At 62.2% G+C, this 57,671-nt stretch carries 57 protein-coding genes, 3 tRNA genes and 1 riboswitch (1 of these 61 running past the window's edge); of the genes, 7 read left to right on the forward strand and 53 right to left on the reverse strand.

The window, feature by feature from the left end:
- On the reverse strand, positions 1-200 hold a 200-nt coding region (locus tag VES88_18575), incomplete at its 3' end, for a prepilin-type N-terminal cleavage/methylation domain-containing protein (GenBank protein HYN83491.1).
- Positions 201-539: 339 nt separating this feature from the next.
- On the opposite strand from VES88_18575, the gene VES88_18580 reads away from it, so the two are divergent.
- The 3 genes from VES88_18580 to VES88_18590 are packed head-to-tail and all read left to right on the forward strand — an operon-like array spanning position 540 to position 3,455.
- Positions 540-1,757 carry a Re/Si-specific NAD(P)(+) transhydrogenase subunit alpha gene (locus VES88_18580; protein HYN83492.1) on the forward strand — a complete coding sequence of 406 codons (1,218 nt, stop codon included), beginning with the start codon at positions 540-542 and terminating at the stop codon, positions 1,755-1,757.
- The gene (locus VES88_18585; GenBank protein HYN83493.1) at positions 1,754-2,056 is read left to right on the forward strand and encodes an NAD(P) transhydrogenase subunit alpha; all 303 of its coding nucleotides are present in this window, start codon (positions 1,754-1,756) and stop codon (positions 2,054-2,056) included. The genes VES88_18580 and VES88_18585 overlap by 4 nt, the downstream gene beginning before the upstream one ends.
- Positions 2,049-3,455, forward strand: coding sequence for an NAD(P)(+) transhydrogenase (Re/Si-specific) subunit beta (locus VES88_18590; protein ID HYN83494.1), 1,407 nt, complete (start codon positions 2,049-2,051; stop codon positions 3,453-3,455). The genes VES88_18585 and VES88_18590 overlap by 8 nt, the downstream gene beginning before the upstream one ends.
- Positions 3,456-3,622: 167 nt before the next feature.
- Here VES88_18590 and VES88_18595 read toward each other — a convergent pair whose 3' ends face one another.
- Both VES88_18595 and VES88_18600 read right to left on the reverse strand, forming a co-directional pair.
- On the reverse strand, positions 3,623-4,021 hold the full coding sequence (locus tag VES88_18595) for a hypothetical protein (protein ID HYN83495.1): 399 nt from the start codon (positions 4,019-4,021) through the stop codon (positions 3,623-3,625).
- A gap of 38 nt (positions 4,022-4,059) precedes the next feature.
- A tRNA-OTHER gene (locus VES88_18600) sits at positions 4,060-4,152 on the reverse strand.
- 463 nt (positions 4,153-4,615) lie between these two features.
- On the opposite strand from VES88_18600, the gene VES88_18605 reads away from it, so the two are divergent.
- On the forward strand, positions 4,616-5,350 hold the full coding sequence (locus tag VES88_18605; GenBank protein HYN83496.1) for a hypothetical protein: 735 nt from the start codon (positions 4,616-4,618) through the stop codon (positions 5,348-5,350).
- Between the two features lie 348 nt (positions 5,351-5,698).
- Positions 5,699-6,079: a tyrosine-type recombinase/integrase gene (locus VES88_18610; protein HYN83497.1), complete on the forward strand. Its 381-nt coding sequence runs from the start codon at positions 5,699-5,701 to the stop codon at positions 6,077-6,079.
- 104 nt (positions 6,080-6,183) lie between these two features.
- Here VES88_18610 and VES88_18615 read toward each other — a convergent pair.
- Positions 6,184-6,271, reverse strand: a tRNA-Ser gene (locus VES88_18615).
- Positions 6,272-6,612: 341 nt separating this feature from the next.
- On the opposite strand from VES88_18615, the gene VES88_18620 reads away from it, so the two are divergent.
- Complete coding sequence (locus VES88_18620; GenBank protein HYN83498.1) at positions 6,613-7,026, forward strand: hypothetical protein; 414 nt, start codon at positions 6,613-6,615, stop codon at positions 7,024-7,026.
- Positions 7,027-7,110: 84 nt separating this feature from the next.
- Here the strand turns inward: VES88_18620 and VES88_18625 are convergent.
- The 49 genes from VES88_18625 to alr all read right to left on the reverse strand — a co-directional run bounded on the left by VES88_18625 (position 7,111) and on the right by alr (position 57,004).
- Positions 7,111-7,200, reverse strand: a tRNA-Ser gene (locus VES88_18625).
- 71 nt (positions 7,201-7,271) lie between these two features.
- Positions 7,272-7,799 (reverse strand): tRNA adenosine(34) deaminase TadA, encoded by a 528-nt coding sequence (tadA, locus tag VES88_18630; protein ID HYN83499.1) that lies wholly within the window; start codon positions 7,797-7,799, stop codon positions 7,272-7,274.
- Positions 7,753-10,461 carry an ATP-dependent chaperone ClpB gene (gene clpB / locus VES88_18635; GenBank protein ID HYN83500.1) on the reverse strand — a complete coding sequence of 903 codons (2,709 nt, stop codon included), beginning with the start codon at positions 10,459-10,461 and terminating at the stop codon, positions 7,753-7,755. Before clpB ends, tadA begins: the two co-directional genes overlap by 47 nt.
- A gap of 100 nt (positions 10,462-10,561) precedes the next feature.
- The gene (locus tag VES88_18640) at positions 10,562-11,020 is read right to left on the reverse strand and encodes a hypothetical protein (GenBank protein HYN83501.1); all 459 of its coding nucleotides are present in this window, start codon (positions 11,018-11,020) and stop codon (positions 10,562-10,564) included.
- Between the two features lie 126 nt (positions 11,021-11,146).
- Positions 11,147-13,030 carry a selenocysteine-specific translation elongation factor gene (gene selB / locus VES88_18645; GenBank protein ID HYN83502.1) on the reverse strand — a complete coding sequence of 628 codons (1,884 nt, stop codon included), beginning with the start codon at positions 13,028-13,030 and terminating at the stop codon, positions 11,147-11,149.
- The gene (recO, locus tag VES88_18650; protein ID HYN83503.1) at positions 13,027-13,788 is read right to left on the reverse strand and encodes a DNA repair protein RecO; all 762 of its coding nucleotides are present in this window, start codon (positions 13,786-13,788) and stop codon (positions 13,027-13,029) included. Before recO ends, selB begins: the two co-directional genes overlap by 4 nt.
- A 9-nt stretch (positions 13,789-13,797) precedes the next feature.
- Complete coding sequence (locus VES88_18655; protein HYN83504.1) at positions 13,798-15,762, reverse strand: TonB-dependent receptor; 1,965 nt, start codon at positions 15,760-15,762, stop codon at positions 13,798-13,800.
- A 47-nt stretch (positions 15,763-15,809) separates the two neighbouring features.
- Complete coding sequence (locus VES88_18660) at positions 15,810-16,625, reverse strand: ABC transporter ATP-binding protein (GenBank protein HYN83505.1); 816 nt, start codon at positions 16,623-16,625, stop codon at positions 15,810-15,812.
- Complete coding sequence (locus VES88_18665) at positions 16,622-17,611, reverse strand: iron ABC transporter permease (protein ID HYN83506.1); 990 nt, start codon at positions 17,609-17,611, stop codon at positions 16,622-16,624. Before VES88_18665 ends, VES88_18660 begins: the two co-directional genes overlap by 4 nt.
- Entirely contained in the window at positions 17,608-18,498 is an 891-nt protein-coding gene (locus VES88_18670) for a helical backbone metal receptor (protein HYN83507.1), read from the reverse strand. The genes VES88_18665 and VES88_18670 overlap by 4 nt, the downstream gene beginning before the upstream one ends.
- A gap of 92 nt (positions 18,499-18,590) precedes the next feature.
- Positions 18,591-18,793, reverse strand: a riboswitch (cobalamin riboswitch).
- The gene (locus tag VES88_18675) at positions 18,771-19,793 is read right to left on the reverse strand and encodes a hypothetical protein (protein ID HYN83508.1); all 1,023 of its coding nucleotides are present in this window, start codon (positions 19,791-19,793) and stop codon (positions 18,771-18,773) included. (Overlaps the previous riboswitch by 23 nt.)
- Entirely contained in the window at positions 19,774-20,304 is a 531-nt protein-coding gene (locus VES88_18680; protein ID HYN83509.1) for a bifunctional nuclease family protein, read from the reverse strand. The genes VES88_18675 and VES88_18680 overlap by 20 nt, the downstream gene beginning before the upstream one ends.
- A gap of 78 nt (positions 20,305-20,382) precedes the next feature.
- Positions 20,383-21,558 (reverse strand): methionine adenosyltransferase, encoded by a 1,176-nt coding sequence (gene metK, locus VES88_18685; GenBank protein ID HYN83510.1) that lies wholly within the window; start codon positions 21,556-21,558, stop codon positions 20,383-20,385.
- Positions 21,559-21,629: 71 nt separating this feature from the next.
- Positions 21,630-23,456 carry a phosphoenolpyruvate--protein phosphotransferase gene (ptsP, locus tag VES88_18690; GenBank protein HYN83511.1) on the reverse strand — a complete coding sequence of 609 codons (1,827 nt, stop codon included), beginning with the start codon at positions 23,454-23,456 and terminating at the stop codon, positions 21,630-21,632.
- Complete coding sequence (locus tag VES88_18695; GenBank protein ID HYN83512.1) at positions 23,453-23,722, reverse strand: HPr family phosphocarrier protein; 270 nt, start codon at positions 23,720-23,722, stop codon at positions 23,453-23,455. The genes ptsP and VES88_18695 overlap by 4 nt, the downstream gene beginning before the upstream one ends.
- Positions 23,719-24,489, reverse strand: a complete 771-nt coding sequence (locus VES88_18700; protein ID HYN83513.1) for a PTS system mannose/fructose/sorbose family transporter subunit IID — start codon at positions 24,487-24,489, stop codon at positions 23,719-23,721. Before VES88_18700 ends, VES88_18695 begins: the two co-directional genes overlap by 4 nt.
- Positions 24,486-25,169, reverse strand: coding sequence for a PTS sugar transporter subunit IIC (locus VES88_18705; protein ID HYN83514.1), 684 nt, complete (start codon positions 25,167-25,169; stop codon positions 24,486-24,488). Before VES88_18705 ends, VES88_18700 begins: the two co-directional genes overlap by 4 nt.
- Positions 25,166-25,669, reverse strand: coding sequence for a PTS sugar transporter subunit IIB (locus VES88_18710; protein HYN83515.1), 504 nt, complete (start codon positions 25,667-25,669; stop codon positions 25,166-25,168). Before VES88_18710 ends, VES88_18705 begins: the two co-directional genes overlap by 4 nt.
- The gene (locus VES88_18715) at positions 25,669-26,094 is read right to left on the reverse strand and encodes a hypothetical protein (protein ID HYN83516.1); all 426 of its coding nucleotides are present in this window, start codon (positions 26,092-26,094) and stop codon (positions 25,669-25,671) included. Before VES88_18715 ends, VES88_18710 begins: the two co-directional genes overlap by 1 nt.
- Entirely contained in the window at positions 26,084-27,061 is a 978-nt protein-coding gene (gene hprK / locus VES88_18720) for an HPr(Ser) kinase/phosphatase (protein HYN83517.1), read from the reverse strand. Before hprK ends, VES88_18715 begins: the two co-directional genes overlap by 11 nt.
- Positions 27,058-27,375, reverse strand: coding sequence for a hypothetical protein (locus VES88_18725; GenBank protein ID HYN83518.1), 318 nt, complete (start codon positions 27,373-27,375; stop codon positions 27,058-27,060). The genes hprK and VES88_18725 overlap by 4 nt, the downstream gene beginning before the upstream one ends.
- Before the next feature lie 35 nt (positions 27,376-27,410).
- A complete protein-coding gene (locus VES88_18730; GenBank protein ID HYN83519.1) occupies positions 27,411-28,529 on the reverse strand; it encodes a glycosyltransferase family 4 protein in 1,119 nt (372 codons plus the stop codon).
- Positions 28,529-28,939, reverse strand: a complete 411-nt coding sequence (nusB, locus tag VES88_18735; protein HYN83520.1) for a transcription antitermination factor NusB — start codon at positions 28,937-28,939, stop codon at positions 28,529-28,531. Before nusB ends, VES88_18730 begins: the two co-directional genes overlap by 1 nt.
- Positions 28,929-29,408 carry a 6,7-dimethyl-8-ribityllumazine synthase gene (gene ribH / locus VES88_18740; GenBank protein HYN83521.1) on the reverse strand — a complete coding sequence of 160 codons (480 nt, stop codon included), beginning with the start codon at positions 29,406-29,408 and terminating at the stop codon, positions 28,929-28,931. The genes nusB and ribH overlap by 11 nt, the downstream gene beginning before the upstream one ends.
- Positions 29,409-30,617 carry a bifunctional 3,4-dihydroxy-2-butanone-4-phosphate synthase/GTP cyclohydrolase II gene (locus tag VES88_18745; protein HYN83522.1) on the reverse strand — a complete coding sequence of 403 codons (1,209 nt, stop codon included), beginning with the start codon at positions 30,615-30,617 and terminating at the stop codon, positions 29,409-29,411. It lies immediately after the preceding gene.
- An 11-nt stretch (positions 30,618-30,628) separates the two neighbouring features.
- Positions 30,629-31,243, reverse strand: a complete 615-nt coding sequence (locus VES88_18750; protein HYN83523.1) for a riboflavin synthase — start codon at positions 31,241-31,243, stop codon at positions 30,629-30,631.
- The gene (gene ribD / locus VES88_18755; protein HYN83524.1) at positions 31,243-32,391 is read right to left on the reverse strand and encodes a bifunctional diaminohydroxyphosphoribosylaminopyrimidine deaminase/5-amino-6-(5-phosphoribosylamino)uracil reductase RibD; all 1,149 of its coding nucleotides are present in this window, start codon (positions 32,389-32,391) and stop codon (positions 31,243-31,245) included. The genes VES88_18750 and ribD overlap by 1 nt, the downstream gene beginning before the upstream one ends.
- Positions 32,318-33,346 carry a phosphoribosylformylglycinamidine cyclo-ligase gene (purM, locus tag VES88_18760; GenBank protein HYN83525.1) on the reverse strand — a complete coding sequence of 343 codons (1,029 nt, stop codon included), beginning with the start codon at positions 33,344-33,346 and terminating at the stop codon, positions 32,318-32,320. Before purM ends, ribD begins: the two co-directional genes overlap by 74 nt.
- Positions 33,343-34,260, reverse strand: coding sequence for a PfkB family carbohydrate kinase (locus VES88_18765; protein HYN83526.1), 918 nt, complete (start codon positions 34,258-34,260; stop codon positions 33,343-33,345). The genes purM and VES88_18765 overlap by 4 nt, the downstream gene beginning before the upstream one ends.
- Before the next feature lie 35 nt (positions 34,261-34,295).
- Positions 34,296-35,945 (reverse strand): arginine--tRNA ligase, encoded by a 1,650-nt coding sequence (gene argS / locus VES88_18770; GenBank protein ID HYN83527.1) that lies wholly within the window; start codon positions 35,943-35,945, stop codon positions 34,296-34,298.
- Positions 35,942-36,352, reverse strand: a complete 411-nt coding sequence (locus tag VES88_18775; GenBank protein ID HYN83528.1) for an FmdB family zinc ribbon protein — start codon at positions 36,350-36,352, stop codon at positions 35,942-35,944. Before VES88_18775 ends, argS begins: the two co-directional genes overlap by 4 nt.
- Before the next feature lie 111 nt (positions 36,353-36,463).
- On the reverse strand, positions 36,464-37,240 hold the full coding sequence (locus VES88_18780; GenBank protein HYN83529.1) for a hypothetical protein: 777 nt from the start codon (positions 37,238-37,240) through the stop codon (positions 36,464-36,466).
- Positions 37,233-38,669, reverse strand: coding sequence for a hypothetical protein (locus VES88_18785; GenBank protein ID HYN83530.1), 1,437 nt, complete (start codon positions 38,667-38,669; stop codon positions 37,233-37,235). Before VES88_18785 ends, VES88_18780 begins: the two co-directional genes overlap by 8 nt.
- Positions 38,662-40,002, reverse strand: coding sequence for a hypothetical protein (locus VES88_18790; GenBank protein ID HYN83531.1), 1,341 nt, complete (start codon positions 40,000-40,002; stop codon positions 38,662-38,664). The genes VES88_18785 and VES88_18790 overlap by 8 nt, the downstream gene beginning before the upstream one ends.
- Positions 39,999-41,351, reverse strand: coding sequence for a cytochrome P450 (locus tag VES88_18795; protein ID HYN83532.1), 1,353 nt, complete (start codon positions 41,349-41,351; stop codon positions 39,999-40,001). Before VES88_18795 ends, VES88_18790 begins: the two co-directional genes overlap by 4 nt.
- Positions 41,348-42,073 carry a hypothetical protein gene (locus VES88_18800; GenBank protein HYN83533.1) on the reverse strand — a complete coding sequence of 242 codons (726 nt, stop codon included), beginning with the start codon at positions 42,071-42,073 and terminating at the stop codon, positions 41,348-41,350. Before VES88_18800 ends, VES88_18795 begins: the two co-directional genes overlap by 4 nt.
- A complete protein-coding gene (locus VES88_18805) occupies positions 42,070-42,876 on the reverse strand; it encodes a class I SAM-dependent methyltransferase (protein ID HYN83534.1) in 807 nt (268 codons plus the stop codon). Before VES88_18805 ends, VES88_18800 begins: the two co-directional genes overlap by 4 nt.
- Positions 42,877-42,940: 64 nt before the next feature.
- The gene (locus tag VES88_18810) at positions 42,941-44,551 is read right to left on the reverse strand and encodes a methylmalonyl-CoA mutase family protein (protein ID HYN83535.1); all 1,611 of its coding nucleotides are present in this window, start codon (positions 44,549-44,551) and stop codon (positions 42,941-42,943) included.
- Positions 44,548-45,585: a class 1 fructose-bisphosphatase gene (fbp, locus tag VES88_18815; protein ID HYN83536.1), complete on the reverse strand. Its 1,038-nt coding sequence runs from the start codon at positions 45,583-45,585 to the stop codon at positions 44,548-44,550. Before fbp ends, VES88_18810 begins: the two co-directional genes overlap by 4 nt.
- Positions 45,586-45,987 carry a DUF4157 domain-containing protein gene (locus VES88_18820; GenBank protein HYN83537.1) on the reverse strand — a complete coding sequence of 134 codons (402 nt, stop codon included), beginning with the start codon at positions 45,985-45,987 and terminating at the stop codon, positions 45,586-45,588. It lies immediately after the preceding gene.
- Positions 45,954-47,951: a DNA internalization-related competence protein ComEC/Rec2 gene (locus tag VES88_18825; protein HYN83538.1), complete on the reverse strand. Its 1,998-nt coding sequence runs from the start codon at positions 47,949-47,951 to the stop codon at positions 45,954-45,956. Before VES88_18825 ends, VES88_18820 begins: the two co-directional genes overlap by 34 nt.
- Before the next feature lie 114 nt (positions 47,952-48,065).
- Positions 48,066-49,406, reverse strand: a complete 1,341-nt coding sequence (gene miaB / locus VES88_18830) for a tRNA (N6-isopentenyl adenosine(37)-C2)-methylthiotransferase MiaB (protein HYN83539.1) — start codon at positions 49,404-49,406, stop codon at positions 48,066-48,068.
- Positions 49,403-50,653, reverse strand: a complete 1,251-nt coding sequence (locus VES88_18835; GenBank protein HYN83540.1) for a MiaB/RimO family radical SAM methylthiotransferase — start codon at positions 50,651-50,653, stop codon at positions 49,403-49,405. Before VES88_18835 ends, miaB begins: the two co-directional genes overlap by 4 nt.
- On the reverse strand, positions 50,650-51,879 hold the full coding sequence (locus tag VES88_18840) for an ATP-binding protein (protein HYN83541.1): 1,230 nt from the start codon (positions 51,877-51,879) through the stop codon (positions 50,650-50,652). Before VES88_18840 ends, VES88_18835 begins: the two co-directional genes overlap by 4 nt.
- Positions 51,880-51,882: 3 nt before the next feature.
- Positions 51,883-53,049, reverse strand: a complete 1,167-nt coding sequence (locus VES88_18845) for a hypothetical protein (protein ID HYN83542.1) — start codon at positions 53,047-53,049, stop codon at positions 51,883-51,885.
- Positions 53,046-54,299, reverse strand: coding sequence for a hypothetical protein (locus VES88_18850; protein HYN83543.1), 1,254 nt, complete (start codon positions 54,297-54,299; stop codon positions 53,046-53,048). The genes VES88_18845 and VES88_18850 overlap by 4 nt, the downstream gene beginning before the upstream one ends.
- Entirely contained in the window at positions 54,299-54,715 is a 417-nt protein-coding gene (locus VES88_18855) for a cytidine deaminase (protein HYN83544.1), read from the reverse strand. Before VES88_18855 ends, VES88_18850 begins: the two co-directional genes overlap by 1 nt.
- Positions 54,712-55,929: a phosphopentomutase gene (locus VES88_18860; GenBank protein ID HYN83545.1), complete on the reverse strand. Its 1,218-nt coding sequence runs from the start codon at positions 55,927-55,929 to the stop codon at positions 54,712-54,714. The genes VES88_18855 and VES88_18860 overlap by 4 nt, the downstream gene beginning before the upstream one ends.
- Positions 55,922-57,004 (reverse strand): alanine racemase, encoded by a 1,083-nt coding sequence (alr, locus tag VES88_18865; GenBank protein HYN83546.1) that lies wholly within the window; start codon positions 57,002-57,004, stop codon positions 55,922-55,924. The genes VES88_18860 and alr overlap by 8 nt, the downstream gene beginning before the upstream one ends.
- 67 nt (positions 57,005-57,071) lie before the next feature.
- On the opposite strand from alr, the gene mazG reads away from it, so the two are divergent.
- Positions 57,072-57,671, forward strand: the 5' portion of a protein-coding gene (gene mazG / locus VES88_18870) for a nucleoside triphosphate pyrophosphohydrolase (GenBank protein HYN83547.1). Its footprint extends 183 nt past the window's final position; 600 of the gene's 783 nt are visible here — the first part of the coding sequence; it begins with the start codon at positions 57,072-57,074; its stop codon lies beyond the right edge, outside the window.

A 57,671-nucleotide genomic window follows, 5' to 3' on the forward strand; every position in this document is an offset into this window, starting at 1 on the left:
GAGAAGTACGTGCCGGCACTGTCGGCAGCATAGCTCTCTTCGTACGTGGCCAGGTTGCGAAGGTCTGCCTTCATCGATGCGAGGTAAGCCTTCTCCTTCGTGTTCGCGAACTTCGGGATCGCGATCGCGGCAAGAATGCCGATGATGACGACGACGATCAAAAGCTCGATAAGCGTGAAACCCTTCTTGTTGCGGACCATTGGTTCTCCTTGAACAAAGGAAGTAAGGGGGGGTTGGAGGCACCGGTGGGGGTTGCCGGCGCCACGTCACGCCAAGGCACCACGCAGGCTACCAAGCCTAAGGACGCTAAAGTCCCTGGCGAGTAACGACTTGAAAGATCCAATCGAACTTCGAATGGCCGAAAATTGTCTCGCAAAATGCCAGCATTATTGCAAACCGCATTCAGCCCGAACGACGCGCCGCACCTCCGGGACGACTAATTTTCCCGCGCAGGCGCTCGCGCGGACGCTCGTGGCTTTGCGCCGCGCAACGCTACCGACGACGATCACCACCCGAATCATATTCCCATGCAGATAGCAGTGCCCCGCGAAATTGCCGCAGGCGAGAGGCGAGTCGCGCTCACACCCGACGTGATTCCTCAGCTCACCGGCCTCGGCCATACGATCCTGTTCGAGCGCGGAGCCGGCGATTCTGCGGGGCTTCAGGACGAAGCGTACCGCGCGGCAGGCGCGCAGCTGATCGATGACGCCGCGACGCTTTATGCGACGGCGGAGATGATCCTCAAGATCCAGCGGCCCGCGTCCGGAGACTCCGGCATGCCGAACGAGCTCGCACTGATCAACGAGAGAGCCGTCCTCATCGGCCTGCTTCAGCCCGCTGGAGATCCCGAATTCTTTCAACAGGTTGCCGGGCGACGAATAACAGCTCTGTCGATGGAGCTCGTCCCGCGCACATCGCGAGCTCAGATGATGGACGCCCTTTCGTCACAGAGCACTGTCGCCGGATACAAAGCCGTGCTGCTCGCCGCCAACGCGCTTCAGAAATTCTTTCCTATGCTGATGACAGCCGCGGGCACCGTGCGACCGGCGAAGGTTCTCGTGATTGGCGCAGGCGTGGCCGGTCTGCAAGCGATCGCAACAGCGCGCCGGATAGGCGCCGTGGTCGAGGCATTCGACACGCGCCCTGTCGTCAAGGAACAGGTGCAGAGCCTCGGTGCAACTTTCGTCGAGCTCGGCGTAGGATCTGAAGTTGCTCAGGACGCGGGAGGATACGCGAAAGAGCTGTCGGAGGAGCACATAAAAAAGGAGAAGCAGCTCATTCACGATCGCGCCGCTCTGGCAGACGTGATAATTACGACCGCGCTCGTTCCCGGCAGGCGGGCGCCCATTCTCGTGACGGCCTCCGCCGTCGCGGCAATGCGGCCCGGCTCAGTGATCGTCGACCTCGCCGGCGAGCAGGGCGGAAACTGCGAGCTCAGCGTGCCCGGCGAAACGGTCGTGCGCAATCGCGTCACGATCATCGCGCCCCTTCACATCTCGAGCGACCTCGCCTTTCACGCCAGTCAGATGTACGCGAAGAATGTTTCGGCTCTCGTCACGCTGCTGGCTCCAAAAGGGACGCTCGATCTGAATCTCAAGGACGACATCATCGATGCGGTATGCGTGACGACTGACGGTGAAATCAGGCACGCACCGACGCGCGAGCGACTGGGGCTTCCCTCGTCGCCGGCGGGCATCAGCGAAGCCGCCAGTGAAACCGGCGGACAATCACCTCAGCCAGCGAGGGCATCAACGTGAGTCAGGAGCTCGTGCTCGGGATCTATGTCTTCATCATGGCGATGTTCGTTGGATTCGAAGTGATCTCTCGCGTTCCTTCGGTGCTGCACACTCCTCTCATGTCGGGCACCAATGCGATTCACGGGATCGTGGTGCTTGGCGCGATGCTCGTCGCCGGCGCCGCTGACACGACGCTGTTGAAGGTGCTGGGGTTCGTGGCTGTAGTTTTCGGTGCTGCGAACGTCTTCGGCGGCTTTGTCGTCACCGATAGAATGCTGGAGATGTTCCGCAAGCGTGCCGTGGAGAAAAAGGATGCTTGATGCCCGCGACTCGGGCATTGCCATCGCCTATATCGCCGCAGCCGTTCTCTTCATACTTGGCCTGAAGCGGCTGAGCTCTCCGGCAACCGCGCGGTCGGGAAACCGGCTCGCTGCCATCGGCATGGCGGTCGCGCTCGGGGCCACGCTGCTCGACCGCCAGATAATCTCATTCTGGATAATCGCCGCCGGTACACTCGTCGGTGCGGCAATAGGGATCTACTTCGCCCGCACAGTTCAGATGACCGCAATGCCGCAGATGGTCGCGCTCTTCAACGGCATGGGCGGCGGGACCGCGGCACTCGTTTCAGTGGCCGAGTATCTCCGTCTCACGCGCGGACTTGGGCCAAGCGGCGTCGGCGCGGGCGAAGCAACGTCAATTGTCCTCGGCACCGCTATTGGCGCGATCTCGTTCACCGGAAGTCTGATTGCATTTGGAAAGCTGCAGGAGATTCTGTCCGGGAAGCCCCTTCAGTTCCCGTTTCAGCGTTCGCTGAACGGGCTGATCCTCCTCGCGATTTTCGCGCTCGGCGTCGCGATCGCGCTTGGAACCGGCGGGGTGCCGGCGCTGTGGCTTGTCTTCGTGGCGGCTCTCCTGCTCGGAGCATTGTTCGTTCTTCCTATCGGCGGCGGCGACATGCCGGTAGTGATCTCGATACTCAACTCGCTCACCGGTCTCGCAGCGGCACTGACTGGCTTCGTGCTTCACAACCAGATGCTCGTAGTGGCGGGAGTTCTCGTTGGTGCGTCGGGTACGCTGCTGACTCTGCTCATGAGCACGGCGATGAATCGCTCGGTGGGCAACGTTCTGTTCGGTGCGTTCGGCGCGGGAGCGGTCGATCCGGCGACGCAGGAGTTTCTTGTTCCTCGCACCGTCAAGCAGACCACCGCCGAGGACACGGCCATTGCGCTTGCCTACGCACGGAGTGTCGTCATCGTGCCCGGTTACGGCCTGGCCGTCGCAGAGGCGCAACACACTGTGCGTGAGCTTGCGACCGATCTGGAAAAACGCGGCGTCGACGTCAAGTACGCGATTCATCCGGTTGCGGGTCGAATGCCGGGTCATATGAACGTTCTGCTCGCCGAGGCAAACGTACCGTACGATCAGCTGCTCGAGATGGATCAGGTGAACGGCCAGTTCGCACAGACGGATGTGGTGCTCGTTGTGGGAGCAAACGACGTCGTGAATCCCGCGGCGCGCGACGATCCGTCGAGTCCGATTTACGGCATGCCGATTCTCGACGTGGACCGTGCTCGCAACATCGTGGTGCTGAAGCGGAGCATGGGGCACGGCTTCGCGGGAATCGACAACGCCCTCTTCTATCACGACAACACGCGGATGCTGTTCGGCGACGCGAGGCAGTCGCTGATGAAGGTCGAGGAGGCCCTCAAGACAGCCTAGGGCCAAGTCGCTTCCTATCAGTGAAGACTACGCCGGCTTCCCGCCGGTCCGTAGTGGATCATGCGGAGCTCAGTGGCAACAACTCTGCCGGGTGTTGCTGTTGATCCTGACCACGCCAACTGCGCTGAGCGATTGCTCCGGCGGCGACGTTGGCCGAACGCCAGCCGCTATCTCCGGGTGATTATTGCTATTACGCCGCGGCTGTTGCCGAGCCCGAACTTCGTCTGCGCTTCCCACGACTGATACATACGGATCTCGGCAATCTGGGACGCGTCGATGTTCCGAAGCGTGCTGAGGTCGCCGAAAGCAACGCCGTCCAGATAGACGTTCGGATACGCGGCCGATTGGTCGCCGCTCAGACTCGTCTGTCCTCGCGAGACGAGGAAGCTTGGCCGGAGCCGGGAGATGACTTCGTATGCACTGCCGGACATTCCCGCAGCGCTGATCTCCTGCTGCGTAATGAGCTGGGACTTGCGGTCTGCGCCAGCTGCTCCCGAGGACGAGGGGGGAGCGCAGCCGAGCGAAATCGCGACGATCAAAAGAGGAAGCAGACGGACGCGGACCATTGTTATCTCTCCTCGAGGGACTACAAATAATACAACTACGGACGGGGTGGGATTCGAACCCACGGTGCGCTATTAACGCACACACACTTTCCAGGCGTGATAGCTGGACATTCAAAGGGGACATTTTGTCCGCCTAACACTATGGCGGAACGTGCAATGTCTCGTGCAACACCCTCGAATGTCTAGGCGTGTCCGGCACCGAATCGACACCTGAACCGACACCAACACTCGCAAAACCTCCTGCTCCCGAAGCAGGTCAATCCACTAACTAACGATTACATTCCGCCGGATTCTAGAGGAAAACTGGGCGTCGGTGCCGGACTCTCCTGCATCAATGCGCGATTCTGCCGGAAGAAACGGGTAAAGAAACGGGTAAATTCCGCTGTTTTATCCGTTGTTTTGCGGGCCGGACCCGTCGGCGCCATTTTCCAACCCGTGACACGTTATGCCGCTGTACTCCCAAAACCGTGGAGCTTTGTTATGAGATTCTTTAGCAGCCCATGTGCATGGCTCATTGTGATTTCTGCCGTCGGTTCCGCGTGTAACCGCGGTAACGATACGCCTCCTCCGGCTACCGATGCCGCCGCACCGCCGGTGGTCAACATTACCGCCACTGAGTACGCCTTCGAGGCGCCCGATACGATACTCGCCGGATGGAACACGTTTCACCTCGTGAATCGCGGTGACGAGCCGCACGCGGCGACGATTTTGCGGCTTGCGCCGGGGCGGACGCTCCCGCAATACATACAGGCGTACGGCGACGCGATTCGCACCCGTCGCCCGCGCCCAGACTGGGTGAGGGCCCTTGGTGGACCCACTGCTGTACCGCATGGTGAGGGGAACGCGACACTGAACCTGGAGCCCGGCACTTATGCGTGGATAGACCTTCCCTGGCATCTGCTCGACCACGATCAGGCACACGCATTTGTGGTCCGACCGCGCACCGGGAATACCCCGCCGCCGAGCGCGCCCGTGCCCACTGTTTCCTTACGGATGTTCGACTTCGGCTTTGAGCTTAGCGCACCGATCAAGGCCGGGAAGCACCTGATCCGAATCGCTAACCGAGGCGTCGAGCCGCACCACGCTCTGCTGTTCAAGCTGGGTCCCGGCAAAACCATCGAGCAGCACAAAGCATGGCTGTCAAGAAATATGCAGGGCGAAGCACCCTCCACGTTCGTCAGCGGAACGGGGGGACACGCCACCGGTGCCGAAACCTTTCTGGCAGTGGACCTGACGCCGGGCGACTATGTGCTAGTCTGCCTAGTCGCAGGTCGGGACGAGGTGCCGCATTTTACGAAGGGTATGATCCAGCAGATTCGAGTCGAATGACCGAGGCAAGCTCAACCACGGAATGGCGCCTCAGTTGGCGCGCTGATGTTCACAGGCCAGTACTACGCGAGTCGGTAGTGTCTTGATAACCCCGGAGGCATCCGAGGGATTAGCATGCAGGTGGACACGCGCTTCAGTCACGAGCGCCGTTGCCGTCGTGTCCTGCGCCGTTGCGGCTTTCCCCCAAATTACAAGCACCACCAAGATGTACTTCCCTTCTTTCCACGGTTCGTAGTAGCGGTGGTAAACCCACGTCAGCCCCTTTAGTGGAGTCATGGTGGAGATCGTAATGCCGGCGTGACGGACTAGGCGCGGCTGTATCTCGTCCCACACGCGGAGTCAGATAAGATCGGCTTCGCGCACCAGACGCCGTTGTCCGAGGACGCGGTAGCAGCGCTGACTACTGAACGCCGGCGAAGAACGATGCTCAACGATACCTGGGTGTTCCCCTCGGATCGTGACCCATCGAAACCGCTTCCGCGTCATACGGCGAACAAGTGGTGGAGGCGTGCGGAGAAGTTGGCGGAGATCGAGCACGTTGAAGGCACTGGCTATCACTCGGCCCGGCGCAAGTTCGCTTCGGAGATGAAGTCAACGAACCTGCGCGACCTCGCCTACATGGGAGGCTGGAAGAACCCGCAGACGGTTCTCACGGTCTACCAGCAACCGGAAATGGAAGTACAGCGGGAGGCCCTTGCTGGTCGCAAGAAGCTCCGGGTTGCAGGGTGATTCCGGTGCAATCCGACACCTCGAATCGACACCTTGCCTTTAGAGTCCCGTGAGAAAGCAAATCCCCTCACGTTCGGAAGCGGTGAAGGGATAAGCAGTTACTACGGACGGGGTGGGATTCGAACCCACGGTGCGCTATTAACGCACACACACTTTCCAGGCGTGCGCCTTAAACCACTCGGCCACCCGTCCCGATCGCAGGGAAGATTCAGAGGTCGTCGCTCTGCTTCCAAGCAGCCTTGGGCAAAAAAGAGCGCCGTCCCTAAAGCTGGCGCTCTTGGCACTCGCATTTTAAGCCCTCGGCCGAGTAAATCAAAGCGGCTCGCAGTGGAGCCCCGCGCGCACAAATTCCGCTCAGCGGTGTACTAATTCTCGCCGTCGTGCAACAAGGAAATCACGAGCTACGTGCCCAACTGTTCGGGCTACGCATCTTTGTGATATTGGGTGGAAGCATCCGTTTACAAAAACCCGTTAACAAGCTAAACTACATAGACGGAAGGCGATGCGTCCCCTTCCCTTTTCCGGAGCCTTTCATGGCACCAACCAAAAGCTTTGTCAACATACTTTCCCTGGTCGTGATGCTGGCTCTGACTCTGAGCACAGCTGCTTCTGCGCAGCATGGAAGTGGCGAGCCCGGGATCGCGAGTTTTCTCTCAGCTGTCAATTCAATTGGTGAGGAGATCAGCGCTCTCAACGCCGAGAAGAGCGTCACAGCCAACGACATTCACCTGATGAGCATTCAAAAGCTCTCGAACCCCGGCAATTCAGCGACGCTGAACAGGGCGATTGCGAAGAATGCGGCACAGATCGCCACGCTGCGCAATGCGCTGAGATCCAACACGGCGATCACGGCCAAGCTTGCAGCGAGCGGCGTTTCCGTCGATCAGGTGATCGCGATGAACGTCGAGGCCGGCAGCGAGATACACATCTTCTACCAGTCATCCTAACTGCAAAAAAAGAGGGCCTGAGAAATCAGGCCCTCTCTTTTTGCTGAGAACTGCGGACTACGACGGACTGCGGACCTTCCGATACGGACAGGGAGAGATTCGAACTCTCGATACCGGGTTCACCGGTATGCCGGTTTTCGAGACCGGTGCCTTCAACCACTCGGCCACCTGTCCTGCGCTCGAAAAGTATCGGATACAGGGAACACCGACAACCGCGGACGGCGCAACAAAAATGCGCGGCGGAGCTACGAAGTTTTTACCCTGCGCGATTCGAAAAATTCCGCGAGCATCTGCCCGCACTCATCCGCCAGCACTCCGCCCTGTACCTCGGGCGTGTGGTTGAGACGCGGGTGCCGGAGCAGGTCGCCGACTGATCCAGCCATCCCTGCCTTCGCATCCCACGCGCCGAAAACCACGCGACTGATGCGCGCCAGCACCATCGCTCCAGCGCACATCGCGCACGGCTCGAGCGTCACGTAAAGAGTGCAATCATCGAGGCGCCAGCGGTCCAGATCCGCTGACGCGTCACGAATCGCTATCAGCTCGGCGTGTGCCGTCGCGTCCTGATCGCGTACCGTGCGATTGTTCGCGGCGGCGACGATCGAATCGTTGCGCACCACAATCGCTCCAATGGGTACCTCGTTCTGTCGCGTTGCGTCATGGGCGAGCGCAATTGCGTTCTGCATGAAGCGCTCATCGATCTGCCCCCGCGACAGGCTCACGCGTTCAGCCGGCCGCCCCCGCTCCAGCTCGTCGCTGCCGCGGCGGGACACCGTCACTCCCGCCACCGCCGGGGCCATCATCATCCGAGGCAGGGTCCGTCGTGCCGGTCCTGCGCGCATCCTCACCGAGGTTGGTGAAAACGAGCTCACCGTTCTCGTCGATGTCCGCGGTGACCTTGTCTCCCTCGAGAAATCTTCCCTCGAGCACCGCAAGGGCCAGTGGATTCTGAATCAGACGCTGGATCGCTCGCTTGAGCGGGCGCGCACCGAGCGCAGGATCGTAGCCCTGCTTCGCGAGGAAATGCTTGGCCTTCGGAGTGAGCTCGATGCGAAGCTTCCTCTCGCTCAACAGCTTCTCCAGCCGTTTCAGCTGAAGCTCGATGATATGCTCGATCTCCTCTTCGCCGAGTGGCCGGAAGATGATGACGTCGTCTACACGATTCAGGAACTCAGGGCGGAAATGCTGACGGAGCGCGCTCGTGACCTGCTTCTCGATCGCATCCCAGTCCTCGGTTCCGTGCTCGAGGATGAACATGCTGCCGATATTCGAGGTCATGATGATGACGCTATTCCTGAAATCGACGGTGCGTCCCTGTGAATCAGTGAGTCGCCCGTCATCGAGAATCTGCAGGAGAATATTGAAGACATCGGGATGTGCCTTCTCGATCTCATCGAACAGCACGACTGAATACGGCCGGCGTCTGACTGCTTCCGTGAGCTGTCCCCCTTCGTCGTAACCGATGTAACCCGGAGGCGCGCCGATGAGTCGCGCGACTGCGTGCTTCTCCATGTATTCCGACATGTCGATGCGGACCATCGCCTGCTCGTCGTCGAAAAGGAACTCTGCGAGTGCGCGCGCAGTTTCGGTCTTCCCGACACCGGTGGGTCCGAGGAATATGAACGAGCCAATCGGACGATTTGGATCCTGGAGCCCGGCGCGGGAGCGACGTACCGCATTCGACACCGCACGCACCGCTTCGCCCTGCCCTACCACACGCGTCGCCAGAACCTGCTCGAGACGAGTGAGGCGCTCGCGCTCGCCTTCCAGCATCTTCGAAATTGGTATGCCGGTCCATCTCGCGACGATCTCAGCGACATCTTCCGCGGTCACTTCCTCCTTCAGGAATTGCTTGCCGCCTTCCTGCTTGCTCGCCAGTGTCTGCTCCACGTCGTGCAGCTGCTGCTCGAGCTGGGGGATCGTTCCGTACGTGATCTCCGCTGCCTTGCCGAGGTCCCCGGTGCGCGTTGCCTTCTCGGCTTCGATGCGCGCCTCCTCGATGTGCTTCTTGATCTTGCCTACCGAGCCGAGCGTCTCCTTCTCGTTCTGCCACTGCGTCCGCATTGCATTGGATTTCTCGCGCAGTCCCGCAAGCTCGCGCTCGATGATACTGCGTCGCTCCTTCGAGGCAGCGTCCTTCTCCTTCTGAAGCGCCTGCCGCTCGATCTCCAGCTGAGTGATGCGGCGCTCGACTTCATCTATCTCCTGGGGCATCGAGTCGATCTCGATTCTCAGTCGCGATGCGGCTTCGTCGATCAGGTCGATTGCCTTGTCGGGAAGAAAGCGGTCGCCGATGTAGCGATTGGATAGGGTGGCCGCGGCGACTATCGCGCCGTCGGTGATGCGCACGCCGTGATGTACCTCGTACCGCTCCTTCAGTCCGCGGAGAATCGCGATTGTGCTCTCGACGCTCGGCTCGCCGACATACACCGGCTGAAAGCGCCGCTCGAGTGCGGCGTCCTTCTCGACGTGCTTCCGATATTCGTCGAGCGTCGTCGCGCCGACGACGTGAAGCTCGCCGCGCGCAAGCTTTGGCTTGAGCATGTTGCCGGCGTCCATCGAGCCTTCGGCCTTCCCGGCGCCAACGAGGTTGTGGAGCTCGTCGATGAACACCACGAACTGCTCCTGCCCTTCCGTGAGCTCCTTGAGCACAGCCTTGAGCCGTTCCTCGAATTCTCCGCGGAATTTTGCGCCGGCGATCAGCGCTCCGAGATCGAGCGCGAGCAGCCGCTTGTTCTTCAGTCCCTCGGGCACGTCGCCATTCGCCATTCGCTGAGCGAGACCTTCAGCGATAGCCGTCTTACCGACGCCGGGCTCGCCAATCAGAACAGGGTTGTTTTTGGTGCGCCGTGAGAGAACCTGAATCACACGGCGTATCTCTTCGTCGCGACCAATGACGGGATCGAGCTTGCCTTTTCTTGCCGCGTCGGTGAGGTCCCGGGTGTACCGCTGCAGCGCCTGGTATTGATTCTCGGGAGTCTGATCGGAAACTCGATGTGTTCCGCGTACGGCCTGCAGCGCCTCGAGCAGCGAGTCGCGCGTGACGCCGACGGAGCTGAGCAGCTGCTTGCTTTCCGCTCCCTTGACCTCCGCGAGCGCGAGGAGCAGATGCTCAGTGGACACGTACTCATCGCCGAGATCCTTTGCCTCCTTCTCCGCTCGATCGAAGATCTGCGTGAGCTCGCGCGAGAGATTGGGTTGTGCGTCGCTCTGCTTCGGATACCGAGCGGCTTCCGCCTGGGCCCGTTCCCGGAGAGACGCAACGCTCACACCGAGCTTTTGCAGAAGAGGAACGACGATCCCCTCGTCCTGATTCAGCAGAGCGAGAAGTAGATGGAGATCGTATACGACGGGGTTGCCCGCTTGACGCGCTGCCGAGACGGCTTCGTTGAGCGCTTCCGCGGATTTGACCGTGAGGCGATCGGGGTTGATCATGGTGACTCAGGCTGCAATGTGAGTGCCCCGAATGTCTGCCACAGTGGCGGGCAGAAAAAGAGCGCGCCCCCCAAAAGGGAGCGCGCCCTGATCGTATCCGCTACTTCGACACAAGCATTTTCTTGACTACTGCCTTTCCATCAACCTCGAGACGATACAGATAAACGCCCGAAGCGACCTCCTGCTGCGTCCTGCTGTCTTTCCCATCCCAGTACGCCGTGTACTGATTGCAGGTCAGGAGGAGCCGATCGAGCGCTTCCCCTCCAGCGACATTCCCAGTCCCGCCTTGCAGCACCGGCACAGCAACCGGCTGCGCCAGAACATTGTAGATCCGCAAGCTCACGCGGTACAATCGACTTGGATCTGTGCACCCCGGCCCTTCGCCGATCGTGAATGGAATCCTCGTCTCCGGATTGAACGGATTTGGAAAGTTCTGCCCCAACTCCAATCCGGCGCCTCGCGCTTTGCCGGTTTGGGTTGACACTCCCTGTGCCGACAGATGGCTTGGCATGAACGCGCTGAGGGCCAGCACTAATAGTGCCCCCCACAGGTGTTTCATTTTTTTACATCTCCACTGCTGACAAAGAAGTGTTTAGAAGGATGCTCCTGATACAGGTTGTACGTTTGTTCTCCTTCGGCGAAGCTAGTCCTGGCGTTTGGGGGTGTCAAGCAAAAGCTTGAACCGTCACCTGTTCCCGCCAGTACGAGCACCCGCGTCCCTGCCGGCGAGAACCCTCCCCGCCGCGTTGCGACTCGTGACCCCCTTCACATCACAAAACTCGAGGAACGGGATCAGGTACTTCCTTGAAACCCCGAGAACCTCCCGAAGCTCCGCCGGGCTGTAAGTTCGGCCCGGCTCCAGCGTGGAACGAAGCTTACCGACCATTTTCGCTACCGCGTCCGGAGAGTAATACCGGTCCTCCGAGACCTTTACTACCTCGCCATTCCGCTCCAGATAACGAAGCACGTCCTCGACTTTTTCACCAAAGACCTCGACCAGCTCCGACACTGCGGGAGGTTCACTCGGCGTAATGCAAATCCTGTGCATGACGGCCTCGGCGACCCCGCGATCCCGACCGCTCAGCCTCGGCGACCATCCCGCCGGTCTCACTGAAGACTGGCGAATCTCGATCTTCCCCTTTTTCGCGAGCTGATCGAGAATGCGGTCGATCACGCGGTCGGGAGCGCCGGCGGTCGATCGAAGGCTCTGGAGTTGGACACCCGGCTCGAGCGGAAAGTTTTCGACGTGCGCGAGGACAATGCGTTGAACGGTCTGCTCGAGCTCTTCCAGCACTTTCGTGTGATAAAGCCGCGACTCTATCTCCACGAGACCGGTTTCCCGTGCCAGGACCACGGCATCGGCTGGCGGCAGGCCGAGCCTGATCGGCACCTGTTCTACCGGCAGACCCGAAAGGTCTGCCGCTCGGGTCATTTCGTTGAGAAGTTCACTGGCGTTTCTCGCCGCAACGGTCGAGGCCGCGCGACGCCTTCGCTTGCGCGGCGGAAGCGGGTCGCGAATCACACCACCGCCGATCGTCGTTGGGGGAGACGGCAATCTCAACACGAAACGGTCGCGTCCTCTCACCAGCAGCGGCTCATCGAGCACGATGGTCGCGATGAAGTGCTGCTCATCCGCGAATCCTTCGACGACGCGGCGACTGATTCTGGCTCCGACATCCGCCGTTCCGAGATGGAAGCGTAAGCGCGTCCGTGGTCCGATCGCGACGTCGGTGGCGGTGAGTCGAACGTCGGCTTCGATCCTCGTCGTCACGGGCCACGACGGCTCTGCAATCACGACACTGCCGCGTGCCACTTCGCTGACATCGAGATCCGAGAGAGCCAGTGCTACACGCTCCCCGGGACCCGCTGATTTGACGACTTCACCATGATGCTGAATTCCGCGGACGCGAGATCTTTTGCCCGGCGAAAAGATTCTCACCGTTGCATCGCGGGCAACCATTCCACTCCAGACGGTGCCGGTTACAACCGTTCCGGTCCCTTTCACCGTGAATGCACGGTCCACAGGCATACGGAAGAGATCGTCGGCAGGCCTTGATCGTTCCTTCGCGCCGAGTGCGGCGGCCGCGATCGCTCGGCGAAGCTCAGGTACGCCCGCACCCGAAACCGCGGACACCGGCACAAGCTCGCTCGCAGCGAATCGAGTATCCGAGAGCAGCGCCCTGACATCATCCATCACCAGTGACAGCCATTCCTCCGTCACGAGATCCCGCTTCGTGAGGGCCACTACCGCTCGCGGGATTCCGAGTAGAGAGAGGATCTCGAGGTGTTCTCTCGTCTGCGGCATCACACCTTCGTCCGCGGCCACGACGAGAAGCGCTATGTCGATACCGCTTGCACCTGCGAGCATCGTGCGGACAAATGCCTCGTGCCCGGGAACGTCAACGATTCCAACGGTTCCAATGCCGTCTACGACGAGTGGCGCGAAGCCGAGGTCGATTGTAATTCCGCGTCGCTTCTCCTCCGGAAGACGGTCCGTGTCGACTCCGGTGAGAGCTTTCACCAGGGCAGTCTTTCCGTGATCGATATGCCCGGCTGTGCCCAGTATCATGCAGCGCTCCAGGCGCCCTGTTCCCAGACGCGGAAGGCGCGGAGCTCGCGATCGCTGCCAAGGTGCTCCTGGAAGAACTCGCGCAGGAGACGCTGGTGCGCCCGACCTTCGGCGCTAGACAGCGGGGCGGCTTCAGCGCCCACGATCCACGTGCGGATCGCGTCTCGCGCCGTGGGAGGAAGAAGACGGCTGCCGGCAGCGGCAGCGCCACAGCGTTGGCATAATGCGCCGCCTGCCGAATGCGAAAACGAAACTGCCAGAGACGGGTCGAGTGGCGCATGACAGTTGGCACACACGTCGAGGGCGGGTGTGAATCCGAGATGAGCAATGATTCGCCACGCCCCTCCCAAGCCAGCGTCGAGGGTCTTCTGTGGCTCGGCGGCGCCTATTCTGTCGAAGCACTCCTCGGCAACGTCGAAGATGCCGGCCGCCGACTCCTCGTACGGAAACCGCAGGACGATTTCCGAGATCATGGAGGCCGCAGTGAATCTTCCGACGTCCTCGCCCAGCTCGGCACGAGCGCGTGTCACATCGAGTGCGCCGAGCGTCTGCAGCTCGCGGTTGGGTCGAAAGTGAATTTCAGCCAATCCCTGGGCAAAGAGGTCCATCGCGCTGCCGAAGCGTTTCCTCGACCGCCGTGCCCCGCGCGCCAGCACCGATTGCACTCCCGCGTCACGCGTAAGAAGGCGAAGAATTCGCGACGTTTCGAGGTAGTCGAACGCGTGGAGAACGATCGCTTCGGTGACGAGAGGTGCCATGTGCGCAATCTACAAACTCCCGCTGTAGCGTGCGCCGAGCAGCACGGTCCGTCCGGGAGCGGGATAGTGCAGCACAGTTTCGTATTTCCTGTCGAGCGCGTTCTCGACTCTGGCGGTGAGCGACAGCGCCGAGCCTGAACCGGTCCGCCAGAGGTCGACGACACCAGACGCGTCGATTCGCGCATATGCGGGAAGAGTCACGGTCGGCGACGGAAACTGGTTGAAATCGATGTCCGGACGCTTGCCTATATAGCTCGCGGTGAGCGCAAGTGAGCTCCGCCGAGGCGAGATTCGAAGGGACGCGGTTCCGGAATGAGTCGGTCGCCTTATGAGCGCCTCGCCCGGGGTCAGGCTGCCCATGTAGGCAGACGAGACTCGCGCCACGCGCGGCCGCGCGTGGGTGAAGCTGGCATTCGCCGACACAATACCTGGCGGCGTCACGTCGACTTCGACCTCATAGCCATTGGATTCGGCCTCGGCGAGATTCGCGTAGCTGCCCTTGAACGAGGGTGGCCCGCCTGCGACGAACTGAATGAGATCGTAAAAACGTTGATTGAAGTAGCTGGCCGAAACTCTTGCTATGCCTGAACGCACGGAATGCTCGAGCCCAGCCTCCCAGCTGCGTGCGCGCTCGGGCGTCAAACCGGGACTGCCAACCGTGTAAAGCGTTGGCCGAAGCTGATTGAACGCCGGGGCGTTGTACGCTGTGCTGAGCGATGCGCGAAAGCGCGTAGCGACAGCGAGCGGCACGCTCGTTCCAATGCGATAGGTCGAGCGGGCATCGTAGTCAGAGTTGTCGTCAATCCGTCCCGCGATTGTGTACGATAGACGCCTGAACGCCGTGCCCAGAAGCTCCGCGTACGCGGCGTGGTTGGTTCGATGCGCTGCGAACCGCGAGTCAGCGATGAGCGGCGCGCCGACAGGTGCGGACGATGAGCTGCTGCGCTCCCGCTCTCGCAGGTACTCGCCTCCGACGTTCAGAATCGTCTGCATTGGCAGCGTGAAACTGAGCCGCGCTTCTGCCATGCGCCGAAACGCGCGTGACAGATCGGCTAGATGAACCGGACTCGATGCGCCGAATGGAATCGCGATGTCTTCGGTCAGATCGGATACTTCGTTCGTTCCAGCGAGAATGCCGATGCGGACAGCCGATGTGATCTGCCGGCCGGCGTCGAGTCCCACGGTCAGCCGATGCTGGACCCGGTAGGAGTTGCTGTCGACTGGCGCCCCGGTGTAGTCGGTCGGGTAGTGGAATTCCGCGCTGGTGTAGCGCGCAGACACGCGCAGGTTGTTCGCGGATCCAGGTAACAGTGAGAGCGCACTGCTCAGAGTCCCGCTCGAGTACTGATTATTGAAGTCGAAAATCCCGTCGCTCCGATGCTGCGCTCCGGCCAGCGAATATCCCACTCGCTTCGCTGAGCCGTTGACGCCGAGCTCGCCGTCGATTGTGCCGTACGTGCCGCCCCGCACGCTGGCATTCAATGAGAGTGGTCCTCGACCAGAGCGGGTGAATATCTGAATGATGCCGGTCACCGCGTCGGCTCCGTAAAGAACACTGGCGGGACCGCGGACAATCTCGATCCTGTCGACGTTGTCGGTCGTCAGGTGGCTGAAGTCGAAGAAGCCTCCCGACTGGTTCACAGCGACACCGTCGATCAGAACCTTTGTGTAGCGACTTTCACCGCCCCTCAGAAACAGAGTGCTCACCGATCCGATGGATCCGTTCTGAGCCATGAGCGCGCCCGGCACGAGCTGGAGCGCATCGGACACGCGAGCAACGCCTCGCGCGCGAAGATCGTCGCCGCTGATAACGGTGACCGACTGCGTCAGCTCGCTTCGCCTGACCGGTGTCTTGCTGGCCGAGACGATCACGGTATCCAGTGTAACGGTGTCCCTGTCCTGCCCCGCGACCGTCGAGGCAACAAGCGCAGACGTGATGCAGATCAACGACGCGCGCGAAACGGAACGGGCCAATCTCTGAGTAAAGGGCATGGCGTTAACCAGAAGAAAAGTTTGGACGATCACGAGAGGGCAGTGGGGCGCCGGAGAGGCAGCAGAGCCGGTGTGCCTGAGGCAGGATCGCGGGTGACCACGAGCGGCCAGTCGTAGATTTCCTCGAGCACGGAGGCGCGCATTACGTCGCCCGGCGCGCCTGACGCGGCGACCTTGCCGCGATCGAGAAGCACCATGGTCCGGGCGAAGCGAGCGAGGAGATTGAGCTGATGGCTCACGACCAGAACGGCCAGACCATCACGCGCCAGCGAATCGAGGAGCTCGAACAGCGACATCTCATGAGGCATGTCGAGGAACGTCGTGGGCTCGTCCAGGACAAGCGCCGATCCTTCCTGAGCCAGCGCGCGAGCGATGCGGACGCGCTGCCATTCCCCGCCGGAAAGCTCGTCCGTTCGGCGAGAGGCAAAGTCCGAAACGCCCGCGCGGTCGAGCGCCCGCATAACCGCATCATTGTCCTCGTGTGACGGGCTTTCCCACAGGCCAAGCCGGGGATACCGCGCGAGCGACACATACTCATCGACACGCATTGGGAACGCGGTATCCTCGCGCTGAGGTGCGACTGCGACGCGCCGGGCGAGCTCGCGCTGCGTGAGCACCGAGTGACTCTCACCGCCAATCATGATTTGCCCGGTGACCAGCGGTTGACGGCGCAACAGCGCGCGAACCAAAGTCGACTTGCCACTGCCGTTTGGGCCGGCGACGGCCGTCATCGCACCACTCGGGACATCGAAGGAGACGCCGTCCAGGGCGTTGGCTCGCGCGCCCGCATAGCGAACGACCACATCGTCGAACCGAATCATCGATCGCGCGATTTTCTCGCTCACGCCGTTTTCCTGAGCTGAGCCAGGAAGAAAGGAACGCCGAGTATTGCTGTCACGGCGCCCAATGGAAGCTCGGCGGGTGGGCGCAGCGTTCGCGCGGCAAGATCCGCGGCCACAACGAGAGTTGCGCCGACGAGCGCCGAGCCGAGCAACAGCGGCCGGTTCCGACGCAATCCCGCGGCGCGCACGAGATGGGGAACAATCAGGCCAACGAATCCTACGAGACCCGCCGCGGCGACAGTCGCCGCAGCGAGCAGCGCACTCAACAGATAGATGGCACGAGCTGATCGATCGACATCTACGCCGAGTGCCGCTGCGGATTCCTCCCCCAGCGAAAGCACGTCGATGTCTCGCGCCAGATAAACGAGCGCCGCTCCGCCGAACAGGATCGAGAGAGCGAGCACGCTGACAGTCGGCCAGGTCGCGTCGCCCGCGGAGCCCATCATCCACCAGAGGGCTCCCCTCAATGTGTTGGGCGGTGCGTTTGCCAGCGCCACCATTATCACGGCGTTGGCGAAGGCGCCGATCACGACGCCCGCCATGAGAAGAGTCCTCGGATCGCCCCGGCCGCCGCGGCCCGCCGCGCGCGCAACCAGAAGCGCGAGCATGACCGCGACCGCCGCTCCGGAGAATGCAGCAAGCGCGATCCAGCCGGCGTCGTTTGCGCCCGCAGAAAATGCAGCGACGGCGCCAACAGCTGCGCCGCCCGAGACCCCGAGAAGATATGGCTCGGCAAGCCCGTTTCGCAGCGTTCCCTGAAGTGCGCCGCCGCTCATTCCGAGTCCTGCACCGATGAGCGCCGCCAGCGCAACCCGAGGGAGACGGAGGCTGCGAACGATTGCTATGACGGACTCATCGCCGTCTCCGGCGATTGCGCGGATTACGTCGCCTACTGGAATGCGCACGGCTCCGGTCGCAATTGCGGCGATCGAGACCGCAAAGAAAACGACGAGCACAGCGATCCAGTGCCAGCGACGATGTGTGATCACCGCGCGGAGTCCGGAAGAATCCCCGGATGAAAAAGCGTTGCCAGAGCGAGTGCCGCTTCGCCGAGCCGCGCCGCTGGTCGCCCAACGAGTGCCGTGTCCACAACGAGCACCCGGCCATCCTTTACGGCGGGAGCAGCTGCCCATCGCGGATCGGCCTTTATCTTCGCGGCACCTTCCGGCCCGGTGATGATGTATTGCGGATTTCTTTGAAGCACGTCTTCGATCCCAACGGTCGGAGACGCAGCCGCCATTTCACCGTACACGTTCCTTGCGCCGGCGATTTCGATGAGCTCGTTCATGTAGCTGCCTCGCGCAATCGTGATGAGCGGCGCGTCCCAGATGTGCCAGAAGACCGTTGGCTTCGGCAGCGGCGCGGTGGCACGCTGGACGCGGGCAAGGGTGCGCGAGACCGAGTCGGAGACCGCGGCGCCGCTTGCGCTGTCGCCGAAGAGGAGGGCCATGAGCCGCACCGCACGGTGAAAATCGGCGATGCGGTCGATCTTCAGTGAAAGAGTATTTACGCCTGCAGCACGAAGCCTCGTTGCGGCGGGTCGGTTGTCAATGCTCCCGTAAAGCAGCACGAGATCGGGACGCGCACCAAGTACTGCTTCGACATTCGGACGTATTCCGCTTCCGAGATCGGGGACATTCTTCGCTTCTGGCGGATACAGATCCCAGTGAGTGCGGCCAACGAGACGATAGCCGGCGCCGATAGCGAATGCGATCTCGGTTGTCGCCGGGTTGAGTGAGACGATGCGCTGCGGTACGCCGCGGACAACAATCGTGTCGCCGAAATCGTCGGTGAGCGGCGCTGATGGTCGCGCCCGATCCGGAGAGCATGCGGACAGCGAGATGACGGCGCTGATGACGACTGATGCGAGACGCAAAACGGGCATCCTCTTCGAGAGAGAACGCCCGCAACGTCAACGCGCCGGAATGCGACGCCTCGATCGCCACCAGCGCCTCCCCCGAGGTTCTGAAACGTGGCGCGAACGAAAGTCGTCTCCTGGCTCCGGGCCGCGTCGCTCACCTTCCCGGCCGTTCAGATCCAGGCCAGTGGTGCTACGAGCGCGCGTTTGATGCCCGATACAGTGGCGGGGCCGCACCGGCTTCTCACCGGTTTCCGTGGCTCCCCTTCGCGATCAATTGTTCTTCGAAGCTACCTTCGACTCAGCGCCCGGGCAAGCGCAAGCATCATTGCGCCGGCGATGACGACAGTGAGAGCCACGAGATACCTGCGGTCGACCGTCCCGATGCGTCTCGCCGGCGGCAGGTCGATCACCGCGACGGCGTTCACCGGTACATCGTCGGCCAGAAAACGGCGGAATGCACGTCGCTCGAGGACGACAGGGTCCTTCTCCTGGAGCTTCGCACCAACGACGGATCCTTTCTCCTCCTCCACGAGCACCTCGAGCACCTGCGTCGGGGACTCGACCGGAATTCGGAGGGGAAATGCGCCTGCGGGCAGGCTGTATGTGAAAGCGAGCTGCGCGAGCCCGGGGGCGATCGGAGCGAACACAGCCACGCGCGAGTCCGCGAAAGTGACGCCGGCCGCGGGAAGGTCGCCCTGTGAAACACGAAAGCCACTCGCTCCCTCAGGAAGTGAGCCGGCCCACACCGCTCCCGTGTGGCTGGAGCCTGCCGGTATCCTGGTGACCGACGTGTCATTCGCGAGCTCGTAAACTTCCGTCACCGACCGTGTAGCGTTGGCATCGACCCCCGAGACCACGATGTGATGACCGCGCACTCCAATCGGGATGCGAGCGGACGTGGTGTCATAAACCGCAATCTCGGCTTCCTCGCCTTTGACGAGCACGTGGTGAAGCGGACGCGTGAAGTAGGCAATGCCGCCGTACGAGGCAGAGGCGAAATAAATCGCCGACTCGTCGCCGGTCCGCCGGTATTCGAACGAGTATCTGCCGCTGGCGTCCGCGCGGACGGAATCGAGGGGGGCTGCGCGATCCGACCCGACCCGGTGAAGCGTCACCCAGATGTTGGGCACCGGCAACATATCCCTCGCGCCCGGACGTACGACTTGTCCCTCGACGCGCTGAGGGACGTCAGTCGTCGCGGGCGAATCCTGATCGGATGGAAGCGGGGGTGGTGTTGGGGTCTGCGCTCCGGCAATCGTCGCAAGCGCGAGGCAGCAGACGAGGCCGATGCTAGATATTGAACTTCCCAAGATCTTCCGGGCGCAGATTCTCGAGGTACTTCTGAAGCTGCGAGGGCGTCATCTCGTCGGACTGTTCAACTTCCTGAGCCGAAGGGATCGACTCGGACTCATCCGAGCTGTCGTCGAACAGCAGTGACGTGAGGAGATCTTCCTGCGCGTAGATGGGAGCGGCGAAACGGAGGGCAATCGCGATGCTGTCCGACGGGCGAGCGTCGATCTGAATCATCCTCTCCTCGAGACGGATATGCAGCTCGGCGTAATACGTCCTGTTTTCGACTTTCGTGATCTGGATGCGGCGAAGGGTTCCGCCGAGTCCGGTGATGAGAGTCTTGCAGAGATCGTGAGTGAGCGGCCGCTCGCGACGCAGCTTGCTCATCTCGATGACGATCGACTCGGCCTCGGATTGGCCGATCCAGATCGGGAGGAGACGCTCGCCGTCCTTCTCCCGCAGGATCACTACGTAGGAATTGTTGGAGCGATCGAGCCCGAGGCGCATGACCTCACATTCAACGAGCTGCATTCCCGGAATGTAACGCTCGGAACTAGTGGGATGAAGATCATTTCGATTGCGGACTGCGGGGCAACGCAGTCCGCAGTACTAGGATTTGACGGCGCGCTGCAGCTCCTTCACTCGATCGGTGCGCTCCCACGTAAAGAAGGTCTTTCCGTTCTTGCCCCCTCCATCCTTTCGCGGCGCGCGGCCGAAGTGCCCGTATGCCGCAGTCACTTCGTAAATCGGCTTGCGAAGATCGAGCGCCTTCATGATGCCCGCAGGCGTCAGGTCGAATACTTCCGCGACTGCCCGCATGATCGCGCTCTCGGGAACAGTGTTCGTCCCAAACGTGTCTACCGCCACCGAGACCGGGCGGGCGACACCAATCGCATAAGCGAGCTGAACCTCACACCGGCGCGCGAGCTTCGCGGCGACAATGTTCTTCGCGACCCAGCGCGCCGCGTAGCACGCGCTGCGGTCGACCTTCGAAGGATCCTTCCCGCTGAATGCACCGCCGCCGTGACGCCCCATCCCGCCGTATGTGTCTACGATGATCTTACGTCCCGTGAGCCCCGCGTCGCCCTGGGGACCACCGACGACAAAGCGTCCCGTCGGATTAATGTGATACTTGATATGCTCGTCCCTAAGTTCTTTCGGAATAACGGGTTCGATTACGTCAGAAATCACCATCTGGTGAAGCTTCTTGTTCGACACCCTGTCGTCGTGCTGAGTGGAAATGACCACGGTGTCGACTGCAACCGGGATGTCGCCTTCGTAAACAACGGTGACTTGCGACTTGCCATCGGGGCGGAGAATGTCACCCGCCCCGTTGCGCCTGCACTCCGCCAGCTGGCGTGTGAGCTTGTGCGCCAGAAGTATCGGGAGCGGCATCAGCTCCTCGGTCTCGTCCGACGCGTAGCCGAACATCATTCCCTGATCCCCTGCACCGCCGGTGTCGACGCCGCGTTTGATGTCGGGGGATTGCCGGCCAATGGTGTTCACAACGGCGCACGTCTTCGAGTCGAATCCGTAAGTCGCATCCGTATAGCCGATACGGTCGATCGTCCGGCGAACGATGTCGCCGATCGGCACGTAGGTCTCAGTGGTGATCTCGCCTGCGACGCACGCGAGCCCGGTCGTAACGAGGGTCTCGCATGCAACACGGGCAACTGGATCGTCCGCCAGGATTGCATCCAGAATGGCGTCCGATATCTGGTCAGCTACCTTGTCGGGATGACCCTCGGTAACTGACTCAGAGGTGAACAGATGTCGATCGAGCACGATATCCCTCAGGGAGTGGGACAGGGTGAGGCGAACTGACGGCACGCCGTACGATTCGTGCCACCAATGGTCTAGGGTCCGCCGTATCCCTCAAAAGTATTCCCGTCGACGTAGGCGGGCAACCCGTCGCGCAGGAAAGGCGCGTCACCAAACGCCGAGAGAAGTCGCGCGCGCAGCAGTGCTTCGGATTCCCGCGCGGTCTGAGCATTGAGCGCAGCGTCGGCAGCGTCGGTTGCCACACGCGCACTCACGCCTCTGACGATTCGCTTCACGAGCGGGACCGAGCGTGCTGCAACGCTCAGCTGGCGAACGCCGAGCCCGATCAGAGCGAACGCCATCAGCGGTTGCGACGCCATCTCACCACAGACGCTCACCTCTAGCCCGTGATGCCCGCCAACCTCGACTATCCGCCTGATGAGCCTGAGCACCGCCGGGTGAAGCGGAGTGAATCGCGATGCGAGATTGGCGTTGCCACGGTCAACGGCCAGCGTGTACTGCACCAGATCGTTTGTGCCGATGCTGAAGAAGGCGACGTCGTGAGCCAGCGTGTCAGCCGCTACCGCTGCCGCCGGAGTCTCAACCATGATCCCGAGAGGGAGGTCGTGACGATACTCGACGTTCCGCGCATCGAGCTCGCGACCGGCTTCTTCGAGAAGGCGTCGCGCCTGCCGGACTTCGTCGACGGTCACGATCAATGGGAGCATGATCCGGACGTCGCCGTGCATCGCGGCGCGCAGCAATGCGCGCAGCTGAGTCTTGAACAGCTCGGGTTCGTCGAGGCACATGCGAATTGCCCGCCAGCCGAGGAATGGGTTAGCCTCGGTTGGATATCCACCGATAGGCAGCTTATCGCCGCCCATGTCGAAGGTTCGAATCACGACCGGATGATTGTCGAACGCCATGACGACCTTCTTGTACGCCCGGTACTGCTCTTCCTCGTCGGGCATCGACGCGCGGCCCACGACCAGGAATTCAGTCCGCATGAGGCCGACTCCTTCCGCGCCTGAATGCGCCGCGTACGCCGCTTCCTCGGGAAGGTCGACGTTCGCGCGAAGGATGATCCTGACTCCATCCAGCGTAACGGGCTCCGCACCTATCAGGTGACGAAGCTCCGCCTCATCCGCGGCCTCGCGTGCCGCCCGATCAGTGTAGGCCTCTATCTGCGCCGGCGTCGGCTCCGGCAGCAGCAGGCCGGATGACCCGTCGAGGATCACCTGCTCACCGGCGTGCAGCCGGCTTGTCGCGTCCCGAAGGCCCACCACCGCGGGAAGACCAAGCGACCGAGCGAGAATGGCAACATGGGACGTTCGTGTCCCTGCGTCCGTCGCGATGGCGGCAATTGCCTCGCGGTCGAGCTGCACCGTGAGGCTCGGCGTCAGGTCGTGCGTGACGAGAATCGCGTTCGTGCCCTTTGGAACATCCACGGGATCGTGATCGGGGAGTCCGAGCAGAATACTCAGCACGCGTATCTGAACGTCCGTGAGATCGCTGACGCGCTCGCGAATCATTGGCTGTGCGTGACGAGCGAAATGCTGTCGCCACTCGATCAGCACGAGATCGAATGCCTTCTCCGCTCCGATGTTCTGTCGAATCAGACTTTCTACGCGCTGAATCAGCTCGACGTCGGAAAGGATGTGAATCTGGACGTCAAAGATCGCGGCTTCTTCGGGACCTGCGTGATTCTCGGCGCGCCTCTTGACCTGCTCGAGGCGCTCCTTCGCGCGGTCGATCGCCGCGTGCAGCCTGGCGATCTCACCCGCCACCGCTTCGTCAGGGATAATCGTGTGAGGGACATCGGGCACTTCCCAGAGAAGAAGATGCACAGGGCCTATTACGATGCCCGGCGAGGCAGGCATGCCGATGATGCGTCTGTCGGTGACGGTGCCGTCGAGGGTCACGATTCTCCGAACTTCGCCGCCGCGAGCGCAGCAAGCGCGTCGAGCGCCGCATCCGCGTCAACACCTTCCGCGCGGATGAGAATTGTCGATCCGAATTCAGCGGCGAGCATCATGACGCCCATGATGCTTTTTCCGTTTACCTCGAGCTCGTCGCGAATGATCGTAATCTCACTCTTGAAGCGCGCGGCTGTCTTCACGATCTCGGCGGCGGGTCGTGCGTGCAGACCCAGCTTGTTGGTTATTCGGACCGTGCGCTCCGGCATCATCGGAGCACCGAGTAAAGAACGAACAACGCGAGAATCGCGAGCGCCAGCCGCCATCCCTCGGAGTGTTCCGCGAACCGTGCCAGCAGAATCCCGCCGACAATAGCGAACAACGTGATCCCCGCGGCGAGTGCCTTTCCGCCGCCCGCAACGCGGTGCGCCACCAGCGGAATGGCGACCCCCGCAAGGAATGACGCGGCAGCTCCGACGTACTGCGGCGCCCGGCGCAGCAGTGGGTGCCCCAGCGCATCGGCGACCCGCAATCCCTTCTCGAATCCGACTCGAAGTCCCCATGCGCGGAGTGAGAGATGACCGAGATTGTAGAGCAACAGAAAGATAGCCACGACCAGCGGGGGTCGCGCGTCGAGACCGAATGCAGTCAGCGCAATGATTGAGCAGAGTGGGAGCCAGCTCGCCCACACGAGTCGATCGCCGACGCTGCCGAGCGGCCCGCCCAACGCGATGCGGAATCGCTCGATCATGCCCGGCGCTACGCCCTCGAGCTCCGCGCGGGCGAGCGCGCCCACCGCGACGCCGGCAAAGTATGGATGCGCGTTGAAATACCGCGAATGCCGCGACAACGCACTGGTGTAAGCTTCTCCGCCGCGGCCACCGGGAAGGAGGCGCAGCGCCGGCTCCATGCAGAACGCGATTCCATTGCCGAGCAGAGTCTCGTAGTTCCACGCGCCCTGCACGGCAAAGAGCCTGAGGTAGATGCGCAGCCATGTGGACAGGGGAAGACGCACATCGCTCGTCACGGTTGTGCTCAACGCGCGACCAGCAGCACCACGCTGACGGCGAGGCCCGCGAGAAAAAACAGCGCAGCGTGCGGAATGCTGTGGAAGATCTTCCAGACCGCCCCAGCCGCGACAACGGCCGCAATCGCAACCACTATCGCCTGCGAGTACACTGCGCCCGCATTCCACAGGGCGACGATGGTCGGAACGAGCCACCTGAAAACCAACATCGCTGCGAGCGCCACGAGACCACCGCGAACGAAATCAGCAGTCAGACCAAAAAGCTGGAGTCCCACAATCGCGTCCGATGAGCCGGCATCCAGCTCGCTGCGCAACCGGGTCGCGCGAAATGCATTGATGCGTCTGAGCTTCACCATGCTCCAGCCGCTGACCACGGCCGTCAGAAGCGCAGCGAGAACGCACACCGCCAGCGCCCCCGGAGGCGACCCGTGCTGAGCCGCGAAGAGCGCTCCTCCGGCAACGCTTGCCGAGCCCCATTCCGGATACTTCGAAGCGCCGAACGGAAGCATGCCGAGCGCAATCAGCTCGAGCACCGCTCCGATCATCAGGCCGGCGAACGCGTTGTCTAGAAATGCGCCCGCTGCCGTTGCCGCGACGATAGGGCGGGAGATCATCGCCTGCGGAAACGTGACGACATCGAGTCCCAGCAATGCCGCCAGCAGCACGATCGGGACTACGTCCATGACGCTCATGCCAATTTCTCGATGCCGGGCGTTGCGACGAGTACCTCATCCATCGGCACCGCCCGCGCAGCAGGGACATCCTGCGCAGTGACCTTGACTCCGGCAGCGATTATCTCGCGAAGCTCGCTCTCTTCCTCCGCCGTGAGGAATACGTACCGCATCTTCTGCTTCCGACCCGGCCTGTGGTGCAGGCCACCAACGTTGATCGCGCGAATGCTCTCGACGCCGTGGAGCAAGGCATGCATCGTGGAGATGTTGCCCGTCAGGACGATGCTGCGACGGGGATCGCTTGCGTATGTCGCGTGATCCCGGATGGCGGTCGCGACATCGGCAAACCGTATCTCCATCTCCGGCGGTACGCCCATGCGGTAGAGGTCCTGCTCCCAGTCGCTTTGCGCAACCTCGTCGTCCACGAGAACGATCAGCTGAAGATCGAGTGGCTGTCCCCAGCCAACGACTACCTGACCGTGGACGAGTCGATCGTCGATGCGGTACAGCTCGACAGGCATCAGCCCTCGCCGTGCGCGCAGAGTGAGGTCCGACCCTTTTCGGCCGCGTGTCGCGCAGCTGCTGCGGGCGTTTCCTCACCACGGAAGACAAATTCTAGCAGCGTCGCGAGGTTGGTGCCCGTCACGAGAATAACGCCTTCGGTGTCACGCATGATTCGTCGAACGGCGATCGTTGCACTTCCTGCAGGGAGGTCAGTGAAAAACACTTTTACGCCCAGAGACTCCGACCGCGTGCGCAGGCGCGACTCGATGTCCTCGCCGGTGAGCCCGGAGTTCGACAAAGCCACGAAAACCCTACCGTAGCCCGTGATCTGCTCGACGGCGCTCACCATTCCCTCGGGGAACGACCCGTGACCGGCAATGATCGCGCGCGGTGTCTGCGGCTCGACGTCCTTCGGGTCCGGCTCGCCGGCGCTACTCGTCATCTTCCTGCAGATATTCCCGGACGCTGCCCGCGGCCGCCTGCCTCATGCGGCCGATGAGCCGCTCGTTGAACGCCTGCGCCGGGTTGATTCCCGAGTACCGCAGCAGATGATTGAGCGCGATTACCTCGGCGATGACGGTGATGTTCTTGCCGGGATTGAGCGGCACCGTAATGAGCGGGACTTCAACATCAAGGATTGTCGTAGTCAGCATGTCGAGGCCTGTGCGATCCACGACTGCTTCCTGATTCCAGTCGTCGAGATTGACAACCACTTCGATTCGCTTCTGCTGGCGCACGGCGCGGATGCCGAAGATCGATGGAATGTCTATTAGCCCGACTCCGCGAATTTCCATATGATGGCGCTGAAGCTCGTGGCTGCGGCCGATCAGGACGTCGTTCCCCCGCCGCGTGGTGATGACGAGATCGTCGGCGACGAGCCGGTGACCTCGCTCGACAAGATCGAGAACGCATTCCGATTTCCCGATTCCGCTGCGGCCCGTGAAGAAAAGACCAACCCCGAATACATCCGCCAATGATCCGTGAAGTGTCGTTGTCGGCGCGAACTCGCCCTCGAGAACCGGCTTTACGCGGCGATAGAACTCCGCCGTCTTGAGGCGCGTTCTGAGAAGCGCAACGCCGGCATGCGTCGCCGCGCTGGCCAATCCATCCGGCAGGTCCTGACCCTTGGTGACAATCACCACAGGAAGCGGAAACGAAAAGAAGGCCGCGAGGATGTTGTCGCGGTGGCCCGGCTCGAGTGACGCGAGATAGGTAATCTCAGTCTCGCCGAGTACCTGCAGGCGCTCCGCGACGAATCGCTCGACATATCCGGCGAGGGCAAGCCCGGGACTCGATAGATCGGCGCCGGGAATTTCCCGATCCAGTCCGCGGCCGTCGCCGAGGTCTTCGAGCTGCAGCGATTCGCCGCTCCGCTCGAGAAATTGTCCCACGGTGAGCGAGCGGGTCACGCCGGCACAACCCCGGTTCTGTCGCGCTCTGACGCTCCTGTGGTACGCTCACGTATCCCCGCCCGCTTGCGAACTCCGGATTTTCGCGCGCGGCCCAGTCGGCGGACCTGTGCGCTGAGTCTGGCTATTGCCGCTGTGAGAGCTCGACCATAAAAACGGTCTTCGGCGAGCGCCACGATGTTTCGCTGGCGCGGGGCGTGAAGCACGATTTCAACTCGCTTGACGGGGCCATCCTGCTCGAACCGCACGATGGCGTCAGCGCCCCGCGCGAGCCGCGCCGCGCGCTGAACTGCGAGCTCCGCCCGACGGCGCATGCGATCAGAGATTACTGCATGGTGAGAGTGAAAAATTATCTCCACTGGTTCCTGCCTTTCATCACGACTTCCTCGAGGTGCGAGATTGTATTGTCCGCCGCTTTGGTCCAGGTGAAATCTTCGGCAAAACGCCGGCCTCCCTCGCCCATCATCCTCACGAGCGAGGGAGAGGCCGCAAGCGTGCGCATTGCCGCGGCCATTGCGGTGATTTCTCCGTGCGGCACGAGTATCCCCGTCTCCCCGTCGACAACGGATTCGCGGATCCCGGGCGATTTGCTCGCGATGACCGGGGTTCCGCACGCCGCAGCCTCCATGTTGCTGATTCCCCAGCCTTCCTTAGGTGACGCAAGCATCGCTGCCCATGCACGCCGGAGCAACATGAGCTTCGTCTCTTCCGGAACGAAACCAAGAAACTGCACTTGCCTTTGCAGCCCGAGATCCGCGACGAGTTTTTCCAGCGCTGGTCGATGGTCACCCGTGCCTGCAATATCGAGCGTTGCGGTTTTGTCAGCGAGCTCGGCAAATGCACGGATGATCAAGTCCACGCCCTTGTAGCGTTTGAGCCGTCCGATGTAAAGGAAGCGGGGATCGGGCGAGCGCACGGAGTAATCGGGAGTAAGCGCTTCCGTGTCCACACCATTATAGATCACGCGAACGTGGCTCTGTGGTACGCCGCGTAGCGCGAGGTCGTGAGCAGTGCTCTTGCTCACGGCCTGGAACGGAACGTTGCGGTAGAGCCAGCCGATTGGACGCTCCGCGAGCCAGAGGGCGGCGGCAAGAGGCGCGGCAGTCTCACGGAACGCCGTCGCTCCAAAGAGATGATGCACGAGACCGACCAGGCGTTCGATTCTCCATAGCGGCGTATAGAGTGGAGCCTTGTTCAGGTCCTCTATGACCACGTCGAATTGCCGCCAAGCGAGGTGCTCCCTGTAATATCCCAACGCAAGAAACGGATAGGTGTGCCGAGACCCGACCCGGTGCACGTGAATTCCGTCGAGCACAGTTTGGGGCGCGGATTCCTTCCATCCACTGCAGAGCAGGTCGACTTCGTGCCCTCGCGCTGCAAGTCGGCCGAATATCTGATGAAGGTGCAGCTCCGCTCCGCCGGCCTGCGGATTCTCGCGGTCGAGCCAGTTCAGGATGAGGATGCGCACTAAAGAACGCCGGCACGTCGCGCATAGGCGTCGAGGACCCCGTTCACGAAGCGCGCGCCCGCCGCGCTGCCGAAACGCTCTGCGAGTCGCACAGCTTCCTGAATCACAACGCGAGGCGGCGTCTCTCGACGCTCGAGCTCAGCCGCACCGAGTCGCAGCACGCAGCGCTCGATTGCGCCGATCCTCTCGAGCCGCCAGTTGTCGGTGACATCAACCAGACCAGCGTCGAGCTCCTCGTGTGAGCCGGCGACCGTCCGCACGATCTCGCCGGCAAACTTGCGCTCCTCCGGACTCACCGCGAGATCGTCCCAGACTCGAACCGCCACTTTCGCGAGATCCTGGCCTGGCCGCACATCCCAGGCGTAAAGCGCCTGCAGCGCGCGTGCGCGGCCCCTGGTCTCAACTCTCATCGGTCGCGTCCAGATGCTGCATCAGATCAGCCATCTCGAGCGCCGCGACGGCCGCGTCCCAACCCTTGTTGCCATGCACGCCACCGGCCCGCTCTTCAGCCTGCTCGACGTTGTCGCACGTCAGCAATCCAAAACCGAGCGGGATATCGGATTCGTTCGCCGCATCGGCCAGACCGCGCGAGGCTTCGCCGGCCACATAGTCGAAGTGCGGAGTGTCTCCCCGAATGACGGCCCCGAGTGCGACCACGGCATCGTAGCGCTCGCTGCCCATCGCGCCGCGCACAGCGAGCGGCAGCTCCCATGCACCGGGCACCCAGTACACGTCGATGTCCTCGAACGCGGTGCCGTGCCGCACCAGTGCGTCGAGAGCTCCGTCCACCAGCGCGCGGGTGATCGGCTCGTTGAATCGGCTTGCGACGACCGCGACGCGCCTGCCCTGGCCACGCGGCGTACCACTCAGCTCGGCCATTCAGGAGGCGAGGAGGTGGCCTAGCTTGTCGCGCTTGGTGTCGAGGTAATCGGAGTTCTCAGCCGTAGCGGGCTGAACGATCGGCACCCTTTCCTCCACAGCGAGGCCGTACCCTTCGAGGCCGATCAGCTTGCGCGGGTTGTTCGTGAGGGGCCGAAGCTTCTTGACACCGACGTCGAGAAGTATCTGCGCACCTATGCCGTAGTTGCGAAGGTCGGGCTTGAAGCCGAGCTGCTGGTTGGCCTCGACCGTGTCGACGCCCGTGTCCTGGAGCTCGTACGCCTTGAGCTTGTTGAGCAGTCCGATGCCCCTGCCCTCCTGGTCGAGGTAGACGATCACTCCCAGCCCTTCCCGGGAGATCATCTCCATCGCCGTATGCAGCTGCCATCCGCAGTCACAGCGAAGCGAATGGAACACGTCACCGGTGAGACACTTCGAGTGCATCCGCACCAGCACACTGTCCGTCGCCCTCTCGACGTCGCCGAACACGAGCGCAATGTGCTCATGGTCGTCCACGTCATTGCGGTAGCCGATCACTCGCCATACGCCGACTTCAGTCGGCAGTCGGGCTTCTGCGACACGATGCACCAGACGCTCGGACTTGAGCCGGTGTGCCACGAGCTGCGCAACCGTAATGAAGGTGAGCCGGTGTTTCTCCGCGAACTCCTCGAGCTGCGGTCGGCGCGCCGTCGTGCCGTCTTCATTCAGAACCTCGCAGACTACTCCCGCAGGATAGACTCCGCCCAGACGCGCGAGATCTACGGCCGCTTCAGTATGACCTACACGCTGGAGCACTCCGCCCTCGCGGGCGCGCAGGGGAAAGATGTGGCCCGGCCGGCGCAGATCCGCGGGCACCGTGGCAGGATCGACAGCGACGAGAATTGTCTTTGCCCGATCCTGCGCACTGACACCCGTGGTAACGCCAAATCGGTGCGCAGCGTCGATGCTCACCGTGAACGCGGTTCGCTGCTCCTCCGTGTTCTGCTCGCTTTGCTGCGGGAGCCGAAGCTGGTCAGCTCGGTCGCCGGTAAGCGCCAGGCAGATCAACCCGCCGGCGTTCCGAATCATGAAGTTTATGAGCTCGGGCGTAACGAGCGACGCGGCGCAGATGAGGTCGCCCTCGTTCTCGCGGTCCTCGTCGTCGGCAACAAGGATCATCCGGCCCGCCTTGATGTCGGCAACTGCCTGCTCGACCGTTCCAAATCCCATTTCAGTTCCCTTTAGTCCGACCAACCGCCAGGTCGGGAGTTGAAATACGGCGCCGCCAGGCGCCGCACGTATTTGCCAATGACATCGGTCTCGACGTGCACCCGACTACCCGGTGCGAGATCACCAAGCGCACTGTGGTTCAAGGTGTATTCTATGAGCGAGACTTGCAACCGGTTGGCGGTTATCGCGTTGACGGTGAGGCTAACGCCGTCGATAGCCACTGATCCATGCGGAACCACCCAGTCCGTCAGGAACTCCGGAATGTCGATATCGACGAGCAGCGCATCGTCGAGTTTCTCAGTTGACAGCACGGAGCCAACGGCGTCCACATGACCCTGGACAATGTGACCTCCGAAGCGGCGATTGGCTCGCATCGCTCGCTCGAGGTTCACGCGCTTGCCGGCGCCCCATTCTTCGATCGTGGTGCGCTCGAGCGTCGTAACTATGGCGGCCACCGTGAAGAACCCGGCTCGGGCAGCAAGCACAGTCAGGCACGCGCCGTTCACGGCAATGCTCTCTCCGTCGGTGAGGTCGCTGAATGTCGAACGAATCTCGAGCGTGTGGCCCGAAGATGATCTCTTCACCGACTCGACAGTTCCAACGTCTTCGATCAGTCCAGTGAACATCAGAGCGGAGTCGGAGAATAGATGGTCATGACGTCATCCCCGAATCGCTCCGTCCGGAGAGCATGAAAGCGGGGTGCGTGCGCCAGATCGTGTACCGCTACTCCCGCAAAAGCGTTCAATGATCCGGCGCCGAACACGATCGGTGCCTGAAAGATAATCAGCCTGTCGACGCTGCCCTCTCCGAGAAAGGATGCAGCCAGCCCCGCTCCGCCTTCGACGAGGAGCGAAGTGATTCCCCGCGCTTTGAGCTTCGCCAGGGCGTCGTCGAGGTTGCGCGCGCGGATTGCCTCTACCCCCGCCTTTAGGAGATCGGCGGGGAGCCGCGCGGTGCGCGTGGTAATGAGAACGGTTGGAACTTCCCGCGCTGTTCTCGCGAGCACGCTGTTGGCGCCCAGCCGCGCGTGGCGATCGAATACGATGCGTACCGGCTGCGCACGCGGAGGCGGATCGATCCGGGCGGTGAGGAGTGGGTCGTCTGCAATCGCCGTGGCAATCCCCACCGCGACTGCATCGTGAGCCGCGCGTAATTTCTGCACTTCAACGCGGGCGAGTGGACCCGTGAGCCAGCCGCGGGTTCTCTCGGCATCCGCGATCGCGCCATCTAACGAGATAGCGAGCTTGAGAGTCACCCACGGCCGCTGAAGACTGAATGACGCGAGAAACGGCGCGTTCAGCTCGTTTGCCTCAGCTTCGAGGACGCCGAAGTCGACCGTAACGCCGCCCGCTCGGAGGCGATCGGCGCCGCCGCCCGCCAGTGGATTCGGATCCTTTACTGCGGCGACAACGCGCGTGATGCCTGCCGCGAGAATCGCATCGGTGCACGGCGGAGTGCGCCCCTCGTGATTGCACGGCTCGAGATTGACGTAAAGCGTCGCTCCCGTGGCGCGGCGGCCCGCCGCGCCGATTGCCACGACTTCCGCGTGCGGCTCGCCTGCCCGAGCGTGATGACCCTCGCCGACAATTGCGCCGTCGCTGACAACGACGGCTCCCACCAATGGATTGGGAGCCGTCTGACCCAGCCCGAGCTGCGCGAGCTCGAGCGCCCTCGCCATGAAAGCGGCGTCCCTGGTTTCGTCAGTCGAGGACGACGTTGCCGCTCCCGGCTCGAATCTCCCCCATCGGCCATGCGGCGATACCGGCGGCGTCAACCTCGCGCACGATCTGGTCGGCGTATTCGGGCGCTGCGATCACGACCATTCCGACACCCATGTTGAACACGCGGAACATTTCGTCGCGCGGAACCTCTCCGGCCTTTTCGAGTTGGCCAAAAAGCGGCGGGACATCCCAACTTCTCAAATCGACGATCGCGTCGAGGTTTGCCGGCAGCGCGCGATCGAGATTCCCAGGCAGCCCGCCGCCGGTGATATGCGCCATTGCATGGATTTTCTCCAGCATCGGTTTCAGAATCGAGAGGTATGACCGATGGACCGTGAGCAGCGCATCCGCCACCGACTGATCACTACCGGGAAACGGATCAGCAGGTCCGAGCTTCATTCGGTCCGAGACGATCTTCCTCGCCAGCGAGTAGCCATTCGTGTGGAGGCCGGAGCTGGCCAGCCCTACGAGCAGATCGCCTTCCTGCACGCGCTCCGATCCCTTGACCTCGTCTTCCTCGACGCACCCGACGATGAATCCGGCGAGATCATAGTCGGGCGGCGTGTAGATTCCGGGCATTTCCGCCGTCTCGCCGCCCACCAGGGCACACTCGTTTTCGCGACAGCCCGCGGCGACGCCCGTGACGACCTCCTCCAGCACGTCCGCATCGAGTGCTCCGAATGCGATGTAGTCGAGGAAAAACAGAGGGACGGCGCCCTGAGTCAGGATGTCGTTGACGCAATGATTGACGAGATCGTGACCGATTGTCGAATGACGTCCTGACTCTATTGCCACGCGAATCTTCGTGCCGACTCCGTCCGCACTGGAGACGAGCACGGGGTTCCGCATTCCGGCCGGAGCGCGAAACATTCCACCGAATCCGCCGAATCCTCCGAGGACTCCCGCGGTGTGTGTCGACGTGACGAGCTTCGCTATCCGTGATTTCGCTTCATCGGATACGGAGATGTCCACGCCTGCGTTGCGATAGCGGAGTGCGCCGCTCGTCACGCAGGCAGCTCCTCTTCGAACGCCGTCAGGCTGCGAAGCTGCCGCACACGGTCGTCGACTTCCTGCCGCGTCAGCGTCATGAGTCGCTCCGTTGAAAATTTCTCCACGGCGAAGGAGCCAAGAGCCGATCCGTACATCACAGCACGGCGCATGTTTGCGTCACTCAGGTCCCCTGTCCGCGCGAGATAGCCGATGAAGCCGCCCGCGAACGAGTCCCCGGCCCCGGTGGGATCGAACACGCTCTCCAGCGGATACGCGGTAGCGAAGAAAACGCTGTCACGGCTGAACATGAACGCGCCGTGCTCGCCCTTCTTGATGATGACGTGCGTTGGACCGAGCTCCATGATCCACTTGGCCGCCTGCACGAGGTTCACCTTTTCCGAGAGCTGCCTGGCTTCACCGTCGTTCAACGTGACGAGGTCGACCTTCCGGAGCAGATCGATCAGGTCCGGACGGCGGCTCTGAATCCAGAAGTTCATCGTGTCGCACGCGACCAGCTTTGGACCCTTCACCTGATTGAGGACGTCGAGCTGCAGTCGCGGATCGATGTTCGCAAGGAAGACGAACGGCGCGTCGCGAAATTGCTCGGGGATCTTTGGGCTGAACCGTGAGAATACTCCGAGATGTGTCTCGAGAGTCTCCGCAGCGTTCAGATCGTGGCGGTAGCGTCCTCTCCATCTGAAAGATGAGCCTTCCGCACGCTCGAGGCCGGCTAGATCGACGTTTCTCGCCGCCAGCGGCTCGAGCTTCGCCATCGGATAATCCGTTCCGACTACTCCGACCAGCTGAACCCGCGTCAACAGGCTCGCTGCCGCGCTGAAAAAGGTCGCGGACCCGCCCAGTACGTCTTCGGCTTTTCCGAAAGGGGTCTCGACCGAGTCGAGCGCAACCGAGCCAACGACCAGTACGGTCATGATTTCTGGGTGAGGGTTGGACGAGGCGACGACGACTACATCCGCTCTGGAGCGCTGACGCCAAGGATCGCCAGCGCGTTCCGAATCGTGACCTGTGCTGCTCGCGCCAGACCGAGCCGGGCCTGCGTCACCGCTTCCGGCTGGCCGAGGACGTGGTGCTTGTGATACCAAAGGTGCGTCAGCCGGGCAGTCTCCGTCAGATAAGCCACCACGCGCTGAGGCTCGAGAGCCGCCGCAGCGCCCGCTACCACGGCAGGAAAATCCGCCAGCGCCTTTATGAGCTGCTGCTCCTCCGGCTCGTTGAGGACGCTGAGGTCGACGCCGGCGACGGAGAACGCCTCGCGATCGAGCTCACCCACACGGAATATCCCGCACATCCGCGCGTGCGCCATCTGCACGTAATACACGGGGTTCTCTTCGGACTGCTTTACCGCAACGTCGATGTCGAACACGAGCTGCGAGTCGCTCTTACGCATGAGGAAAAAAAATCGCACGGCATCGCGCCCGACTTCGTTGATCAGGTCGCGGACAGTGACGTAGCTCCCTGCCCGCTTGGAGATTTTTACCTCCTCGCCGGATTTCATCACTGTGACCATCTGATGCAGCACGTACTCGGGATAGTCCGGCACGATCCCCATCCCCAGGGCCTGGAGGCCCGCCCTCACACGCGTGACGGTGCTGTGATGATCCGCTCCCTGAACGTCTATCGCGCGATGGTACCCACGCTCCCATTTCGTCACGTGATACGCCACATCGGGAACGAAATACGTGAAATCACCGCCTTTCTCTGCGCTCTTCCGCATCACGCGGTCCTTGTCGTCGCCGTAATCGGTCGTGCGAAGATACAAGGCTCCGGAGTCCTCATACGTCTTGCCCGACTCGACCAGCGCGTTAACGGTCTCGTCGACTTTTCCACCCGTGTAGAGCGATGACTCGAGGAAGTAGTTGTCGAACTTGACGCTAAACGCCAGCAGATCGAGATCCTGTTCGTTGCGCAGCTCGGCCACCGCGAAGCGTCGTACCGCATCGATGTCCGGCGAGGCGCCGTCAATGTCGTGCGTCACGAGAAACTTTTCGGCGATCTCTCGAATGTATTCCCCGTGATATCCGCCTTCCGGAATCTCACCCCCCGCTCCGCGGATTTCGTCGATGCGGGCACGAACGCTCGCGGCCAGATTCTCTATCTGCGCACCGGCATCGTTGTAGTAGAACTCACGCGTGACATTCCATCCCGTCCACTCGAGGAGTGTGGCGATTGCATCGCCGAGTGCAGCCTGCCTTCCGTGGCCGACGTGAAGAGGCCCGGTAGGATTTGCCGAGACGAACTCGACATTTACCGGCTGGCCGCGGCCTTCATCGCTCCTGCCGAAGCTCTCACCAGCTTCAATCACCTCTCGCACACTCTCCGCGACGTAGCGGGGATCGAGCCGGAAGTTCATGAAGCCCGGGCCCGCGATCTCGACGCTCTCCACTCCCGCTTCCTCGAGGTGCATCTGATCCCGCAGAGCTGCAGCGATCTCGGCGGGGCGCTTCCGAAGCGGACGGGCAAGAGTCATCGCAAGGTTCGACGCCCAGTCGCCGAGGGCCGGATCGCGCGGGCGCTCGACCACGGGCTCGACATCGCCCGCGCCAAGCTCACGCGCCGCTCTCGCGAGCTCGGCGCGTATCAGATCGGGCGCGTTCACTCGCCGGTTTTACCTTTGGGCGCCGCCTTTTGTTTTTCGGCGGGTGTGGCTGTCGGCGCTGCTGCGCTCGCCGCAGCTGCGGCTGGCTTCGACTTCTCTGTCGCGGGAGATTCCGGAGCGGGGCTCGCTCCTTCAGGAGTCTTGACTTCCGCTTTCTTGGCAGCGTCGGATGCTTCGGTTTTGGTTTTCTCGGCGGAGATGGCCTCCCGCTCCGCTTTCTTTCCGTCCTTCCCGTAGTCGGTGATGTAGAAGCCCGATCCCTTGAATACCAACCCGGCCGTCGACATGAGACGGTTCGCCACCTCGCCGCAAGCCGGGCAGCGCTCCTCCGTCGGTGCGGCGTTTATCGAGCGATAGAACTTCTCAAAATCGTGCCCTTCCGGGCAGCGGTATTCGTAGAGCGGCATGCTCGAATTGCGAGGGGGCTACGAGTGTGGGGGAATTAGCAAAGTTACGCGAGAAAGACCCTCCACTCAAGCCACTCTATTGTTGCAATGGGCCGCAAAAATACGCTGGCTTTATCGGAAAACCATTCTCTCTCCGACGGGCGTCAGGTTCTCTCGCGAAAGCTCGATGAGCGACGCGATTCTTTCTCCGGCGTCCGCTCGCGGATTCGCCGATCGGAAAAAGTGAACGTACGGGTCATCCTGCCGGCTGGCTTCGCCTTGACTGAACAGCTCACGCGGCATGGTGGGATTCTCGAGGCGCACGATTCCAGTCGCCGAATCAAACGCCAGTCCTTTGACTCTGCACAGCTCGGCGATCAAACGGGTATCGGCCGGTGACAGCGGCCTGCCAGGCGTCGGGACGAACTCGCGAAATATCATCGAGGTGAGTCGATAACCTTTGACCGTAGAATTGATCGTAAACCACACAAACCGTTCCCTCGGCACCTGACCTCTGGTCATCTCGTAAAACATTTTTCGAATGACGAGGCGCGTTCCCGCGAAAGTCGTTGCGCTGCCGTGCGTGTCGGGACGTGCGACGGTATCGCCGGAATAGAAGGCGACGATCGGCTCATCGTCGACAGTCACGCGGATCGTTCGCAAGGTGCTGAACCCGCGCATGCCCTCTCCGCTGAGGTCGTTCGCGAGGACCACCCATTCCTTCTCGTCGAGATCGCGATTGAATTGCGCAGCCGACACGTTATTGTAGCAGGTCTGGAGAAGCGCAAGCATCTCGCTCCGCTCACGCGACGTCAGACTCGCGACAGTGACCACGGCCATCCCATTCCTTTCGTCGGTCAGGCTGTAGTCGTCATCGATGATGCCAGCCGGTCGAGAGGACTCAGACATCGGCAGAGCCCGAGGAGAAAGCGCGATTTTCGGCGATTGATTGCAATGTTTCCTGATCATCGGCGTGAATGCCGGGCACGAACGAGCGGTACACGCGGAATTTGCCCCGCTCTCCGAGCGCCAGGTCAGGAACAATCTCGAGCTCGACCGTAACGCTGTCGCCTACGACTGCCGCAACGTTTCTCTTCACCGAAGCGATCTCATCTTCTGATGGGGATCTGGCGGGAACGGCCCGCATCACGATGCGGCGCACATCTTCCTGGATCAGCTGATACTGCGCCACCCACGCAACACCGTGATCCCTGAGGGCGTGAGCGAGCACATAGGGATGAAGCAGTGATCCATCCGGCATGGTGAAATAATCCACCACACGTCCCTGAATTCCCCGCAGAGTCGAGAACGGCTGTCCGCAATCGCACACATCGCTGCCTCGGGTTACCACGTCGGCAAGTCGGAATCGAATGAAAGGCATCGCGTAAGAATGGAGTGCTGTACCAACCAGCTCGCCCGTCTCACCTGGCTGAACGGGTTCGTCACCACTCAGGACTTCGGTGATCACTCCATCGTCGCAGCGATGATACTCACCGGTATCGGCACACTCCCATGCGATTCTGCTGAACTCATGGCTGCCGTACGTGTCGTACACCGGCGCCCGGAAAGCCATGGAGATTCGTCGGGCGGCGTTCGTCGTGAGGACCTCGCCGCCGGAGAGGACGAATTGCGGAGCATGCACGGCTCGTCCGGATTTCGTGATCACATGCGCCAGTCGTAAGAGAACACCGGCGTAACCGCCGATGACATCCGGCGCGAGATCGTCGAATTGCTGCAGAAGTGACTCTGGCGGCTCGAGACAAAAAAGCGAACGAGCCCGATAGCGGCCGAAAGCGTTCAATACGACCTCCGCAAGCCGGTTTTCGTTGCGGTGCGGCCGGTGATGAAACGTCGCGACAACGACCAGCGAGCGGCTCGTCGCGCCGTAAAGGCGGAGCGTTCGCCGGCGAAGCTCGCCGAGGACGCGCTCCTCGATCCATGCGCGCCGAACAGTGAACGGCTCGCCGGTTGATCCGCCTGTGGTGTGCTCTATGAGGGTTGTCGGGTTAACGCCTTTCGCCAGCAATTGATCGAGAGGCACGCCGCGCAAGTCGGACTTCGATGTTATGGGGATTCTTTCGAGATCGGAAACCGTTCTGATGTGCCGGGGCATCACGCCCGTTTGATCGAAAAGCCGGCGGTAGTATGGAACGTTTGTATAAGCATGGGCGACGATTCTTCGCAGGCGCCGGTTCTGAAATGCGATGATCTCCGCGCGACTGCCGCGCAAATGACGCCGGAAAGCGAGCATGCTGGAAAAAGCGCTGGGCCAGGCGGCTGCAGGTGTATGCCCCAGGCCTTCGCGCCACGTATCGGGCGAGCGCAACCCGTCAGTCACTTCCCGTGTGGACGAGTGAGCGAAAGACGCGTGTCTTGCCACTCGCATCGGCTTCCAGCTCGCTGACCACATCACAAGTGAATTCGACGTCTCGTCCCAGAACGCCTTTCGCGCGCCTATCGAGATCGTCGATCTCAGCGGCGGACGGCATTCGGCGCGGGACGGCCGACATCACTACCCGTCCCGGGGATTCCTGTACGAAACGGTACTGGGCGATCCATCCGGCGATGTGCGGCCACACCGCGTCCAGAATCGTCCATGGGTGCATTTCGCTGCCGTCGGGAAGCCGAAAGCTGTCTATCGTCCTGCCCATGATCTGCCGCAATGTCCCGAAGGGACTCCCACATGTGCACTGCGTCCTCCCTTGAATCGCAAGATCTCCGAGCTCGAACCGAATGAACGGCATCGCGTACGAATGCAGGTTGGTTGCGATGACGGTTCCGGTCTCACCTTCGGCCGCGCGCCGGCCGCCGTCGAGAACTTCGACGAGCACGCTGTCAGCGCAAAGATGGTACTCTCCGGTCTCGACGCATTCCGTCGCAATCCTGCCGAACTCGCAGCTGCCATACGTGTCGTACACGCGCGCGCCAAGCGCGCGAGCGATGAGCTGGCGCATCGCCGGCGTCAGAACCTCGGCGCCGGTGAGCGCGAGGCGGGGCCGGATGTCGCGAATGCCAAGGGAGTCAACGCGTTCGGCTATGCGCGCCAATATCCCGGGATACCCGCTCATGACTGTAGGTGGCTGGGCACGCAGGCTTTCCACGATGTCGTCCAGAGGACTGAACGCGTTGAAATGGCGAACGTTGTCGGTTCCAGCTTCGAGGATCAGTGCCTTTTTCACTGCTTCCATAAGGGGGTTTGGACGGCTCGGCGGCGCAAAGCGGTTTCGCGAATGTGCCTTTATCAAGGCGATTCGATCGCCGCGACGCACCCCGAGCGCGCGCAGCTCGCGACGCAGAAACACGGCAGAAAGAAGCAGCTCCTCCCGGGGCGTTCGCCGAATGACGAAGGGCTCGCCGGTTATGCCGCTCGTGGTGCGCTCGAAGAGTTGCGTTGAGTCGACCCCTCTGGCGAGCAGCTGCTCCAATGGTAATGCGCGGATATCGCGCTTGCGCGTTATTGGAACTCGATGGAGGTCTACAGCCGTCCGAATGTCGGAAGGCCGCAGGCCGTGCCGATTGAAGAGCTCTGTGTAGTAGGGCACGGACCTGTACGCGTGCTCGATGACCTGTCGCAGCTTTCGGTTCTGATAATTCTCGATTCGCTCGCGGGTGGCCGAACGGTGGCCGCGAACGGCCAGCGCCGTGAGCACGAGCCGCGACCGCTCGTTCATTGAAGCACTTTGGCCTTTCGCGGGTCGATCACCACGTGAACCCCGTGACGCGGCCGCAAGGTCATGCTCGGCGAAGCTTCGACGTTCGCGTCGTCCGAAAGAACGAATCGGAGGCGAGCGGCGATCGTGGCAAGACTCAGGATCATTTCCGTCATTGCGAAGGACGCGCCGATGCAGACGCGCGGTCCTCCACCAAACGGGAAATAGGCGAACCGCGGGATCGAGTCGAGCGCGCCCCCTCGCCATCGGCCCGGATCGAAGGCTTCCGCGTCGGCAAAGTACGTTGGACTGCGATGCATCAGGTATGGGGACATGAGAACACTTGCGCCGGCTGGGACTTCCCAGCCGCCGATCTCCACCCGCTCGACGGCGTCTCTGCTAAGCAGCCACGCGGGCGGATAGAGCCGCATCGCTTCCTTCACCACCATCTCCGCGTAACAAAGCCGGGGAAGATCGGCGAACGTCGCGCTGCGTCCGGCGAGAACAGAGTCCACTTCGCTCGCGAGAGAATTCGCGGCGGCTGCGTTTTTCGACAGGAGATACCAGCACCATGTCAAAGCAAGCGCCGGAGTATCGATTCCTCCCAGAAACAGAGTCACCGCTTCGTCGCGCAGCTGTGTATCGCTCATGGCCGATCCGTCCTCGTAACGCGCGTCCATGAGCACCGACAGCAGGTCGGTCCGCTCAGCGGACTCGGCTCTGCGGCGCGCTATGATCTCGAGAACCGTATCCTCGATAGCCGCGGCGGCTGAGCGGTACGACCGGTTCACCGGCAAGGGGACCCAATCCGGCGCAAATCGCGAAAGGCCCCGCCTGCTCGCATAGCGATTCATCGTTGCTTCGAGGGCGCGCCCGAGCGTGCCCGTCCGGTGTGCTACGTCGCCGCCAAAAAGTGCGGTCGAGACGATACTCACGGTGAGGGCCTTGAGACGAGAATGAATCTCTTCCGTATCTCCGGGCTGCATCGACTCGACGAGCGCGGATGTCTGATCCACAATCACATTCGCATATGCGGCGATGCGCTCCCGATGAAACGCCGGCTGCGCCATACGCCGCTGGCGAAGCCACGAGTCCCCCTCGTTCGTCAGTAGTCCATTCCCGAAAACGCGACGCTGTGCGCGGAGCGGACGTGATTTCACGAAGCGCGCGCGGTAAGTCACCATCACCTGCTCGATGAGGGACGGATCATTGACGAGAAACGCACGCGTGCGTCCGAAGCGAAGGCTGGCGATTGGGCCATAGTCTCGGGCCACGCCAGCGAGGAATTCCAGCGGAGCATCAGCAAAGTTGCGCAGATTGCCGGTCAGGATCCGACCGCGCGGACCCTCGGGGCGTAGGGCGCCACTCAAGCCGCGGCCCCGGGCGACTGAGTCGAGCTGCTCTCATCGGTTGCAGATGCGAGAGATCCGAGCTGAAGAAGCGTTTTCCCGGGAACGGCCCGCTGCCAATAGATGCCCCGGAATGGGACGCGCAGGTATGAGTACTTGCCAATCGTTTCCAGACCCGACCGCGTAAGAATAACCCAGGCCGCGTAGTTCTCCGGCGCGACGAGCGCGATGCTTCGCTTGAACCCTTCCCTCTGGTTGGTGCGCGCGGTGAATGAATTTCGTGCCATGTAGAGGCCGTATCCTCTGTATTCTGGAAGCGTGTACGCGTCGTAGCTGTAGACGTCACCCTGGTCGAGGCAGAGAACGCGTCCGAGGTACGGAACGACTACTGACTGCGTGGCGGTCCAGCCGGCATCGATGATTTTCTCGCCGTGCCACGAAGCGAAACAGCGATGGCCCTGCTCGAGTCGTCGCTCGATCCGGGCTCTTCCGACGTTCGGCCGAAAACTCAGATACGCGTCGATCTCGTCTGCCTGCAGCAATCGAAACTCCACTTCCAGCTGCGCATTGTAGACCGGGATGCGGCGGCCCTGTAGCGGGTAGACAAGGCAGAGCATCCGGCGGTAGAGGGTCGTCATCAGCTTGGCGCCCACGAGACTCACGTAGCCGGCAGCGTCGAGATGCCTCCCTTCGGCGAATCGCCACCTTCCACTCGGACGCGGAATCTGCTGGGAGTCTCTCACCGCGAAATCGCCCTATCTCTGGCCTTCACCGCACGTATCGCTACAAAATGAGCGAGGCGTGATGCGACAGGGTTACCCTGAAACTTCTCCATCCACATTAGTGCCTTTCTGAACGATGCAGTTGTCTGCCTGCCTGCACGGCGCGACAGCGTTTCGAGCAGCGGAATCGCAAGCACTCTTGGAGCGAGCATTATGCCGATGCAATCGACGATCGCAAATCCGGCACTCGAAACAGAAGCGCGCGCCTGCTGAAACGTAAGCGTGCGGCCAACTGGATACGACACCAGGCCGAGCTGCCGCAGAAAGGAATATGGAAGGGCATTTCGCAATGCTACGAACGGGTTCGACAGGTTGTCGACCGTGAGCACGAGCGTTCCATCTGAATCCAGCACACGCCACAGCTCTCGGAGTGCACGCGGAATGTCAGCCGGATCCTTGAAATGATCGATTGTCGACAGGGACACCACGGTGGCGAAGCTCGAATCGGCGAACGGCAGTTGCCTGACGTCAGCCACGCTCGCGACGATGTCGGGATACTTCGTCGAGGCAGCGGCAGCGGTGTAGGCCGAGACGTCCATGCCACAAACCTGGCCGGCGCGCAATGCGAGCACGGAATAAAGTCCCGCGCTGGCAATCTCATCGAACAGGTCTGTTTTGAGCAGCCTGCCATCACGTCTCGGGGGCAGCCAGCGTGTGATGAGCGCCGCGTTGACATCGTCGCTGTGCTGACGCCATGAAGGGTGAGGGTTCGCTTCCAGCCACTCTTCGACGACCAGGTCCCATTCGGATCGGCGCGCGGTCATTTCGACTGCCGGAGTGGCGAAGTGCGTCTCTTTATGCGGAAGTTGCCGAAACCGGATACAAGGCCTATGCCGCGGGGTCGTGTGTCCCGAAACTTTCTCGCAACTTGTCCGAGATTTCGCCGGCGGTTGCGCGCGCGCGGACTGCATCGATCACGCGCTCCATGATGTTCGATTCGTGTCCGCCGGAAGAGCAGAGCGTGTCCGCCGAAGCGCCCAATGCGACAAGCGCCCGGTCGACGGCCCCCTTGTAGCGCCGTTTTCTCACGTCAGCGAGGGAAGCCGCCTGGTCCGCCTCGAGACTCGTGTAATCCGGACCGGGCACGGGGGGCTCGGGAGCCGCATCGGTGAACCGGTTGACTCCGACGACTGGTGTCGCGCCACTCTCCACGCGGAGCTGATGCTCGTAAGCGCTGCGGGCGATCTCTTCCTGAAAGAATCCACTCGCTATCGCCGCCTCGGCCCCGCCCAGGGCATCGGATCGCGCAATCAGCTCGAGAGCCCGCTTCTCCACTTCGTCGGTGAGAGCCTCGACGTAATAGCTGCCGCCGAGCGGGTCGGCCGTATTCGGAACTCCCGACTCGTAGGCGATGATCTGCTGCGTTCGTAACGCCAGCGTCGCCGCTCCGGCGGTCGGCAGCGCCAGTGCTTCGTCGAATCCGTTCGTGTGCAGAGACTGCGTTCCACCGAGGGTGGCGGCCAGCGCCTGGACAGCGACCCGAACGACGTTATTCAACGGCTGCTGCGCAGTCAGCGTGACTCCCCCGGTCTGCACATGAAACCGCATGCGGCAGCTCGCGTCAGCAGCTCGAAAACGGTCCCGCATGATGCGCGCATACATCCGGCGCGCCGCGCGGAATTTCGCAATCTCCTCGAACAGATCGTTGTGAGCTGCAAAGAAGAAGGACAGTCGCGGGGCGAACTCGTCTACCTTCAAGCCTGCCTCGATTGCCCGTGAGACGTACTCGATCGTATTCGCCAACGTGAAAGCGAGCTCCTGCACCGCGGTTGCTCCAGCTTCGCGAATGTGGTAGCCGGAAATGGAAATTGGATTCCATCCCGGGAGCTCTGCCGCAGAGAATCGGAATACCTCGGCAATGAGACGGAGACTCGGCTCGGGCGGGTAGATGTACGTGCCGCGTGCGATGTACTCCTTCAGGATATCGTTCTGAATCGTCCCGCTGAGCTTGTCCCTCGGGATTCCGCGCTCTTCCGCGACGACTATGTACATCGCCAGAAGCGTGGCGGCAGTCGCATTGATCGTCATCGAGGTCGACACGCGCGCGAGATCGATCTGGTCGAGCAATACGTGCATGTCCTCGACGGTGTCGATCGCCACTCCGGCCCGACCTACTTCGCCGTACGCCCGCGGAGAATCGGAGTCGAGCCCCATCTGTGTCGGAAGGTCGAACGCTACGGACAATCCGGTCTGCCCGGCTATGAGAAGGTGGCGGAAGCGCTCGTTCGTCTCGCGCGCCGTGCCGAATCCGGCGTACTGCCGCATGGTCCACAGGCGGCCGCGGTACATGTCGGGCTGAATGCCGCGCGTGAACGGAAAAACGGCCGGATCGCCGAGCGTAGTCGCGTAGTCGCGAGGGGGCTCCTCGGGACGATAAACCGGCTGGAGCGAAATCCCCGACGGAGAGCTTTTCTCGGCGGGCTCGCCGCCCCGCGTCATCGGGCCGCTAGAGGCCGCTTTTCCGCCACCGCTCCGCCGAGCATCGTCTGCGCAATCTCGACGTCTGACTTGCTGCCGATGTACAGCGGAGTTCTCTGGTGAAGATCGGTCGGGTCGATGTCGAGAATCCGGCGCGTCCCGTCGATCGCAGCTCCTCCGGCCTGCTCGACGATGAAGGAGAGGGGATTCGCCTCGTACAGGAGTCTGAGCTTTCCGCGCGTGCTCTTTTCGTTCGCCGGATACGCGAACACCCCACCGCCAAGGAGATTGCGGTGGAAATCGGCGACCAGCGAGCCAACGTAGCGCACGCTCATCGGCTTCCGCTCGCCGTCGAGCCCGCGGTAGCGCCGCATCAACGCTCTTACGTCCTCGTCCCAGAGCGGCTCGTACGAATCATTCACGGAGAGATAGCGGCCTGTTTTCGGAATCCGAATATCGGGGTGCGACAGCAGGAATTCGCCGATGGAAGGATCGAGCGTAAAGCCGTGGGCGCCCTGACCCGTGGTGTACACGAGCATCGTGCTCGAGCCGTAAATCACGTAGCCGGCCGCCACCTGCCGGCGCCCTGGCTGAAGCATGTCTTCCATCTCGCCACGCGTGCCGCGCGTGATCTTCCGAACCACCGAGAAGATTGTTCCGACGGGAACGTTGACATCGATGTTCGACGAGCCGTCGAGAGGGTCGAAAAGGAGGCAGTACTTGCCACAGCGGAATCGTTCCGGAATGCCGATGATCCCCGGCTCTTCCTCTGACGCCATCGCGCACAATCGACCGCTGTGGTCGACTGCCTTGATTATGATCTCATTGGCGATCACATCCAGCTTCGCCTGAATCTCTCCCTGGACATTCATGTCCTCAGTGGCGCCGAGGATATCCGCGAGGCCCGCGCTGCGGACCTTGTTGGCGATCATCTTGGCGGCCAGAGCCATGTCGTACAGGATGCCGGAAAGCTCGCCGGTGGCTTCCGGATGGAGTTTTTCCTGCTCGATGATGAACCGCTCGATCGTGACGACCGATGTGGCAGTATGCTTCACTTAGGCTTCCTCGTCGGGAGGTGTGCGAACTGTCTGCGCAAGCCGGCGCGCGGCATACGTTCGCGCATCCACCTCGTAGCGGTTGAGGTGATATCCCCGTCGTATGCTCTCCCAAATGTAACGCAGCGGAAAACTCCTGCGCTCCCGAAACTGCTCTACGTGCCTTAGCTCGTGTAGCAGCAGCGGAGCGTCTATTGCGGTGCGCGGCCCGAAGAAGATCGTATGGCCCAGCGTAACGGCCGCAACGGCGGTCTGCCCGATGACCCAGCCGGCGAGTCGCGGCGCAAGTCCCCCGCGACGAAGCCGCATCTGAGCGAGCTCGGGGTACTTCCGAAGCAGCTCGTCCGGCATCTGCATCGCCTCACCAATCAGTGTGCTGCCGATGCGGGTGAGATATCCCATCGCTGGCCTTCCGCCTCCAGAGTGATGGCACGGCCATCGGTTCTCACGATGATAGTGCCGCGCTGATCAGTACGCACGACTTGCGCCCCTACGCGCCTCAGCGCGGCGAGGACATCAGCGCTCGGATGGCCGTAGATGTTGTCAGCCCCTACGGAAATGATTGCCGCAGATGGCTGAACCGCCGCGAGAAACGCCTCGCTGCTGCTGGTCGAGCTGCCGTGGTGCCCGACCTTCAGCACGTCTGCAGCAAGTTCGTCGCGAGCGTGTTCGAGAAGCCAGCCCTCCTCCGCCTCCTCCGCATCGCCCACCAGAAGAAATCGCACAGAACCGTGTCGGATGAGGGCGATAGTGCTCGCTTCATTTGGGTCGACCAGGGACGCGGTCCATGCGGAATCGGGTGCCAGAAACTCGACCGTGACTCCGTCGATGGCGAAGCGATCGCTCGGGTGGACACGCTGCCATCGCACGCCCGCTTCACGCGCCGCGCGCAGTGATCGATCGTATACGCGACTCCCCTGCGGAAACGCCGCATCCCAGAAAGTGCGCGGCCGAAGCGCCGAGAATACGCTCGCTGCGCCGCCGACGTGATCGGAGTGAGCGTGTGAGAGCACGAACGATTCGAGCACGCCACCGCGTCTCATCACGTATGGGATGATGGTCGAACGCCCAGCGTCGCCGCCTTCCCACATCCTTCCGGCATCGATGAGCACCCATCGGCCGCGATCCGTACGCAGCAGAACCGCGTCTCCCTGCCCTACGTCCAGCACGTGCATCTCGACCCATCCGGAGTATGGCAGATGGACCAATGGCGCCCAGGCCACTACGGCGAAGGCCGTCGCCGATACCACCAGTGGCTTTGCCGGATGTCTCGCGAGAACGGCAACCAGAAGGGCCGCGATCGCGACGCCGCCGGAAACGACCGTGACGAACGTGGGCGTTACCGCAATCGAGCTTCCAGGAAGAGCCGCCGCGGCGGCCGCGATACCATCGAACACTATCATCAGAGGATGCGCGGCTGCGGCGAAAAACCGCGCAATCACCGGAAAAGGAGCAAACAGGAGGGCAAGAAACAAAGTCGGCTGGAGCACAGCGATCACCGGACCGGCAGCAAGATTCGCGAGGGGCGCAACGACACTCAGTCGTCCGAAATACCACGCGACGAGCGGAGCGCTGACGATGCTCGCGACAACTGATGTCAGCAGCTCGCGGCCGACTGTGAGACGAATACCGGAGAGCCGCGGCGCGAGGAAGCGACGAGCGAGAACGCCGCTGGCGATCAGGCCGGCGATTCCAACGACACTGAGCTGGTAGCCAAGGTCGAGAACCGTTCGGGGCTGCACGAGTGGAGCGAACGCACCGACAGCCCACGAGGCCCACGGCGACGTAGGGCGCTGCCACGCGGCGGATGCGCCGCCCATTGCAAGCATCGCGGCCGAGCGGACCGCAGGCGGCGGCGCGCCGATTACGGCGACATAGATCGCGATGACGATGAGAGAGACCAACGCCGCCAGCGAAGGTGGGAACCGCGCAAGACGAAGGAGGAGCAACAGTGCGCCGGCGATGATGGCGACGTGCAGCCCGGAAATGGAAAGCATGTGGATTATTCCGGCGCGCGCGTAGCGATCGCGCATCTCCGGCGGTATCTGGTGCTGGTCGGCGATGAGAAGAGCCTTCGCCATTTTCGCGTCGCGGCCGAACACTTTGTCGATCGACTCCGACGCGCGGGCGCGCGCCCGGCCGAGAGTCGTAGCCTCCTGTCGCTCGGATTCGGCTGCCCGCTCGTGGCGCGTGAGGCGTTTCGCCGGAACGGCCGAGAGCAGTGCGATGACGGTGCCGCCAACCGTGAGCAGACCAATTGCTCCGAGCGTAGCATCGCGCCGATGCAGGCCGTAGATGGCGCAACAGATTGCTCCCGCCGCTGCCAATAGCGCAGCGCCGGAGAAGCCGGCGAGAAGTCCGGCCACGAAGGAGAGATACGCCGACGTGATGAGCGGCAGGAGGCGCTTCCAGGAGCTTGCCGCTCGACTGTAGCGCCGCCAACGCGAAATGCGCGAACCCGCGCATCCCGCGAATGTTCTTTAGACCGCCATCGGCAGCGGAGCTCTCTCGCGTACCGGCACGCCGGTGAACGTCGAGCCCGTGGTCCCGGTGAGCTCGACCGTTGCGTAACTGCCGATCATGCTCGGCTCGCCGGGTATTATGACGGTCTTGAAATCGCGCGTCCGGGCCTGCAGCAACCCTCCGCGCCGCGCTTCCTTTTCGATCAGCACTTCGCGCCGCTGCCCGAGCTGGCGGAGATTTCGATCCCTGACTCCGGACCGGACCGTGTCGATAAGGCGGGCGAGTCGCTCGCCGGCAACTTCATCCGGTACAGTCTCGCTGGGAGGAAAACGCGTTGCCGGAGTACCCTCGCGCAGAGAGAACTTGAACGTGAAGGCATCCTCAAACCCCACTTCGCGCACCGCGCTCAGCGTTGCCTCGAAGTCGTCGTCCGTTTCGCCCGGGAATCCGACGATCACATCCGTCGTCAGAGCCAGACCGGGAATGGCAGCGCGCAGACGCGCGACACACTCGAGGTATTTCTCCCGCGTATAGCGACGGAGCATCCGCTTCAGCACCACCGAGGAGCCGGATTGCATCGGGAGATGAACGTGCTCGCACACCGCATCGGTGTCAGCCATCGCGGCCACCACGCGGTCGCTGAAATCATTGGGGTGAGGACTGGTGAAGCGAAGTCGTCTCAGGCCACCGACCGCGCCGACCGCACGCAGCAGATCGGCGAAATCGTACCTGCCGTCGTTGTACGAGTTCACGGTCTGACCGAGGAGAACAACCTCCGTCATGCCTTCGGCGACCACGGTCTTCGTCTCGCGCACCACATCTTCGAGTCTGCGACTTCGCTCCGGACCGCGAGTCGTCGGTACAATGCAGTAGGTGCACCGGTAATCGCACCCGCGCTGGACCGGAATCCACGCCTTCACGCTATCAAAGCGGCGCGCGGAGAAATCCTCGTAGTGCTCTTCGAGATCGAAGTCCGTAGAGCTCGTACGCGCACCCCGTCGCGCGTTCTCGATAAGCAGGGGCAGCGCGCGATAACCATCGGGGCCGATGACCAGGCTCACATGGCTCGCTCGCTGGAGGATCTGCGGGCCAAGCCGTTGAGCCATGCATCCGGTTACGCCGAGCACGGCCCCGCGCTTCATCCTGCTCTTCATCTCGCCAAGCCTGCCAATCACACGCTGCTCGGCGTGCTCGCGGATGGCGCAAGTGTTGACGAGAATGACGTCGGCGGTCTCAGGTACATCCACCGGCCGATAACCGGACGCAGCGAGCTTTCCAAGCATGAGCTCGGAGTCGCTGACATTCATCTGGCACCCGTAGGTCTCGATGTAAACGGTGGATTCGACCGTCGGCTTCATGCTTCCAAACTACCAGTGGTCGTGGCAGTAAGCGTCGCGTTTCTGACGAAGAGTTTCGCGGCAAACCGATCGCGCCTGCGTATTCCAGGGCTTGCTATTGCGACCGAGAGATGATCCTCGGTCAGTCCATCCTGTGCGGAAATGGCCACGACATCGGCCGTACCGTCCGCCCGCAAGTTCCTGTAATCAGCGGACTTATGCCTGCTGAGCTCACGTAATTCCGAGCACCTGCGATCGATGTCGGTCGATGCAACCTCCCCTCGGAGCCGTGACGCCGCCGCGCCCGGACGAGCCGAGTAGGGGAAGACGTGCAAGGAGGTGAATGGGAGCCGCTCGATGAGTGCGCGAGTCTGATGATGGTCTTCTTCGGCTTCTCCGGGAAACCCGCAGATCACATCGGCGCCCAGCCCGAAGACACGTCGCGAGCCGACGATGCGCTCGATGCGGGCTTCGTACGTCCTCGCTGTATACCAATGGCGGCCCATTCGCCTGAGCACGCGATCAGACCCCGATTGCAGCGGCGCGTGGAGGTAGGGCGCCAATCGGGCAGGATCGGCCAGGAGCTCGAGAAGACGGTCGTCGACTTCAGTTGCCTCGAGCGAAGACAATCGGAATCGAACTAGCGGGATAGCCTTGATGAGCGCCTCGACGAGGAGAGAGAGTGAGCTTCCTGTGTCTGTCCCGTACGAGCCGATGTGAATTCCAGTCAGAACTATCTCAGGATGGGACTCGGCGAGAAGCTGTGCCTCAGCCACGAGCTCGTGCAGCGAACGCGAACGGTTGGAACCTCGTGCAAGCGTCGTCGCGCAGAACGTGCAATGCTCGTCGCACCCGTCCTGTATCCGGAGGAGCGCACGCGCCCCCGTCTGCGTCCGCGCGCCACTCGGCGATGGCGCGTTTCGCAAGCCGAGTGTCGCTGCAATCATGTTTAGATTTGCGCCGGCGACCGTATCCGATACTGTCGGGAGAGTGCGGAGAGGCGCGATGCGCTCGTCGCGAATCGACAGCCCCGGTGCACATCCCATCACGACGGTGCGCAGCGAAGGGTTGGAGCGCGCAGCCCGCCGAACTCCTTTCCGAAGCTCAGCCTCGGCTGCGGCCGTAACGGAGCAGCTGTTGAAGATCGCTATGTCCGCGTCTTCGGCGTCGTCGACTTCGCCAGCTCCGGCTGAAAGCAGCATCGCACGAACTGCCTCGCTGTCGTACTGATTGGCGCGGCAGCCGTATGTTCGCAGCAGAAACCTCATGCGGACGACGAAGCGGCCGTGACGGCCGGGCGCTCAGAGCTGATCATGTCGCTCGCTGCCGAGTCGGGGCGTCCTGCAGGCCGCAGTGGAAGCTGGACATAAAACGAGCTTCCCTCCCCCTCTCGACTCATCACCCAGATCATTCCGCCGTGCAGGTCGACAACCAGCTTGCAAAAAGTCAGTCCCAGTCCGGAGCTCCGGACTCGTGGCGCTTGCGAGCCCGCCACCTGCCCGAATTTTCTGAAGATCACCTCATGGTACTCGGGCGGAATTCCGGGGCCGTTATCGGTCACGGCGAACAGGACGCCGTCGCGCGTCTTCCGTGCGCTCAGTGACAGCGTGATCGCACTCGATGAATGCGTGACAGCATTCTGAATGAGATTCCAGAACACGCGCTTCAATAACGCCTTGTCGGCCTCGAACACCGGCGTGTCGTCGTCCACGCTGAGCGACGCCTTCGTGCCTTCCTGCAGGAAGCGGTGACTCCACTCATGCAGCAGCTCGGCGAGCAGCGCCGCCGGTGCAATCTGTGTGTAGCTCAGACTGATCGCGGCCTCTTCGATTCGCGCGACTTCGAGTATGTCCTCGATCAGAGCGAGCAGGTCCTCGGATTTCTCCTCGGCGGCGCCAATCGCCTGTCGCTGCGAATCGCTCAGAGCCCCGAAATCGCCGTCACCCAGCATCTCCAGCGTCGCCAGAACCGCGGTAAGCGGGCTCTTCAGATCATGCACGATCATCTTCATGAGATCGTCGCGCACTTTCTCGAGCTCGCGCAGCTTGCGATAGCTGTTCTCGAGCGCATCGGTAGCGGCCTTCAGCTTGAGCAGGCTGCGGACGCGCGCGCCGAGTACGAGACGATTGTGAGGCTTGGTGAGGAAATCGTCGCCGCCCGCCTCGATCCCCTTTACACGGTCACCAGTGTCGTTGAGAGCAGTGACGAATATCACCGGAATACGCGCTGTCCTGGAGTCGCGCTTGATGCGCCGGCAAACCTCGAAGCCGGTTGACCGTGTGTCGACGCCAAGATCGCCGGCCGGCATCGACACGTCGAGAATGCACAGATCAGGGCTGTGCTCGAAGCATGCGGCGAGCGCGGAGGGACCATCCTCCGCTGCGATCGTGCGATACCCGAGCGTGTTGAGCTGGTCGAACAGGAGCTCTACGTTTGCCGGAACGTCATCGGCCACGAGGATCAGTGGCGAGGAACCTGCGCCCGGCTCGGTCATCCGTTACGGCCGAACGCGCAGGCCGAAGCTGAGAGTGAAAGCGCGCTCGCGGACTGAGCCCACCGCGCCCGTCGCCGCCTCGGCGGAGCGCCATGCATGCTGTACAGTGACGTCGAACGCCGCGCGGTTTCTCGAGAATTGCGCGCCAAGTCCGCCTGAAACCGAGGTTTCACGCACTTCGCCGCCCGCAGCGAGAAACGGGAGCGTCCGATAGCGGCCGCCGAGGCGTATGAGAACCACGCGCTCCAGAATCCGCGGACCCGTGGCCTCGATTCCCGCGCCGGCGTCCCACGCGTCAACCGCTCTCGCTTCTTCCGAGCCAAGCCCATTCATCGCCGACCATTGATCCCGCGCCACCTGCGCACCAAGCGTTGCGCCGCTGATTCCTTCATAGGAGATGCCAATTCCATACCTGTCAGGAACGCTGGCTGACGCGACGACCGTGTCGCCGGATTGCGCCTCGAGGCCGCCACCTTTGCGCCCGGATATGCCGATGGCAAGCGAGGCCGCCGGGCGAATGATCGCGCCGGCCGAGATGCCGAATCCCGTGTAGCTGATATCCGATACCTGTTGGACAGGTGTGAAGCGAAGACTGTCCGGAAATGTCTGCTGAAACGATAGCCGATTGCGACCAACGAATACGTGTGCGCCCACGCCGATCTGAAGCAATCGGCTGGGAATCCATCCAGCCGCAAGACGCACATCGTTGATCGCTCCGATGCTGGTCACGGTCTCAGTCAGAAGCGCCATTTCGCCCGCGATGTCCTCCTCGCGCGTGGTCGTCGTTGCCCACGAGCGGTCGAGCAGCGTCGAAACCGAGAGAGCAACACTTCCCCGGCTACTCACCGGAAGCGATGCGACGGCCAGCGGGAACCGCGAGACCATCGAACGCTGCGTCTCGCTCCCTGAGGAAAATCGGCGGAACTCCGGCTCGTACTGGAGAAAGAGCACGGGCTCGGACATAGACGCGATAGAAGCCGGGTTCACCGCCGTCTGCGGATCGAATTGCGCCAAACCTCCCCCGGTCCCCAGCGCTCGAGTGCTGAATTCTCCCGGGGGATAGCCAAATCCCTGGGTCGTGAGCGCACCCTGGGCTCGGACAGAGCCCGTCGCCACGATAGTGAGTCCCGCAAAGAGCGACGCAACACGAATCAGGCGCGCGCGAATCATGGTAGGCCTCGAGATTTTCTTGTCGAGTAGCTGATGCGCAGGCGAGGTCGAAGCTCTGGAGCAGCCTCGATCGAAAAAAATCTGGCCTGAATGGGAGCCTGTCCTTCGGTAGTGCTCACGAGAACCAATGCGCGAGGCGTCTGATCCGGGTTCTGAGAGCGCCAAAGCGCAATGACCTGCGCCACCTCGAGCGTTTTGAGTCCGCTGTCGGCAGGCGAAATCTTGAGCGTGTCGAGCGTCGTGCCCGCCGTGATCTGCGCGGCCCGCGCGATGTCAGTCACGGATTTGGCCGCGAGCGAGACGTTCGCAAGCACACGAACGGTATCTCCAACCTCGCCAGACCTATCGGGACGCTGAGTGAGGAGCAGCGTTGCGCGCACGATCTGCGCGGTGTCGCCGATGAAACTGGGCACATCGAACCGCATGTACACCCGGCGGGCGGGCAGCCCGCCCACGTTCAGGGCCTCGGGCGGACCCGGCGGCGGGCCTTTCACGAGTAGCGTGTAGTCGGAAAGACTGAAGGCGATGGTCGCCTGATTAGTTGGCGTTTTCGACGACGGCCCCATGATGATCGGCCGCACCGTGGTGTCCTTGTCGGCGCGGAAATAGAGCTGCGCCCCGCCGCCGGCCTCGACCGAGAAAATCCGGAATTGAATCGATCCTTGTCCGGAAGCACGCAGGCCGATCCGCAGTCGCTGCCCACGCCTCGCCACGATTGCCGGACCCGGAATTTCGATATTGATCGAATCCTTGAAGTCAGCCGGGGCGAACGTCTTCGAAGCGATGAGACGATCGGGCGTAAAGAGTGCGGCGACGGCGCTCGTCAAAGAATCCGGAGCGTCCGTGTTGACGTCATAAGCCTGGACGAGAATAGGCCCCGGAAGCTTAGCGCCGACGGTGTCGACTCTCAGGCGGAGGCGAGCGCTGTCCACGACGGATATCTGCGGTGTGTCCGTCGGGGACTTGATGTACCTCTCGGGGATCGAATCGAATCTGATTACCGCGCGCGAATCGACCGAGTCGCCACGTGAGGCGAGGAGCATCGAGAGCTCGGTACCCAGGCCGGTTGCAGCGGAGACTGACGTATCGAGAACGACGGGATCGATGGTGATCGTCTCGATGATTCCCTGCTGATTCGAGCAGAGATCAGGACAGCCGGCGCTCGTGTCGAGAGTCTCGGTGCAGGCTGCGGCTATGCCGATCATCGAAAGCATGCCGGCAGCGCGAGCTCCGGCAGAAAAAAATCGCACTACGGCCTTCCACGTAAATGGTTCATGTCGAACGCCTCGGGAAGCAGCTCCGCCAGATGCCAGGTTGCCAGCTTGCCGTTGCGCGCATAACTGCGGATGAGCAAGTCAGGAGCGAACTCGCTCATTGTCTGCCTGCATGACCCGCACGGTGGTGATGGCTCGTCCGACTCACTCGCGATGGCAATCTCCTCGAATTTCGTGAGGCCCTGTGCGACGGCCGCGGCCACCGCCACTCGCTCTGCGCACAGCGCCTCGCCGTATGCGGCGTTCTCGACGTTGCATCCGGCCACGATTTCGCCGCTCGACGCCAGGATCGCGGCGCCGACGCGAAAGCGCGAATACGGCGCGTAAGCGTTCTCCATCGCGGCGAAGGCTGCGTCTCGCAGCCGGTCGCCGCTCGTACCGCTGTCGCTCACCACGCGCGCAGCTCGGAGAGAAACGAGCTTCCCGCCCCCCGATATGAGACACCAAGCCACTCCCCGACAGTTGCGCCCAGATCTGAAAAGGTTCCGCGGATGCCGAGGTCGGTGGGCCGGACCACTGGCCCGATGGCTAGCAGAGGAACTCTTTCGCGCGCGTGGTCGGTCGATGGGGTCGTCGGGTCGTTGCCGTGGTCAGCGGTGATGAAAAGCAGGTCGTCCTCTTTGAGTGGGGAGATGAGCGAGGGCAGTGCGCGGTCGAACTCGCGGAGCGCCTGATAGAACCCCTCAGCATCGTTTCGGTGCCCGTACAGCTGGTCGAAATCTACTAGGTTGGCAAACAGGAGCCCACTATCGTCCCCCCTGAGCCACGCGCGAATGGCGTCGATTCCTTCCGCGTTCGACGAGGTGTGCCGTGACACGATCGAACGTCGCGCAAAGAGATCGTCGATCTTGCCGACTCCCGCGCGGGCTATTCCGGCCGCGGCCAGTGCATCCAGAAGGGTCTCTTCCGGCGGATCGATCGAGAAGTCGCGGCGGTTCGGGGTCCGCTCGAAAAATCCCGGGACGCCCAGGAACGGACGAGCGATCACGCGCGAGACGTCGTGCGGTGAAACGAGAATCCTGCGAGCGTTTTCCGACGCTCGATACAGCTCCTCGAGCGGCACGATCTCCTCGTGAGCCGCAATCTGAAAAACGGAATCGGCCGAAGTGTAGACGATCCAGTCCCCGGTCCGCATGTGCTCTGCGCCAAGAGCGTCGATGATCTCCGTCCCGCTCGCAACCTGGTTGCCCAGTATTCCACGCCCGGTGATTTCGGAAAAATGCGCCAGAACCTCGGCGGGAAATCCGTCCGGATATGTGGGGAACGGTCGCGTTATGTGAACTCCCGCGATCTCCCAGTGGCCGGCGGTGCTGTCCTTGCCCGCCGAAGCGGGGTTCATTCGTCCCCAGGCACCGAGCGCGTGATCTGTCGGCTCTACGCCGTCGATGATCGCCATGTTGCCCAGCCCGCATGCGGCGAGACTCGGCAGGTCGAGACCACCAAGCGCGGTGGCGATGTGGCCGAGCGTGTCGCTGCCCGCGTCGCCGTAGTCGGCGGCGTCGGGTGCATCACCGATTCCGACGCCGTCCAGCACGATGATCGCCGCGCGCTTCATCGAGTCGTTCCGCCCCACCGGCCGCGCAGCCGAGACGCGCGATTCACTCATCGATGTAGTAGCGGTCGAGCCGCGACCCGAGGCCGGTCATGAGCTCATAGTAGGACATCTCCGCCAGACCGCCGAGCTCACCGATGCCAATGTGCGGGCCGCTGCCAGCAGACCCGATCAGAGTGACCTCGTCGCCCGCCTGACACTCGGAATCGGTAACGTCGAGCATGATCATGTCCATCGTCACCAATCCGACTACTGGCAGCGTGCCATCCGGCGTGACGGCCCATCCACGATTGCTGAGCGATCGCGGATATCCGTCCGCATAACCCATCGGGATCGTCGCAATCCTCCGTCGTGACAGTGCCTCATAAGTCGCGTCGTAGCTCACGGTGTCACCTGGCTCTATCCAGCGCGTCTCGACGATTCGCGCGCGAACGTGCACAACCGGCTCCGGATCGAGCGCCGGCCCTGCGGCGCTCCCCACACCGTACAGGTAGATGCCCGGCCGAACAGCGTCCCATTCCGAGCGTCCGTGTCTGACGATTGCGGCGCTCGCGTCCGTATGCAGGCACGCGGGCCGCGCCGGGAGAGTGGCGATCGCTTCGCGAAAGCGCTGCTCCTGCTTCGCCATCGAGCCGTCATCGAGCTCGGCCGAATGGAAGTGCGTGAACGCCCCGGCCGGTGGATGTCGCTCGACGATCGCGCGAAGCGAACCTGTTTCGCGCCATTGAACTCCCGCGCGAGACATGCCTGTATCGATCGAGAGGTGCCACTCGCTGCGATCTCCCTCCTGGCACCATTTCTCGATCTCATCCGCGGTCCCCAGTGTCGGTGTCAGCGCGAGCTGGCGTGCTGCAGCGTATTCGTCCGTGAGCAGCGGTGTAAACACAATGAGTGGCCGCGTGATTCCCGCCCGCCTGAGCGCTCGCCCTTCGGCGATCGTGGCGATGCCGTACGCATACGGATCGAGTGCCTCCAGCGCTTTGGCCACAGGCTCGGCGCCAAGTCCGTAAGCGTCGGCTTTGATCATAGGTATGAGCGGGACGCCCGCGCGAGATTGGGCTGTGCGCGCGTTGCGCACAATCGCTCCGACGTCGACGTCCATCCACGCGCGGTCTGGTCTGTGGATCATTGGCGAGTCGAAGAGATGCCCTCTAGAATTCCATTCACAGCGCGCAATCTAGCAAAGCAGGAGCCGCATGCACGACAAGGTCACACTCAACGATGCCCTCGAGCTGATGCGCGATCTCCGGCGCCGATGCGAATGGGACGCGGCGCAGACTCACGAGTCGCTGCGACCGTATCTGATCGAAGAAGCGCACGAGCTCGACGAAGCGATCAGGAACGGCAGCTCGACATTGATGAAGGAAGAGCTCGGGGACCTGCTCCTGCAGGTTCTGTTTCATTCTGTAATCGCGGAAGAGCGCGGCGAATTCGGCGCGAACGAGGTCGCCCACGCGCTGATCACCAAGATGCGCGGCCGTCACCCGCATCTGTTCGACGGCGAAGGCGCGCGTGAGACGTGGGAGCGCATGAAGGCGAAGAAGCGCGAGTCGATTGCCGACGGTTTGCCTGCGTCGCTGCCACCATTGCACCGCGCGCACAGGCTGCAGGACAGGGCGGCGGGGCTGGGCTTCGACTGGCCGGATGTCAGCGGTCCGGCAGCCAAAGTGGAAGAGGAGCTTTCCGAAGTCCGCGAGCAGCTTGAAGGGCGCCCCGCGCTGGCTGCGGGTGCGGCGCCAACGCTAGATCCCGATCATGCCCTTCTTGAAGCCGAGCTCGGCGATCTGTTGTTCGCG

The sequence above is a fragment of the Gemmatimonadaceae bacterium genome, assembly GCA_035633115.1.
GTDB lineage: Bacteria > Gemmatimonadota > Gemmatimonadetes > Gemmatimonadales > Gemmatimonadaceae > UBA4720.

Coding starts and splice junctions, on each gene's coding strand:
- VES88_18845 (HYN83542.1), bottom strand. CDS start 53,049: ATGATTCGCGCGCGCCTGATTCGTGTTGCGTCGCTCTTTGCGGGACTC.
- VES88_18640 (HYN83501.1), bottom strand. CDS start 11,020: ATGAAACACCTGTGGGGGGCACTATTAGTGCTGGCCCTCAGCGCGTTC.
- VES88_18705 (HYN83514.1), bottom strand. CDS start 25,169: ATGAGCGTCATGGACGTAGTCCCGATCGTGCTGCTGGCGGCATTGCTG.
- VES88_18820 (HYN83537.1), bottom strand. CDS start 45,987: ATGGGATATCTCACCCGCATCGGCAGCACACTGATTGGTGAGGCGATG.
- VES88_18790 (HYN83531.1), bottom strand. CDS start 40,002: ATGAACGAGCGGTCGCGGCTCGTGCTCACGGCGCTGGCCGTTCGCGGC.
- VES88_18750 (HYN83523.1), bottom strand. CDS start 31,243: ATGTTCACTGGACTGATCGAAGACGTTGGAACTGTCGAGTCGGTGAAG.
- VES88_18590 (HYN83494.1), top strand. CDS start 2,049: ATGCTTGATGCCCGCGACTCGGGCATTGCCATCGCCTATATCGCCGCA.
- VES88_18810 (HYN83535.1), bottom strand. CDS start 44,551: ATGACGCGGGGCGGCGAGCCCGCCGAGAAAAGCTCTCCGTCGGGGATT.
- VES88_18695 (HYN83512.1), bottom strand. CDS start 23,722: ATGATGCCGGAGCGCACGGTCCGAATAACCAACAAGCTGGGTCTGCAC.
- VES88_18765 (HYN83526.1), bottom strand. CDS start 34,260: ATGACCGTACTGGTCGTTGGCTCGGTTGCGCTCGACTCGGTCGAGACC.
- VES88_18595 (HYN83495.1), bottom strand. CDS start 4,021: ATGGTCCGCGTCCGTCTGCTTCCTCTTTTGATCGTCGCGATTTCGCTC.
- ribH (HYN83521.1), bottom strand. CDS start 29,408: ATGGCCGAGCTGAGTGGTACGCCGCGTGGCCAGGGCAGGCGCGTCGCG.
- VES88_18620 (HYN83498.1), top strand. CDS start 6,613: ATGGCACCAACCAAAAGCTTTGTCAACATACTTTCCCTGGTCGTGATG.
- VES88_18840 (HYN83541.1), bottom strand. CDS start 51,879: ATGACCGAGCCGGGCGCAGGTTCCTCGCCACTGATCCTCGTGGCCGAT.
- VES88_18710 (HYN83515.1), bottom strand. CDS start 25,669: ATGCCTGTCGAGCTGTACCGCATCGACGATCGACTCGTCCACGGTCAG.
- VES88_18835 (HYN83540.1), bottom strand. CDS start 50,653: ATGAGGTTTCTGCTGCGAACATACGGCTGCCGCGCCAATCAGTACGAC.
- VES88_18860 (HYN83545.1), bottom strand. CDS start 55,929: ATGAGTGAATCGCGCGTCTCGGCTGCGCGGCCGGTGGGGCGGAACGAC.
- VES88_18715 (HYN83516.1), bottom strand. CDS start 26,094: ATGACGAGTAGCGCCGGCGAGCCGGACCCGAAGGACGTCGAGCCGCAG.
- miaB (HYN83539.1), bottom strand. CDS start 49,406: ATGAAGCCGACGGTCGAATCCACCGTTTACATCGAGACCTACGGGTGC.
- VES88_18775 (HYN83528.1), bottom strand. CDS start 36,352: ATGCCGCTCTACGAATACCGCTGCCCGGAAGGGCACGATTTTGAGAAG.
- alr (HYN83546.1), bottom strand. CDS start 57,004: ATGATCCACAGACCAGACCGCGCGTGGATGGACGTCGACGTCGGAGCG.
- nusB (HYN83520.1), bottom strand. CDS start 28,939: ATGAGAGTTGAGACCAGGGGCCGCGCACGCGCGCTGCAGGCGCTTTAC.
- recO (HYN83503.1), bottom strand. CDS start 13,788: ATGGCACCTCTCGTCACCGAAGCGATCGTTCTCCACGCGTTCGACTAC.
- clpB (HYN83500.1), bottom strand. CDS start 10,461: ATGATCAACCCCGATCGCCTCACGGTCAAATCCGCGGAAGCGCTCAAC.
- VES88_18725 (HYN83518.1), bottom strand. CDS start 27,375: ATGCGCCGTCGGGCGGAGCTCGCAGTTCAGCGCGCGGCGCGGCTCGCG.
- VES88_18780 (HYN83529.1), bottom strand. CDS start 37,240: ATGTCTGAGTCCTCTCGACCGGCTGGCATCATCGATGACGACTACAGC.
- VES88_18680 (HYN83509.1), bottom strand. CDS start 20,304: ATGCAGCTCGTTGAATGTGAGGTCATGCGCCTCGGGCTCGATCGCTCC.
- VES88_18805 (HYN83534.1), bottom strand. CDS start 42,876: ATGACCGCGCGCCGATCCGAATGGGACCTGGTCGTCGAAGAGTGGCTG.
- VES88_18745 (HYN83522.1), bottom strand. CDS start 30,617: ATGGGATTTGGAACGGTCGAGCAGGCAGTTGCCGACATCAAGGCGGGC.
- selB (HYN83502.1), bottom strand. CDS start 13,030: ATGATACTGGGCACAGCCGGGCATATCGATCACGGAAAGACTGCCCTG.